Below are 41,366 nucleotides of genomic sequence, written 5' to 3' on the forward strand. Positions count from 1 at the left end.
TTGTCGGCGGTCAGGTCGAATTCGATGCGATCCGGCACGAAATCCTCGACCAGGAACATCTGGCTGGCGACCGGCGACTGCTTGGGATCGGTGTAGATCGACACCGTCCAGGTGCCGCGCATGGCGTTGGCCTCGAGCGGCAGGTCGACGGCGTGGCCGCCGGCGGACTCGCCATTGCTGACGATGCGGCGGTTCTCGACTCCGTCTGGACGTGTGAAGATGAAGGTCAGCGGCAGGTTCTCAACCGCTTTTGCCGCGCCGTCGCGGGCGAGGGCCGCGACGTGAACGTCCTCGCCGGCGCGGTAGATGCCGCGCTCCGTCCAGGCATAAACGTCGAGGGCGCCTGGCGAGGCGCGCCCCTCGACGCCGCGATCGGACAGGTCGAAGCCGGCCTTGCCCATGTCGAGGAAGACGAAGTCGTTCTCGCCCTGCTTGGCCATCAGCACGGCCGGCACCATGCCGTTCTCGCCGCGGGTAAGGCCCGGATTGAAGATGGCGTGGCCCTCGGCGTCGGTGGTCGCCGTGCCGAGAATCTCGTTGTTCCTGGCAAGCAGCGTCAGTTCGGCACCGGAGATCGGCTTGGCCGAGCCCAGCGAACGGGCAAAGACGTTGAGGCCGTCCTGGCCGGTATAGGTGGAAAGGCCGATATCGGAGACGACGAACCACTGCGTGGCGCGTGAACCATAGTCGTCGCTCTTGTCGTCGACCGGCTGCGCGGTCAGCACATAGACGCCGGGCTTGCGCTGCGGGATCGCCTCATCCACCGGGAACGAAGTGGTAACCTCCTTATTGAGATCATTGGCAATTTCGAGCGTGCCAGACCAGACGGGGGCGCCCATCTGGTCCGAAATGGTGGAGATGTCATAGCCGTCGAGCTGATGCAGGAACTGATAGCCGGACAGAAGCTGCGCCAGCGAACGATCGCCGATGCGATAGAGCGTCATCTTGGCGGCGTTCATGTTGACGGTGACGACCGGGATGCCGCGGCGCGCGCCGGCCGGCAGCACGAAGCTGTCGCCGGTGAAGCGGGCGGAGGGAGCGCGGTCCTGGACGTAGATCGACAGCACGACCGGCGCGGCGATCGTCTCGCCGATCGCCGACGGCAGGCCTGCGCGGAAGGTCACGTCATAATGCTGGCCGTGTTCCAGGCCTTCGACGCAGACCTGCTTGTCCTTGGCCTCGACGGCCTTGGGCGCGGCGTTGTCGACCGTCACGAATTGCGAATAATCGACCCCGGTCTTGACCAGTTCCTCGGAAAACTGGGCGCAGATGCGCGGCGAGGAGGAATCGGCGTCGACGGTGTGCTCGACGACGCGAAAACCCTTGCGCGCCTTGAGGTCGGCATAGTCGGCCTGGACGGCCGGCGAGCTCACCAGCGCAAGGCTCGCCTCATAGGCCTGCAGCGAGGGCCGGTAGAGATCGCGCTTGTCGAGGCCGGCGCCAAGCAGCGCCAGCGCCTCGGCGCGGGTCTTTGCCGTGCGCACCAGCTTGTAGGCGTTGAAGGCCGCCGAGGTGACGTTCATCGGCAAAGTCGAGGGTTCGGTGGTGTTCGACGCCGGCTGCACGGCGAGCGTCTCGCGCGCCAGCGCCAGCCACAGCGCGCCGTCATCGGGCAGGACCGAGACCGCGGCCTGGTATTTCTGCATGGCAAGGCGATGGTCGCCGGTAAGCGATGCCTGCTCGGCGGCGGCCTGCAGGGCGGCAAGCCCTTCGGTCGGCTTGTCATAGGCCGGATCGGTCAGCTTGTTGCGGAACTGCTGAGCCTGGTCGGCCATCCAGTTCGGGAAAAAGGCCAATGTCGGCGGAGCGCCGATATCGGGATCGCCGTCGACATTCGCGACCTTGCCGGCGACGGCGCCGGTGAAGGATTTCAACTGGTTATAGTCGGATTTGAGAAAACACCATTTGGCCTTGGTGTTGTAGGTGAAGGCGCGGCAGGCGGGATCGCCGAGACATGCGGTCTTGCACTGGTCGAGGCTGACATTCTGCTCCGATCTGAGGTCGAAACCGAAATAGTCGGAATTATCGGTCGTCACGATTCGCCGGGCTTCGGCGGCAAAGGCCACCCCGCCCAGGGCGAAAAAGATGAGAAGAAGGAAAGAGAGACCACGAGCCGCGCGCATTGCCATACCACCCTCCAGACATCGCCAGCGTCCGGGCATGAACAAGCCTCGTGCAGGCTTGTCAACGCCGGATCGCCGCAGGTTTATCACCCGCGAACGGTTTCCATGCCGGCCAAAGGCCGGTATTTCGACAGAACCTCTGTGAGACGGATCACACATTCTTGCGAAAATGCAAAAGGTGTGAATTCCAAGCCCGGTCTATTTCAGACAATTGGATTGTGGCCCCTTTACGAACGTTTCGGAACTTCATTCCAATTTTAGTTTTGTCGACTAGGTTATCTTAATGCCGGCGCATGAAACGCAGATGTCAAAGGGGTTCGCGCCAGGGCGCGGGCTCCCGCGCGCCCTGCTTTTCGCGCTCGTCTGCTCGACCGTGCTGACTGCCGAGGTACGGCAGGCCGCGGCTTTCGAGATTTTTGGCATCAAGCTTTGGGGCTCGTCCAAGGACGAGGATGCCGACATCGTCGATCCGCTGCGCTACTCGGTGACGATCAATGCGCCTGATGCCGACAAGGATCTGATCAAGAGGCTGGAAAACGCCTCGGCGCTGAAAAATGACGAGGATCATCCGGTGTCGGGGTCGCTCGGCCTGATGGCGAAGGCACGCGGCGACCGCGAACAGCTCGTCGCCGCCCTCTACGCCGATGCCCGCTACGAAGGCGTGGTCACCATCACGATCGAGGGCAAGTCGATCGACGACTTGCCGCCGGATGCCGAGTTCAAGGGGCCACAGCCCATTCCGGTGGTCATTACGGTTTCCCCCGGGGCGAAATTCACGCTTGGCAACATCCGGCTGAAGGGCGATGCGGCGGGGTTGGCGGCAGCCGATTTCGGCCTGATCGCCGGCGGCGATGCCGGTTCAGGCGCGGTGCTCAAGGCCGAACTGCTGATCGTGCGGGCGCTGAAGGAAGAGGGCAGGCCGCTTGCCAAGGTGACGGACCGCGAGATCGTCGCCGAGCATACCAGCTCGACGCTGGACGTGACGCTGACGGTGGCCGCCGGTCCGGTCGCCGGCTATGGCGACACCACGGTGGAGGGCACGGAAAAGGTCGATCGCGACTTCACCGAATACATGACCGGGCTGAAGCGGGGCCAGCAATATTCGCCGCAGGAGATCGATGACGCGCGCGACCGGCTGCTCGGGCTCGAAGTCTTCAACAGCGTGACCATCAAGGAAGGCGACAGGCTCGACGCCAACGGCAACATTCCGATCGGCGTCCAGGTCAGCGAGCGCAAGCCGCGCTATTTCGGCGTCGGCGGCAGCTTCTCGAATACCGAAGGCCTGGGGCTCGAAGGCTATTGGGGCCACCGCAACCTGTTCGGCCAGGCGGAGAAGCTGCGCATCGACGGCTCGATCAGCGGCATCGGCAGCAATAGCCTTTCCGCGCTCAACTACAATGCCGGCGTCATGTTCGAGAAGCCGGGCGTGCTCGGGCCGACGTCGAAGTTCTTCACCGGCATCAAGACGGTGTTCGAACACCCCGATGCCTATGACCATTTCTCGGTCAAGGGCGACGTCGGCGTTTCCTACGACCTCGACAAGAAGCAGCGGGTCTCGGCCGAGTTCGACCTCGATTATTCGAAGATCACCGACGCCTTCGGCAAGCATACCTATCTGATCGCCAGCGTGCCGCTGCAATATGTCTATGACAGCCGCGACAACAAGCTTAACCCGACCAGAGGGTTCCGCTTCCTCGCCTATGCCGAGCCGAGCTACGACATAATGAACGGCGCGGCCTTCCTGAAGCTGAAGGGCGAAGGCTATGCCTACCAGTCGATCGACACGGCAAGCAGGTTCGTGCTCGCCGAGCGCGCGACGCTGGGCTCGATCGTCGGCACCGGGCTGCAGAACGTGCCGGCCGACCGGCGCTTCTATTCCGGCGGCGGCGGCTCGGTGCGCGGCTATGCCTACCAGGGCATCGGCCCGAAAGACATTGACGGCCAGCCGATCGGCGGTCTCTCCTTCTTCGAGACCTCGGTCGAGATGCGCATCGGCGTCACCGACACGATCGGCATCGTGCCCTTCGTCGATGCCGGCACGGTCTCGACCAAATCCTTTCCCGATTTCTCGAATGTGAAGGTCGGCGCAGGCGTCGGCCTGCGCTATATCACTCCCTTCGGGCCGTTGCGTATCGACGCTGCCGTGCCGCTCAACCGCGATCCGGGCGATCCGCGTTTCGGCATTTATGCCGGCATCGGCCAGGCGTTCTGACGATGAAGATGGTCTGGCGCATCCTCCGTATCTGCCTCTACGCGCTGCTTGTGCTGCTCGTGGTGGCGATCGGCGCGCTTGTCGTTCTGACCGGCACCGAAGGTGGCCGGCAGAATCTCGCCGGCCTGATATCGAAGATGGCTTCTAGCGAGGACCGCAAGGTGACGGTCAGCGGCATCGAAGGCATCTGGTCGGGCGCGCTCAGGGTCGACCACGTCGTGCTGGAAGACCGCGCCGGCGCCTGGATGGTGGCGCGCAAGGTGGCGCTCGACTGGTCGCCGACGGCGCTGCTCTCCTGGAATTTCAATGCCGACCGCTTTGCCGCCGAGCGCATCGAGCTGGCGCGGCTGCCGCAACCGAGCCAGCAGCCTTCGCAAGGCGGCTCGTCCAGCCTGCCGGTGTCGATCGACGTGAAGCAGATCGACCTGCCTGAGATCGCGCTTGGACAGGAGCTTGCCGGCAGCGGCATCGCCGAACTGGCCGCCAAGGGCTCGCTCAAGGCCGATCCGTCGCCGCTGGCGATCGAAAGCGTGCTCAACGTCAGCCGCCATGACGGCAAGCAAGGCAATGTCGACGCCAAGATCCACTTTGCGCCGACCGACAACAAGCTCGACCTCGACCTCAAGGCGTCGGAATCGGCCGGCGGCATCATCGCCAATTTGCTCAAGCTGCCGGATGCGCCGCCCGTCAACATCGTCGTTTCCGGCGGCGGGCCTTTGGCCAACTGGAGCGGCGTCGGCACCTTCATGGTCGACGGCCGGATCGTCAGCCAGTTGACCGGCCGGCACCAACTCACTGACAAGGGCCACCGCATCGAGGCCAAGGGCGACGGCCAGTTCGAAGAGTTCCTGCCGGAGAAGATAAAGGCTTTGTTTGCCGGCAAGACGAGCTTCGACCTCGCCGGAACGGCGACCGCGTCGGGTGGGATCGATATCGAGCAGGCCATCATAGAGAGCGATGCGGTGCACGGCACTGCCACCGGCAATGTCGATCCGAAGGGCGCCAGCGACCTGGCGGTCGAGCTCTCCGCCAAGGACAAGCCGGTCACCGTCGATGTCGGCAACAGCGCGGTTCCGATCCTGGTCGCGGTCGAAAAGGCCACGGTGCGCGCCTTCGGCGACGGCAAGGCGCCGATGGTGGATATCGGCACGTCGCTTACTTCGGTCGCCGTCGGCGGCACCCAGCTCAACAATATTACGGGCGAGATCCATTCCGACGGCTTCGACATCGAGACCGTTAACGGCCCGGTCGCCATCAAACTCGCGGCCGCCGGCCTGAAGACCGATGTCGCGACGCTGGCGCCGCTGGTGACCGGCAAGCTCGCCGCGGATCTTTCCGGTACGATCAGCCGCGAGACCGTGACCATCGACAAAGGCACCTTGCGCAGCGATGCGCTCAATGCTGGGCTGACGGCAAATGTGGCGCTGGCCGATTTGTCGATGACGCTGAAGATGAATGCCGACGCCGTCTCGAAGGCATTGCCGCCGCAGATCAGCTCGCTGCTTGGCGAGCGGGTGAAATTCTCGGCCACCGCCACGCGCGATCCGCAAGGGGCGTTCGCCGCCAATTCGCTGGAGATCAGTTCCGGCTCGCTTAGCGCCAGCGGTACCGGCAGCATGCAAGGATCGGATATCCAGGCCAGCGTCAAAGGCACGTTGGGCGATGTCTCGCCACTGTCGTCGCTCGCCGGCACGCCGCTTGCCGGCGGGGTCAATTTCGCGCTGACCACGAGCGGCCCGCGCTGGGCGCCGGATTTCTCCGTTTCAGCAGACAGCGCCAGCCTGACGGCCGCCGGCCGCACGGTGAAGGACATCAAACTCTCGGCCAAGGGCAAGGCCGACATCGCCAACCCGTCCGCCGAAATCTCGCTGACCGGCAGCTCCGAGGGGCAGGCGCTAGACATCGCAGCCTCACTGGTGACGGCCGACGGCAAGCGCTCGATCAGGGGTCTTAGCCTTGCGCTTGGCAACAACAAAGTCTCGGGCGATCTTGCGCTCGACGACAAGTTCCTGCCGCTCGGCACGCTGACGCTTGCCGTGCCCGACATCGGACCGCTCGCGGCGCTCGCAAATCAGAGCGCGACCGGCGATATCAACGGCACGATCGCCTTCGCCAAGGACGGCGAGGCGCCGACCGTCACCGTAAATGCGGCCAGCACGTCGATCGCGCGCGGCGATCTGGCGGCGAAAGCCATCACCGTCAACGCGCTGATCGCCAACTACCTGAAAGGGCCGGCGATCTCAGGCACGATCAAGGCCGACAGCGTGACCTCCGGCGGCACGGTCATCAGCGGCATCGGCATCGACTTGAAGCGCGACGGCGAGTGGACGAACTTTACCGGCGGCGCCACCGCGTCCGGCATTCCGGCCACCGCCACCGGCCGGGTGAAGATCGCCAACGGCACGACGAGCGTGGAAATCGCTTCCGGCGAGGCGACGGTGCGCGGCATCAAGGCGGCCATAGCCGAGCCTTCCAGCCTCTCCATCGCCAATGGCGTGACCGTCATCGAGAAGCTCGCGCTCAATCTCGGCGGCGGCTCGGCGACGGTTTCCGGCAGCGCCGGTCAGGCCCTGGACCTGACGGCAAACCTCGCCAACCTCCCGTTGGCGCTCGCCAATGATTTCGTGCCGGGCCTCGACGGGGCCGGAACGCTGGAGGGCACGGCACACGTCACGGGTCCATCGTCCAACCCCGACATTCAGTTCGACGCGAAGGTGGCGGGCGCCGAGACCCGCCAGACCCGCCAGGCCGGACTCGGGCCGCTGGATCTGGACGCCGCCGGCACCTACACGCTGGCGGGCGGCATCGCCCTGGACCACGCCACGCTTTCGGGCGAAGGGATTTCAGGCAAGGCCGCCGGCACCCTCAACCCGAACGGCGCCAGCGATTTCTCCCTCGACCTTACCTCGTCCGGAGCCAGCCTGCCGTTGACGGTCGGCAGCGCCCAAAGCCCGGTCAAGATCGCGGTCCAGTCCTTGTCGGCAAGGATGGCGGGCGAAAGCACGCAGGCGCGGCTCGATGTGTCCGCAATCCTGCCTTCCATTGCCGCCAGCCAGGCGACGGTCGACGGCCTCACCCTGGCGCTGCATTCGGATGCCTTCGACCTCAAGGGGCGAGCAGGTCAGGTTTCCGGCACGGTGTCGGTGGACAGGATCGGCCTCGACAATCCGATGATCGCGCCGCTGATCGCCGGCAAGGTCACGGCGAAGGTCAATGGCCGCCTGACGACCGATGCCGTCGCCGTCAATAGCGGCTCGATCACCAGCGATGCGCTCGACGGCCAGGTCGCCGGCCGGATATCGCTGGGCGACGGTTCGGTCGACCTCAACATGAACGCCAATGTCGCCTCTTCAGCCTTGCCGGCGGCGGTGCGCGGCATGCTTGGCGAGAGCGCTGCGTTGAGCGCCTCGCTGAAGCGGGATGCCAATGGCAATGTCAATGTCGACGGGCTGAAGTTGAATTCCGGCGCGCTCAGCGCCGACGGGCAGGCGAGCCTTGCCGACGGCAAGCTGGCCGCCGGGATCAGAGGCGCGTTGAGCGACGTTTCGGGGCTGTCGAAAGATGCCAACGGCGCCATCGCCTTTGCCTTGAACGCGCAAGGCCCGGTCACCACGCCGGACCTGTCGATGACGGTGAGCAGCGACCGGCTTTCGGTGGCGGCGCGCGAGATCACCGGGCTGAAGCTCACGGCCAGCGGCAAGGCCGATGCCGCCAATCCGGCGGCCAATGTTGAGCTCACCGGCAACGTCGCCGGGCAGAACCTGCAAGGCAGCGCGGTGCTCGCCACGACCAATGGCAGCCGCGCGATCAACGGGCTTTTGCTGTCGCTCGGTCCGAACAAGATTTCCGGCGATCTCACCCTCGACGATGCCTTCGTGCCGGTCGGCACCGTTTCGCTCGACTTGCCCGATATCGGGCCGCTGGCCGCGCTGGCGCTGGAAAAGGCCGAGGGCAATGTGCGCGGCACGATCGCTTTTACCAAGGCAGCCAACGGACCCAATGTCGCCGTCAAGGCGAACACCTCCGAGATCAAGCGCGGCGATCTCTCCGCCAGGAATGTCGCCATCGACGCGCAGATCGCGAATTACATGGCAGCACCGGTCATTGCCGGTACGGTGCGCGCCGAGAGCGTGACTTCCGGCGGCACGGCTGTCACCGGCATCGATGTCGATCTCAAGCGCGACGGCGACTGGACCGGATTCTCCGGCGGCGCCACCGTCAAGAATATCCCGGCGAAGGCAGCCGGCCGGGTGAGGATCGCCAACGGCACGACGACCGTCGAGCTCGCGTCGGGCCAGGCGACGATGCAGGGCATCAAGGCCGCGATCGCGCAGGCCTCCACGGTGACCATCGCCAACGGGGTGACGACGCTCGACCGGCTGGTGCTGAATCTCGGCGGCGGCACGGCGACGGTGACGGGCAAGGTCGCGCAGACGCTCGACATCAACGCCAATCTGGCCAGGGTGCCGATCTCGCTTGCCAACAGTTTCTCGCCGGGCCTCGACGCGGCCGGCACGGTCTCGGGCACGGTCAAGGTCACCGGCGCGCCGGCGACCCCTTCGGCGGCCTTCAACATCGATGCTTCCGGCGTGCAGACCTCGCAGACGCGCGGCGCCGGCCTCGGCGGCATGAATGTGTCGTCGTCGGGAACCTTCGCCGGCAACAAGCTCGCCTTCGACGCCAACATCAGCGATGGGGCCGGCCTCGGCCTCAAGGGCGGCGGCACGGTGACGACGGCAGGCACGCCCACCTTGGCGCTCGATTTCAACGGCAAGGTGCCGTTTTCCTTCCTGGCGGCCAAGCTCGCCGCGCAAGGTCTGGCGCTCAACGGCACTGCCAATGTCGATGTGCAGGTGCGCGGTCCCGCATCCGCGCCGGTGATCAGCGGCAAAGTCACGACATCCGGCGCGCGCCTTATCGATGCGCGTTCCGGCCTGGCGGTCAACGATATCGCCGCCGATGTCTCGATCGGCGGCGGCGTCGCCAGGATCAACCGCTTGACCGGGAAGCTGTCGACGCGCGGCAGCCTGTCGGCCAGCGGCACGGTGGGCATCATGCCGGCGCAAGGCTTCCCGGCCGACCTGTCGATCAAGCTCAGCGACGGCCGCTACACCGACGGCCGGGTGGTGACCGCCAATCTCGGCGGCGACCTGACCGTCAAGGGGCCGCTGGTCTCGGCGCCGGTGATCGCCGGCACCGTCAACCTGGCGAGGACGGTCATCACCGTCCCGGACAAGCTGCCGGGATCGCTTTCGGAACTCAACGTCAAACACAAGAACGCGCCTCGCGCCGTGCGGGCGCAGGACAAGGCGCTGCGCCCGCCGACGTCCAGCGGCAGCAGCAAGGGCGGCAGCGGGCTGACGCTCGACGTGACGGTCAACGCGCCGAACCAGATCTTCATCCAGGGCAGGGGCGTCGACGCCGAGCTCGGCGGCTCGCTCAAACTAACCGGCCCGGCGTTGTCACCGCAGGCCGTGGGCACCTTCACCTTGCAGCGCGGACGGCTAACGATCCTTGCAAAACGGCTGACGTTCACGGACGGCACGGTCGGGTTCCAGGGTTCGCTGGTGCCTTACCTCAATCTCACCGCGACCACGACGACAAGCAGTGCCACCGTGACAATCGTGGTTTCCGGCGAGGCGACCGATCCGAAATTCAACTTCTCCTCGGTGCCGGCGCTGCCCCAGGACGAGGTCTTGGCGCAGCTCATCTTCGGTCAATCCATGTCCAGACTGTCACCGCTGCAGATCGCCCAGCTCGCCGACGCCGCCGCGCAATTGGCAGGCGCCGGCGGCACGACCTCGCTGCTCGACAACCTGCGCAACGCAATCGGCGTCGACGACCTCGACGTGACGACGGACGAGAAGGGCGGCACCGCGGTCTCGGCCGGCAAATACCTTAACCACCGCACCTATGTGACCATACAGAAGGGCGACAAGCCAGGCTCCGGCAAGGCCACGATCGACCTCAATGTCGGTCGCGGCGTGAAGCTGCGCGGCGAGGCCAATGATGCCGGCGAAGCCAAGGGCGGCGTCTTCTACGAACGCGAATATTGAGGCCGCGCCGGCGCTTCTGTGTCTGCCCGGCAGGCGGGCGGGGCCGTTATCCGTATAAAATGTATTGATTTAATCGCCCGCAACGATTTTTTGGGAAATCCGCCTCGTGATAACAAATTTGCGTCAAGACTGTCGCTAACGCGCGAACCGGGTTGTAGCCAAAGATGCACATTCCCTGGCATGTTCCTACTCCACACCGTGTTTTGACATCACGGTCTGGATGCGGAATGTTACAAGGCGGAAAGCCAACAATGGGAGTAAGTCATGGCAATCTATAAGAGCAATGGTGATCGTGTTCCCGATCACATCCTGAAAATGGCTGAAGAGGCCAAATCGGGCGGCGTGGACCGCCGCGAATTCCTGGCTTTGGCCAGCGTCTTCGGCGCATCGACGGCAATGGCCTATGGCATGCTCGGCCTCGCCGCGCCGACCCCGGCCAGAGCCGAGGACGTGCAGGGCAAGAAGGGCGGCGTGCTCAAGGTCGCGATGTCGATCAAGGATCCGAAGGATCCGCGCACCGCCGACTGGTCCGAAATCTCCAATGCCGAGCGCCAGGCGCTCGAGCCGCTGGTGAAATACACGAAGGAATATACCTTCGCGCCGTATCTGCTGGCGAGCTGGGACATCAACGACGATGCCACCGAATACACGCTGCATGTGCGGCCGGGCGTCGAATGGAACAACGGCGACAAGTTCACCGCCGACGACGTGATCTACAATTTCACGCGCTGGGCGGATAAGGGTGCGGAAGGCAACTCCATGCCTGGCCGCCTCGGCAGCCTCGTCGACGACACGACCAAGAAGCTGCGCGAAGGGTCCGTCGTCAAGGTCGACGACATGACCGTCAAGCTCAAGCTGACCAAGCCCGATATCGCCATCATCCCGAACCTTTGCGACTATCCGGCGCTGGTCGTTCACAAGACCTTCGACGAGAAGGGCGCCAACTTCAAGAACTGCCCGATCGGCACCGGTCCGTTCGAGCTCGTCTCCTACGACGTCGGCCAGAAGGTGGTCTACAAGCGCCGCACGACCGGCAAGTGGTGGCAGGGCGAGGCCTTCCTCGACGGCGTCGAGTTCATCGATTACGGCACCGATCCGGCCGCGACCGTCTCGGCCTTCGAGTCGGGCGAAGTCCAGACCAACCACGAAACGACCGCCGACTACATCAAGATCATCGCCGACGTCGGCGCTCCGGTCTCGGAAGTCGTGACGGCTGCCACCGTGGTGTCGCGCTTCAACGTCACCCACAAGCCCTATGACGACCAGAAGGTTCGTCAGGCGATGTTGCTTGCCGTCGACAATGCCACCGTGCTGCAGCTCGGCTATGGCAATGCCGGCACGCCGGCCGAAAACCACCACGTCGCGCCGATCCATCCGGAATATGTCAAGCTGCCGGAGGTCAAGCGCGACATCGCCAAGGCCAAGCAGATGCTGACGGAAGCGGGCGCGATCGATTTCGAGCACGAGCTGATCAGCAACGACGAGGACTACCACAAGAACACCACGGACGCGATCGCCGCCCAGCTGCGCGAAGCCGGCATCAAGGTGAAGCGCACCGTGCTGCCGAGCTCGACCTTCTGGAACGACTGGACGAAGTATCCGTTCTCGGAAACCAACTGGAACATGCGCCCGCTGGGCATCCAGGTGATCGCCATCGCTTACCGCTCCGGTGAAGCGTGGAACGAGACGGCCTACGCCAATCCGGACTTCGACAAGAAGGTGAACGAGGCGCTCGGCATCGCCGATGCGGAGAAGCGCAAGGTTGTGATGAAGGATATCGAGCAGACCCTGCAAGATTCCGGCATCATCATCCAGCCTTACTGGCGCAAGCTCTACATCAACATCAAGCCCGAGGTGAAGAACCACTCGATGCACCCCACCTACGAGCACGACTTCGGCAAGGTCTGGCTCGAGCAGGCATGATCCATAGCGCGATGGATGCGAGGGGCCGTGGCCCCTCGTATTTGCAGCTTCGTCGCCGTTGCATATCCTGCAGCGGCGGCGGGGCGTCATCCGCTTTTCGAAACAGGGTTGAACGTATCTGACCCCAACCCGGCCGGCAGGGGGGCACATGTTCTCATTCATCGCTAGACGCATCGGCACGATACTGCTCACGATGCTGTGCCTGACGCTGGTCGTCTTCTTCCTCGTCAATCTCGAGCCCAATCTGAAGAAACTGGCGATCAGCCAGACCGAGATGCACACGCCAGCCGACCAGCTCGAAAGCTGGCTGGTCAATCATGGCTACCGGCAGAACTTCTTCGTGCGCTACGGCCAGTGGCTGGGCGTCCTGCCGAAGCATCCGATCACCGATCCGGCGACCGGCAAGACGACGCAGCGCTTCTCCTTCTGCAACGACCCGGCCGAGCCGACATTCTCGGGCGTCCTGCAGGGCGATTTCGGCTGCTCGACCAAGTTCAAAACGACGGTCGCGGCCAAGCTGTTCCCGGCCCTCGGCGCCACCGGATTGCTGATGTTTTGGGTGCTGGCGGTGATGGTGCCGATCTCGCTGCTGATCGGCATTCTCGCCGGCATGCGCGAGGGCTCGCGTACCGACCGCGTGCTGTCGGTGGCCTCGATCGCCTCGACGGCGACGCCCGAATATGTGTCGGGCGTCATCTTCACCGTCATCTTCGCATCCTGGCTCGGCTGGCTGAACGGCTCGGCGGCGTCCGCCAGCCAGGGCATAACCTTCTACAATTTCACGCTGCCGGTGATCACGCTGGCGATCTACGGCATTGGCTATATCGCGCGCATGACACGCGCCTCGATGGTCGAGGTGATGACGCAGCAATATATCCGCACCGCCCGGCTGAAGGGCCTGTCCTTCAGCAGCGTGGTGATCAAGCATGCGTTGCGCAACGCGCTGATCGCGCCCTTCACCGTCATCATGCTGCAGTTCCCATGGCTGCTCACCGGCGTCGTCATCGTCGAGGTGATGTTCCGCTACCAGGGTTTCGGCTACACGCTGGTCGAGGCCGCCGGCAACAACGACATCGACCTGCTGCTCGGCTGCTCGCTGGTCTCGGTGTTCATCGTGCTGATCACGCAGCTGATTTCCGACGTCGGCTACGCGTTTCTCAATCCGCGTATCAGGGTTCAGTAGGGGCAGGGGCCGATGCAAACCGAATATATCAGCGCCTTCGACGTGGTTATCGGCGTGCTCTGGCGGTTCTGGCCGGTGTGGGTCGGGCTCATCCTGGTGATGGGCGCCAGCTTTACCTACAAGAAGCGGCTCGGGCTCTACGGCCAGCTCTTCGACAGCGGCGTCGGCATCGCCGGCGTCTTCATCTGCCTGTTCTGGCTGTTCACGGCGATCTTCGCCTCCACCATCTCGCCCTTCGATCCGCTGGCGCAGGTCTCGGTGATGAAGGACACGCTGCCCGGGGCGATCGAGCCGGCATCGAAGCTCGTCTATTATTTCGGCGGCGACAAGCTTGCCCGCGACGTGTTCTCGCGCATGGTCTATGGCAGCCAGATCGTGCTGATCATCGCGCCGGCCGCCACCGGCTTCGCGCTGATGGTCGGCATCACGCTCGGCCTGCCGGCCGGTTATTATGGCGGCAAGATCGACACGCTCTTGTCGTTCCTTGCCAATCTGGTGCTGGCTTTCCCGGTCATCCTCTTGTTCTACCTGCTGGTGACGCCGGGCATCATGGACACGCCGATCCCCTATGGGATGGCCGGACTGTTCTTCCTGTTCCCGATCATCTTCTTCTGCGTGCTGTTCTGGACCCGCTACAAGAACCGGCCGGACCGGCTCTATATCCTGCTCGGCATCACGCTGGTCCTAGGCGGCTGGATCTATACGGGCCTCGTCTTCGACAAGGATCCGTTGCACATCGTCCACATCGATCCCAACCAGCTCAATATATTCGTGGCGGTGGTGTTCGCCTCCAGCCCGGGCGTGTTCCGCATCGTGCGCGGGCTGACCATGGACATCAAGACGCGCGACTATGTGGCGGCGGCGCAGACGCGCGGTGAATCGCCCTGGTACATCATGCTGTGGGAGATCCTGCCCAATGCGCGCGGTCCGCTGATCGTGGATGCCTGCCTGCGCATCGGCTACACGACGATCCTGCTCGGGACGCTCGGCTATTTCGGCCTGGGCCTAGCGCCGGAAAGCCCCGACTGGGGCACCGCGATCAAGGACGCCAGCCGCCTCTTGCGATCCTTCATCCACCCGGCGCTGCCGCCGACGATCGCGCTGATGTCGTTCGTGCTGGGGCTGAACCTGTTGGCGGATTCGCTGCGTGAACAGTCGATGAAAGATTGATGGCGGGGTTTTCGGCCCCATCTTCCAAGGACCAAGGATTGGAGCGACCCATGAACGAGGCAGTTCGAGATCCAGCCAAGGCGACCAGTCAGCCGATCATCGAGATCGAGAACCTCTCGATCTCCTTCTTCACCCGCAAGGGCGAGATCCCGGCCGTGATGGATTTTTCCTGCACGGTCATGCCCGGCGAGGCGATGGGCATCGTCGGCGAGTCCGGCTGCGGCAAGTCGACCGTGTCGCTCGGCATCATGCGCGACCTTTCCAACATCGGGAAGATCGTCGGCGGAAAGATCAAGTTCCAGGGCAAGGACATGGGCGAGCTCTCCGAGGATGAGCTGCGCTCGATCCGCGGCAACAAGATCGCCATGATCTACCAGGAGCCGATGGCGAGCCTCAATCCGGCGATGAAGATCGGCCAGCAGCTGATGGAAGTGCCGCTGATCCATGACAAGGTGTCGAAGGAAGAGGCGCATAATCGCGCGCTGGAGATGGTGCGGGCGGTGAGGCTGCCCGATCCGGAGCGCATGATGCGCTCCTATCCGCACCAGCTGTCCGGCGGCCAGCAGCAGCGCATCGTCATCGCCATGGCGCTGCTTTCCAAGCCGGCGCTCTTGTTGCTCGACGAGCCGACGACGGCGCTCGACGTCACCGTCGAGGCCGGCATCGTCGAGCTGGTCAAGGGTCTGGGCGAGAAGTTCGGCACCTCGATGATCTTCGTGTCGCACAATCTCGGCCTTATCCTCGAGACCTGCGACAAAATCACGGTGATGTATTCGGGCGAGGCGGTCGAGACCGGCAAGATCGAGGACGTGTTCGACCGGATGCGCCACCCTTACACGCAGGGGCTGTTCCGTTCGATCCCGCTGCCTGGCGCCGACAAGAATTCGCGGCCGCTGATCTCCATTCCTGGACAGTTGCCGCTGCCGCATGAGCGGCCGAAGGGCTGCAATTTCGGGCCGCGCTGCCACCATTTCGTCGAGGGCGTCTGCAACGCCGCGGAAATCCCGATGATCCCGGTCGAGGGCCATGAGGGCCATTTCTCGCGCTGCGTGCGGTTCAACGAGATCGACTGGGAGGCGCTGCCGCCCGGTGCCAAGAAGGTCAACGAAAAGGTCGAGCCCGGCGCGCCGGTGCTCAAGATCGATGATCTTAAGAAATACTACAAGGTCGGCGGCAGCGAGGTGTTCGGCTCCAGCGAAGGCCGCGTCGTCAAGGCCAACGAGACGATCTCGTTCACCGCGCGCGAATCCGAGACGGTGGCGATCGTCGGCGAATCCGGCTGCGGCAAGTCGACGCTCGCCAAGGTGCTTCTGGGATTGGAGACCGCAAGCTCCGGCACCGTGACGCTGGGCAACAAGGAGATCCAGTCGACCGGCATCGAGCGCCGCAATGTCGAGACGGTGTCTTCGATCCAGATGGTGTTCCAGAATCCGTTCGACACGCTGAACCCCAGCCACACGGTCGGCTCGCAGATCATCCGCACACTGGAGAAATTCAAAGTCGGCAAGACAGTCGCCGAGCGGCGCCAGCGGATGCTGGAACTGCTCGACCTGGTGAAGCTGCCGCGCGCCTTCGAAACGCGCAAGCCGCGCCAGTTGTCGGGCGGGCAGAAGCAGCGTATCGGCGTCGCGCGCGCCTTTGCCGGCGACGCCAAGGTGGTGGTGGCCGACGAGCCGGTTTCGGCGCTCGACGTCTCGGTGCAGGCGGCGGTGACCGAGTTGTTGATGGACATCCAGCGCAAGAACAAGACGACGATGCTGTTTATCAGCCACGATCTGTCGGTGGTGCGCTACATCGCCGACCGCGTCGTCGTCATGTATCTCGGCTACATCGTCGAGCAAGGGACGACCGATCAGATATTCTCGCCGCCTTACCATCCCTATACCGAGGCGCTGCTATCGGCGATCCCGATCGCCGACACCAGCGTGGTCAAGAAGCATATCGTGCTGGAAGGCGACATTCCCTCGGCGATGAACCCGCCGACCGGCTGCCCGTTCCAGACGCGCTGCGGCTATAAGAAGCTGGTGCCCGACAATCTGTGCGAGACCAAGGTGCCGCCGGTGAAGAATCTCGGCGACGGCCATATGAGCCTTTGCTGGCTTGCCGACGACGTGCTGGCGAAGATGGAGCCGGTCATCAAGTTCGACAAGGAACATGCCGCGCATGAGGGCGTGCCGGATGATGCGCCGCACGGCGAGGGGCCGGGCTTTGCCGGTTCGCCGCCGCAGCGCCCCGACGGCAAGAACGCCAGCGCGGAGGCCGATGCGACCGGAGAGGGCGTCGAAAACGACGAGGTGCTCAAAGCCCGTCGCCACGAAGTGCGCGACGAGGATTCGGAAACCGGTGTTTCAAGGCCGAAGGACACGACAAGACGGCACTAGACCCGGTTCCTTAACATAGAAGTTTTGACCGGTTGGTTATGTGTGCGTTGGCAAAGCCCATGCCTTGGCGATTGGCCGAGACGCCTATCGTGATCGTCATCCACGGGCGGAGCAAGGAGCGTAGCGACGCGCGCAGACCCGAGGATCCATGCCGTGACATGGAAGCGCCGCGGCGGCCCAGAAATTCTGCACCGTTACACACTTCGGTCTAGGTAACGGAATGGATTCTAGCGTCTGCGCGCGTCGCTACGCTCCTTGCTCCGCCCTAGAATGACGAGGTTCAGGAGCCTTCAGCTCATCGCCAGCGTTTGCGTTGATAGCCTTGCCCGACAAGCCTTCAATCTTTCAAATCACCGTGTTGAGGAACTAGCTGCCGCACTGCCGCATCTGCGCGGCGTAATCGCGCGCCATCTGGTCGGTGGCGCGCGCGTAGCCTTGAACGCCGGCGTCGCCGCGATTGCCGCGGCCATAGGCGGTCCAGCCGAGATAGTAGGCCAGGTAGAGATTGTAGGTGTCGTTGCGGGCGACCCCGAACGTATCGGCCGTCTTTGAGTGGTACCAGCCGACGAAATCGATGGCGTCGGCAAAGCGCGTGCGGCGCGCCGTCCAGTTTCCGGTCTCGCTTTGATATTGAGACCAGGTGCCGTCGAGCGCCTGCGAGTAGCCGGTGGCGCTCGAGACATGCGTCCACGGGATGAAGCCGAGCAGCTTGGTGCGCGGCGGGCGGGCATTGCTCTTGAAGCCGGATTCCTTGCGCACCGTCGCCATCAGCACGGGGACGGGAACGCCGTATTTCCGCTCGGTCCGTTCGGCGGCGGACTGCCAGTTGTCGAACCAGCCATCATTCTGGTCGAAGACCGCGCAGACATTGTTGATGTGGCTGGGCGCCGTCGCGCAGGCCGAAAGCGCCAGCAGCACGGAAACAGCGACAATTTTACTAAAACTCGACCTACGCATTGGAAGACGAATAGGCCGAAATCATAAAAGGAGTGTTGCGCGGTTCCTTAACGCGGGCGCGGGAGGCGCGAAAAACCGAATATCGATATTGCGACCGTGTGTGTCGCTATTCTTTTCATCGATTTTGAAAAATGCCGCCTTGGCTAAAATCACGCCGGCAAATGGCGAATTCCTGACAGCCCGCATGCGATGCCGGCGCTCTGATGCGGGCATGAGCGAACCAAGACGCAAGCGCGGCGCCGAGCGCACCAGCAACCGGGGACCAGCCGCCATCCCGCAACTGCCGGCGCGGCGGGTGGAGAATCCCTATCCGCCCATGGCGCTGCTGTCGGCCGACCAGGTCGAAGCCATCCACCAGGCATCGATGCACATACTGGAGAATTTCGGCATCGAGGTGATGAGCGCACGCGCCCTGTCGCTGTTCGAGCGCGCCGGCGCCAAGGTCGACCACGGCTCGATGAACGTGCGCATCGATCGCGGCATGGTCGAGGAGGTGCTGAAGTCGACGCGCTCGGCCTATACGCTGACGCCCCGAAACCCAGACCACGCCATTCATCTTGGCGGCAGCACCATCAACTTCACGCTCGTCGCCGGCCCGCCCAATGTGCACGACATGGAGCGCGGCCGTCGCGCCGGCAATCTTGCGGATTATTCAGACCTTGTGCGGCTGGCGCAGCATTTCAACTGCATCCACATGCTGGGCAACCAGGTCTGCGCGCCGATCGAGCTGCCGGCGAATACCAGGCATATGGACACCTATTTCGCCAATCTGACGCTGACCGACAAATGTTTCCACGTCTCGGCGATTGGGCGGGGCAGGGCGCTCGACGGCATCGAGATGATGGCGATCGCGCGCGGGCTGACGCTTGAGCAGATGGGAGAGGATCCCGGCGTCACCACCATCATTTCGGTCAACTCGCCGCGCCGCTTCGACGAGATGATGGCCGAAGGGCTGATGACCATGGCCGAATACGGGCAGTCGGTGGCGGTGACGCCGTTCACGCTGATGGGGGCGATGAGCCCGGTGACGTTGGCCGGTGCGCTGGCGCAGCAGAACGCCGAGGCGCTGTTCGGCATCGTGCTGACGCAGCTGGTGCGTCCGGGCGCACCGGTGATGTATGGCGCCTTCACCTCCAATGTCGACATGAAGTCGGGCGCGCCGGCCTTCGGCACGCCGGAAAACACCAAAGCCAACATCGCTTCGGGACAGCTGGCGCGGCGCTACAGATTGCCTTATCGCACGACGCCGGGCTCCGCCTCCAATGCCGCCGATGCGCAAGGCGCCTACGAGACGCTGATGGCCTTGTGGGGCGCGGTGCTCGGCCACGGCAATCTCGTCTACCATGCCGCCGGCTGGCAGGAGGGCGGGCTGACAGCCTCGTTCGAAAAGCTCATCATCGACGTCGAGATGATCCAGCACATGATGGAATTCTTGCGGCCGATCGTCGTCGACGAGGCGGAGCTCGCGGTCGAGGCGCTCGGCGCGGTGCCGACCGGCGGCCATTTCTTCGGCGAGCCGCACACGCTGGAGCGCTACGCCACCGCCTTCTACCAGCCGATGCTCTCCAACTGGCAGAATTACGAGGCCTGGCAGGAGGCGGGCGCCCTCGACACGACGGCGCGCGCGACCAGGCTTTGGAAGAAAGCGCTGGAGGAGTATGTCCAGCCGGCCATGGATCCCTCTGTGCGCGAAGCGCTCGAAGCCTATATGGCGCGCCGCAAGGAAGCGATCGGACAGGGCGAGCCGTGAGGGAACAGCTTCCCGTCCTGATTCATTTCAATCTCTCAACTCACTGAACCAACGAGAAACCCATGAAGTCGCATGCAAAGGTCGTGGTCATCGGCGGCGGTGTCGTCGGATGCTCGGTGCTGTTCCACCTTGCCCGCCATGGCTGGACCGATGTCGTGCTTTTGGAGCGCGACGAGCTGACGTCGGGGTCGACCTGGCACGCGGCCGGCGGCATGCACACCATCAACGGCGACCCCAACGTTGCCAAGCTGCAGAAATACACGATCTCGCTCTACAAGGAGATCGAGGAGCTGTCGGGACAGGCCACCGGCGTGCACCTCACGGGCGGTGTACTGCTGGCGGCGACCGAAGCGCGGCTCGACTGGCTGCGCGGCGTGGTGTCCAAGGGCCGCTATCTCGGCATCGACCTCGAAGTGATCTCGGCCAAGGAAGCGGCGGAATTGATGCCGCTCATCGATCCCAGCCAATTCGTCGGCGCCGTGCGCAACAAGGAGGACGGTCACCTCGACCCGTCCGGCGTGACGCATGCCTATGCCAAGGCGGCGCGGAAACTGGGGGCCGAGGTGGAGCGCTTCACCAAGGTCGAGGACATCGTGCGCCGTCCGGACGGCTTATGGCGCGTCATCACCAACAAGGGCGATATCATTGCCGAGCACGTCGTCAATGCCGGCGGTCTGTGGGCGCGCGAGGTCGGCCGCATGGTCGGCCTGGAGCTGCCGGTGCTGGCCATGGAGCACATGTACCTGATCACCGAGGACATGCCGGAGGTTGCAGACTGGAACAACAAGACCGGCACCGAGATCATCCACGCCGTCGATTTCGACGGCGAGCTCTATCTGCGCCAAGAGCGCGGCGGCATGCTGATGGGCACTTACGAGAAGGCCAACAAGGTCTGGTCGGAATTTTCCACACCCTGGAATTTCGGCCATGAGCTTTTGGAGCCGGACATCGACCGCATCGCGCCGTCGCTCGAAGTCGGCTTCCGCCATTTCCCGGCCTTCCAGAAGACCGGCATCAAGCAGATCATCAACGGCCCCTTCACCTTCGCCCCCGACGGCAATCCGCTGGTCGGTCCGGTGCGCGGCCTGCCCGGCTTCTGGGTCGCCTGCGGCGTCATGGCCGGTTTCAGCCAGGGCGGCGGCGTGGGGCTCGCGCTCTCCAACTGGATGATCGAGGGGGATCCGGGCGCCGACATCTGGGCTATGGACGTGGCGCGCTACGGCGACTGGGCGACTATGGCCTATACCAACGCCAAGGTGCGCGAGAATTATTCGCGTCGTTTCTCGATCCGCTTCCCGAATGAGGAACTGCCGGCCGGGCGGCCGCTGAAGACGACGCCGGTCTATGACACGCTGTCGGCCAAGGGCGCGCAATGGGGCGTGTCCTATGGGCTCGAAGTGCCGCTCTGGTATGCGCCGGAAGGCGTCAAGGACGAGTTTTCCTGGCGGCGCTCGACCGACTTCGACCATGTTGCAAAGGAAGTCGCGGCGGTACGCGACGGCGTCGGCCTGTCGGAGATCTCGAACTTCGCCAAATACAAGGTGACGGGCGAGGGCGCGGCCGCTTGGCTCGACCGCATGCTTGCCTGCAGGCTGCCAAAGCGCGGCCGCATGACCCTGGCGCCGATGCTGAAGGAAGACGGCAGGCTGATCGGCGATTTCACTTTAGCCAATATTGACGACGGCGAATGGTTCATCGCCGGCTCCGGCATCGCCGAGCAGTACCACATGCGCTGGTTCGAGGCGCATCTGCCGAACGACGGCTCGGTGCAAATCGAGGCGCTGGGCCAAAAGCTCGCGGGTCTCGCCATCGCCGGGCCGAAGGCGAGGGAGGTGCTCGCCAAAGTGACCCGCGCCGATGTCTCCAACGCGGCGTTCCCTTTCATGGCGGTTGCGCGGATGGATATCGGCATGGCGCCGTGCCTGGTCGGACGCGTCAGCTACACCGGCGATCTCGGCTACGAGATATGGGTGGCGCCCGAATATCAGCGCGCCGCATACGAGGCGCTGCTGGCCGCGGGCGAAGCGTCAGGCATCGGCCTATTCGGCTCGCGCGCGCTCAATGCGCTGAGGCTCGAGAAGAACTACGGCTCATGGGCGCGCGAGTACCGGCCGATCTATGGGCCGCTTGAGGCCGGGCTCGACCGCTTCGTCGCCTATGGCAAGGACGCCGATTTCATCGGCAAGGAGGCAGCCCTTGCCGAGCGCAAAGAGGGCGGCAAGCTCAGGCTGCGCGCCTTCATCGTCGAGGCCACCGATGCCGATGTGATCGGCGACGAGGCGATCTGGCACGGCGGCGTTGTGCGCGGCTGGGTTACCTCGGGCGGCTATGCGCATCACTCGAAGAAATCGGTCGCGATGGGCTATGTGCCCAAGGAGATCGCCGACAGACCGGACGGTTTCGAGATCGAGATCCTCGGCAAGCGCCATGCGGCGCGCATCCAGGCGGCGCCGCTGTTCGACGCCAATTTCGAGCGGATGCGCGGTTAGAGCAGGATGACGTTTCGTTGAATCATCATCCTGCTCTAACTCTTTGTTGGAGCATGATCTTTTCCGAAAACCGGTTCCCACTTTTCGGGATCATGCTCTAGAGCAATTCCGGGAAAAGTGCGAAGCGGTTTTCCGGTCCGGAATTGCGTCAAAACAAAAAACCTCTAGGCGCGCACCCTTCGATGCTTCAGGCGCTGCGGCGGTTATCCAGCGCGAAGGCGCCGGACCCGGCGAAGATCAGGTAGAGGAAGATGAAGCAGAAGGAGATCGCCGAATCGCCGCCGTTGTTGACGGGGAAGAAGTCGCGCGGCATGTGCGCCATGAAATAGGCGATCGCCATTTCGCCGGCCAGGAGGAATGCGACCGGGCGGGTGAAGAGGCCGAGCGCCAGCAGGATGCCGCCGGCGAATTCGAGAATGCCGGCAGCCGTCGTCAGGCCGGTGAGAACGTGCGGCTCGGCGCTGACCGGGAAGTTGAACAGTTTCTGCGAGCCGTGTTCGACGAACTGCAAGGCGGTCATGATGCGCAACACACCCAGCGCCTGCGGGCTGTACTGAGCTAGGCTTTCGAAAAGCTTCATCCAAAACTCCATTTTACCCCGCTCGGGCCTTAGATTATCGCCCGGCGACGGACCACTCACATCCCATGGCCTGCCATCAACAATCGGTGAGTGGAAATGGTTTCAATCCCATATTTCTTCTCTCTATGGTTGCATATCTACCCTTATGGTTGTATTACCAGGGTGACGCATCAAACCAGGCAGGTCCCTTAACCATGAGAAAAGTCGTCATCAGCCTATTCGCCATCCTTGCAGGCACCAGCTTCGCCGCAGCCGCGGATACCGGCTGCGACGCCTTCAAATGGCCGGTTGAACGTGAGCAGGCCCTGTTTCCGGCCGCACCCGCCGCCCAATCCGGCGCCACCCTGACGGTCGGCCAAGCGGTGGATTTCTCGCTCGCGGCTGTCGACGCGGTCAGCTTTGAAGTGCCGCCTGACCGCGCACCGAAAGCCGGCACCTTCGGCGCGACGGCAAATGTGACCGTGCCACCTGAAGGCGAGTTGCAGTTCAGCCTGTCCGACGAGGTCTGGATCGATGTCGTGCAGGATGGCAAGATCGTGAAATCGGCGGCTTTCAGCGGCGTGAAGACCTGCCCGGGCATTCGTAAAAGCGTGCGTTTCAAGCTCCAGGGCGGAGCGGCCGTCGTCCAGCTCAGCGGCGCCAGGAAAGCCGATCTGAAGCTGGCGGTGCTGACGCCGGAGTGATCCAGCGCCAGCCCATCGAATAGTGCTGTTATCGCACCGGCGCCAGCAACGCGAAATGCGCGCCTTGCGGGTCCTGGCACTGGATGATCCACTGGCCGCTCGGCACGTCCATCGGACCCATGATGACTTTGCCGCCATTGTCGGTGACGCGCTTGGCGGCGGCGTCGATGGCGTCGACGTTGAAATAGAACTGCCAGACGGGAACCGGCATCTGCGGCGGCTTGTTCATGATGCCGCCGCCGGATTCGGGGCCGGCGCTAAAAGTCTGGTAGATGCCCATCTCGCCCATGTCGAACTGGCCGGCGCTCTCCCAGCCGAACTGACTGGAATAGAAGTCGAAAGCCGCTTTCCAGTCCGAGGTGTAGAGCTCATGCCAGCCGACATGGCCAGGCGTGGTTGCCGGCACCGGCGGCTGCTCGGCCTGATTGGGCTGCAGGAACATGAAGGAAGCCCCTTGCGGGTCCGCGACGACGGCGAAGCGGCCGACGCCCGGAATGTCGTCCGGTGCACGGTGGACGGCACCGCCGGCGTCCTTGAGCGCTTGCGTCGAGGCGTCGACATCCTTGGTGTAGATGTAACCCATCCAGGCTGGCGGCATGCCCATCTTGGCGGGCTCTTCCGGCATCGTCATCAGCCCGCCGACGCCGCGCACGCTGGAATTCACCACGACGTAGCGGGGCATGCCGGGCGCCTTGTCGAAGGGCTCGGCCCGCCAGCCGACAACGGCGGTGTAGAAAGCCTCGGCGGCGTCGAGGTCGGTGGTCATCAACTCGTACCAGAAGAAAGGTTGCGGGGATTTCGGCATGGTCGGTCTCCTCACGGGTTCAGGCAGCGATCGTTTGTTCGATCCATCTTAGGACGATCCTGACGACAGGAATCCGACATCTGGGCCAGAATTCGAGGACGGCAAGCGGCTTAAATCGCGTCTCGCTGAAACGGATTCAGGCGGCGCGCTTCAAGTCTTTGTTTTGATGCATATCGTTGTCCCAGAGCCGCTGCACACTTCTGAGTGACATGCATTGGGCCCACGATCTTGCGTATCCGGCGCTTTTCGACTTTGCTGCCCTCAAAGAGGGGGCTGTCTTCATGCGTCGAATGTCGCTCACGCCAGAGCTCGTAGCTTTGTGCCATCGCGACGAGGTCGACCCTGGTCCCGATGGCAGCTGGACACAGCTAAGCGATGATGATTTCCAGACGCTCGCCATGCGCCTGTCCGGCGAAGCCGACGACGGTCCGTTGTGGGTGTTCGCCTATGGCTCGCTGATCTGGAAGCCGGCCTTCGAGTCCGTCGAGCAACGGCGCGCGGCGGCGCATGGCTGGCACCGCTCGTTCTGCCTCGACATAAAGCGCTGGCGCGGCAGCCGCGAGCAGCCTGGATTGATGATGGCGCTCGAACGCGGCGGACGCTGCGACGGCGTCATCTATCGTTTGCCGGATGGCGAGAAACCAGCCCAGATCGAGAGATTGCTGCGGCGTGAAATCGACGACCACGAGTCCGTCAGCTCGGTCCGGTGGGTTCCGGTGCGCACCGCGCAAGGATCGGTGCGGGCACTCGGTTTTTGGGTCGGTGTGACCGGCAAGGGCACTTCGCTCGGGCAGCCGCTGGAAAGCGTAGCAAAGATACTGGCACGCGCGTGCGGCCATGTCGGCTCGGGTGCCGAATACCTCTACAATACCGTCAGCCACCTCGAGACCTTCGGCATCCATGACCGCAATCTGTGGCGGCTGCAGGAACTGGTGGCGGACGAGATCCGGTTGGTCCATGGCCACAGCGTCACAAGCCATGACACAGCTGAGGTTGCCGAGCCGGCTATAACATGACTATGTTTATCATGTTTTTGTGCAAGCAATACAGTGACTTGGCCGAAAATTGACCAATTGATAAAAAAATAAAACGTGCTAGCCTTCCCCAAAACGACAACAAGGGGAATTGGAATGGCGACTGGTCATTTCATCGAAGGCATTGCCGGCGGCCGGCTGTCGTCCGAGCAATATGCCGACAATTTTTCCGACCTGCATCCGCCGCTCGATCATCATGAGGCGCTGGTCGAGTCCGATCGCTGCTATTTCTGCTACGACGCGCCATGCATGAATGCATGTCCGACCTCGATCGACATCCCGCTGTTCATCCGGCAGATCGCCACCGGCAATCCTCTGGGCTCGGCCAAGACGATCTTCGACCAGAACATCCTCGGCGGCATGTGCGCCCGCGTCTGCCCGACCGAGACGCTGTGCGAAGAGGTCTGCGTGCGCGAGGTCGCCGAAGGCAAGCCGGTGCAGATCGGCCGGCTGCAGCGCTACGCCACCGATGTCGCGATGGGCGAGGGCAAGCAGTTCTACAAACGCGCCGAGCCGACCGGAAAGAGCATTGCCGTGGTCGGCGCTGGGCCGGCGGGGCTGGCGGCGGCGCATCGGCTTGCCCACCGCGGCCATGAGGTGACGATCCTCGAGGCGCGGCCGAAGGCCGGCGGGCTCAACGAATACGGCATCGCCGCCTACAAGAGCGTCGACGATTTCGCCCAGGCGGAAGTGGACTACGTCACCGCGATCGGCGGCATCGACATCCAGAACGGCAAGGCGCTCGGCCGCGACTTCCAGCTTGCCGACCTGATCCGCAACTACGACGCGGTGTTCCTCGGCATGGGGCTTGGCGGCGTCAACGCTTTGCGCGCCGAAGGCGAGGATGTCGACGGCGTCCTCAATGCCGTCGAGTTCATCTCGGAATTGCGGCAGGCGAGCGATCTTTCCGGCCTGCCGGTCGGCCGGCGCGTCATCGTCATCGGCGGCGGCATGACGGCGGTCGACGCCGCGGTGCAGTCCAAGCTGCTCGGCGCCGAAGAGGTGACGATCTGCTACCGGCGCGGCCAGGAGCACATGAATGCTTCGGAGTTCGAGCAGGATCTGGCCGCCGCCAACGGTGTCACCATCCGCCACTGGCTGCAGCCCAAGCGCGTCATTGCCGAAAACGGCAAAGTGTCGGCCATCGAGCTCGAATACACCGCCCTGAGCGGCGACAAGCTTATCGGCACCGGCGAGACGCTGCGGCTCAATGCCGACCAGGTGTTGAAGGCGATCGGCCAGAGCTTTGTGCCGGCGCATCTCAACGGCAGTGCGGAACAGATCGAGCTCGAAGGCGGCCGCATCAAGGTCGACGCCGAAGGCCGGACCTCGCTGGGCAAGGTCTGGGCCGGCGGCGACTGCATTTTCGGCGGCGACGATTTGACTGTCTCGGCAGTGGCGCAAGGGCGCGACGCGGCCGAGAGCATCCACCGGGCACTGGCCTCTAACGGGAGGGCATGAGCATGGCAGACATCCGCAACAATTTCGTCGGCATCAAATCGCCCAACCCGTTCTGGCTGGCGTCTGCGCCGCCGACCGACAAGGCCTACAATGTCGAGCGCGCCTTCAAGGCCGGCTGGGGCGGCGTGGTGTGGAAGACGCTGGGCGAGGAGGGCCCGCCGGTCGTCAACGTCAACGGCCCGCGTTATGGCGCGATCTGGGGCGCCGATCGCCGGCTGCTGGGCCTCAACAATATCGAGTTGATCACCGACCGCGACCTGCAGACCAATCTGCGCGAGATGAAGCAGGTCAAGATGAACTGGCCGGACCGGGCGCTGATCGCCTCGATCATGGTGCCGTGCGTGGAGGAGAGCTGGAAGGCGATCCTGCCGCTGGTCGAGGAGACCGGCGCCGACGGCATCGAGCTCAATTTCGGCTGCCCGCACGGGATGAGCGAGCGCGGCATGGGTTCGGCGGTCGGCCAGGTGCCGGAATATATCGAGATGGTGGTGCGCTGGTGCAAGCAGTACACGCGCATGCCGGTCATCACCAAGCTGACGCCCAACATCACCGACATCCGCAAGCCGGCGCGCGCAGCGCATGCCGGCGGCACCGATGCAGTGTCGCTGATCAACACCATCAACTCGATCACCGGCGTCGATCTCGACAATTTCGCGCCGCAGCCGACCATCGATGGCAAGGGCTCGCATGGCGGCTATTGCGGCCCGGCGGTGAAGCCGATCGCCATGAACATGGTGGCCGAGATCGCCCGCGATCCGGAAACGCATGGTCTGCCGATCTCCGGCATCGGCGGCATCACCACCTGGCGCGACGCCGCCGAATTCATGGCGCTCGGCGCCGGCAATGTGCAGGTCTGCACGGCGGCGATGACCTATGGCTTCAAGATCGTGCAGGAGATGATCGCGGGGCTGGAGAACTGGATGGACGAGAAGGGCCACGCCTCGCTCTCCGACATCATCGGCCGCGCCACGCTCAACGTCACCGACTGGCAGTATCTCAACCTCAACTATGTCGCCAAGGCGCATATCGACCAGGATGCCTGCATCAAATGCGGCCGCTGCCACATCGCCTGCGAGGACACCTCGCACCAGGCGATCACCAGCATGGTCGATGGTGTGAGGCATTTCGAGGTGATCGAAGCCGAATGCGTCGGCTGCAATCTCTGCGTCAATGTCTGCCCGGTGGAGGGCTGCATCACCATGCAGCCGCTGGCCGCCGGCGTGCTCGACCAGCGCACCGGCTTGCCGGTGTCGCCGATCTACGCCAACTGGACGACGCACCCCAACAATCCGATGGCCAAGGTGGCCGCGGAGTAGGGTTCTTCCAAGGTTTAGTTCAATCGCCCTATGCTTGCGCGGGGCGACTTTGTGTGGCGCGGCGCCTCGATTACAGAGGTCCGTGCCGCCCCTCATCCGCCCTTCGGGCACCTTCTCCCCGTAAACGGGGAGAAGGCAAGTTGCGGCGCCTTAGGCGCCTTCCTGCAACGCTGACAATTGGCGAAATCCTCGATGAAGGCTGCTTTCTCCCCGTCACTATACGGGGAGAAATGCCCGGCAGGGCAATGAGGGGCAGCGCCAATCTTCGCAGAAATCCTACGCTCCCGTGGGCCGCCTGACCGGGAATTTCGTGGATCCATATTGCAGATAAAAAATATCCATGATAATAATTATCCATGATTAGGAGATCAGCACAATGAAACTGGGCGATGGCGTTGAGGCGGCCATCCATTGCGCGGCGACGCTGGCCAGCGTCGATGGCAACAGCACCATGCCGGGCGCGGCGCTTGCTGAGTGCTTCGGGCTGTCGCCGAGCTATCTCCTGAAACATCTCAACCAGCTCACGGCGGCGCGCATCCTGGAATCGATGCCGGGGCCGGCGGGCGGCTACAGGCTGGCGCGGGCGGCCGAGCGCATCACGCTGCTCGACATTGTGCTTGCAGTGGAGGGCAGGGAGCCCGCCTTTCGCTGCGGCGAGATCCGACAGCGCGGCCCGATCAAGCTCGACGCTTCGGCCTATGTGAAGCCCTGCGGCATCAACGCCGCCATGCTCAAGGCCGAGCGCGCCTATCGGGCGGCGCTCGCCGAAGTGAAGCTGTCCGACATCGTGGCGGAGTACGCGGCCGAGGGCGATCCGCGGTCCTATGCCGCGAGTTGCGCCTTCGTCGAGCGTCACCAGCGGCGCCAGAAATCCGCTTCACCGAAGCAGATTTGAACCTCTAAACCACCCCAAGCCTGAAAGGAGAAAGACGATGAAACCGAGACTGCAGTTCTTTGCCCAGGCGCCGGAAATCATGAAGGCGGTGTCGGCGCTCAACAAGGCCGTCGACGAATGCGGGCTGGAAGTGAGCCTCCTGCACCTGATCAAGCTCAGGACCTCGCAGATCAATGGCTGCTCTTATTGCGTCGAAATGCACAGTCGCGAGGCGAGGTGCGACGGCGAGACCGAGACCCGGCTTTATCTCGTCGCGGCCTGGAAGGAATCGCCGCTGTTTTCCGAGCGCGAACGAGCCGCCCTTGCATGGACCGAAGCCGTGACGTTGATCGCCGACAATGGCGTATCGGACGAGCTCTACGCCCGCGCGCTCGAGCATTTCTCGGAAGAGGAACTGGTCAAGCTCTCGGTCGCGCTCGGCATGATCAACACGTGGAACCGGCTGTGCATTCCCTTCCACGCCATTCATCCGATGCCGGCCGCCAAGGCCGCCTGAGTTTATCCGACGACAGCGTGGGTCTGTGACGGGCCCACGCTTTTTTGATTTGAGGTCAACGACATGTTTGAGAATTTCCAGAGCGAGATTCTGGCCGTGGCGCGGCTGCTGCTTGGCGGCGCTTTCGTCTTTGCCGGCCTGCGCAACATCCAGAACAGAAAGCTGGTCGCCTCGCTGATGGCTGCGCGTGGTGTCCCACAGGCGATGCTGGCTCTGTGGCTGGGCATCGTGCTGCAGATCGCGGCCGGGGCGCTGGTAATCGCCGGCCTTTGGGACCGCTTTGGCGGCAGCCGCGCTGATCGTCTTCCTCATCGTCGCGACGCCGATGTTCCACAATTTCTGGGACCATCAAGGCGCGGACCGCACATCTCGCATCAACAACGTCGTCAGCAATGTTGCCTTGGCCGGTGGGTTCCTTGCGCTGATCGCGCAGAGCATGTAGGCGGCCGCGCTGCCGCGGCCGCGAGCGTCCGGGCTAGGCCGCGTAGCGCAGGCCGCCATCGCAGGTCAGCACCTGGCCTGTCATGAAGCTGTTCGAGACCAGGAAGGCGATCGCTTCGGCGACGTCCTCGGCGCGACCGATGCGGCCGACCGGGGTCTTGCCGGCATAGTCGGCAAACACTGCCTGCCGCTGGTCGTCCGGCAAAAAGTCCCACCAGGGCGTGTCGATGACGCCGGGCGCCACGACGTTGACGCGCAAAGGCTTCAGCTCGACGGCCAGGATCGGCGCGACGGTCAACAGCATGCCGTTGATGGCGCCGATGCCGGCGACGCCGGGCGCGGCAATCTGCGCCGACACGGCTGAGATGAAAGTCACCGAGCCGGCTTTGTTCAAGGTCGGCAGGGCCGCCTGCAGGCAGGAGAGTTGCGGCCGGATCTTTTCATCGACGCCGCTGCCGATATCGGCGAGGTCGAGCGTCGCGAACGGTCCCAGTCCCTTGCCGCCGCTGGCGGCGAGAACCAGGTGATCGAACGGCCCGAGGCGCTCGAAGAAATTCCGGACCTCGTCCGGCTTGGTGGCGTCGAACGCTGCCTTGTCGACGGTGCCGTCGAGGCTTTTCCGGGCGCTCTTCAGCTTCTCCTCGCTGCGGCCAGTGATCGTGACTTTCATCGTAGGACTGACTAGCCTTTTGGCCGTGGCAAGGCCGATGCCGGACGAGCCGCCGATGATGACGCAGTGTTCGGTGGTCTCGCTCATGAGTGCTTTTCCCTGGAGGTTGCGGAAGCTTGTCCGATCAATTCGAGGCTAAGCGCGCGCAGCCGGCTGCGGGCTTTCTCGTCATAGGCCTGGGCGTCGGCGCGCGATTCACGCTGGCCGTCGAAATAAAGGCCGCTGCGGCCTTCGAGCGCCGGCGATGTTGCCAGGTTGAGAATGGCGTCGGCGCCGGTCTCGACCGAGCTCCATGGCGTCACGCCCGCCTGCCGGACCATGGTGGTGTCCATGTAGCTTGCCGGGTGCAAAGCATTGACCGTGACGCCGGTACCGTCGAGCTGCTCGGCCAGATCGACGGTGAACAGGATCTGCGCCAGCTTGCTCTGGCAGTAGGCGCGCACGCCGCTATAGCCTTGGGTCAGCATGACGTCGTCGAAATCGATCGCCTGCTGGCCGGCCGAGGCGACGTTGACGATGCGCGCCGGCGCGCTTGCCTTAATGAGCGGCAAGAGCTCCGACGTCAGCAGGAAGCCGGCGAGATAGTTGACGGCGAAGCGCAGCTCATAGCCGTCGGCGCTGACCTGCCGGCTGGCGGCCTGGCCGCCGGTGCCGACGCCGGCATTGTTGATCAGGACGTCGAGCCGATCGGTCCTGGCGCACACCGCTTCGGCGAGGCGGCGCACTTCGGCAAGCGAAGCGAGATCGGCGGCGAGAAATTCCGCCTTGCCGCTTTTTGCCTCTATGGCGGCAACGGTGGCTTTGCCTCGGCCTTCGTCGCGGCCATGCACCAGCACGCGGGCGCCGGCGGCGCCGAGCCGCTCGGCGACCACGCGGCCGACGCCATCGGTCGAGCCGGTGACGAGAATTGTCTTGTCGTTGAGTTCCATGTCCGGAGCCTCCTTGCGCTGCTCTGAACGCAAAGATGGGACATCGCGCGGGGCTCAAACAGTTCAAACTTTATCCTGGTATCGGTACTGCTATAATAGGCGCATGGACGCCGTTACCCATTCTCCCGAAGATCACCGCCGGCGCGAGCTCGGCGCCTTCCTGCGTTCCCGTCGCGAGCGGCTTTCGCCGGATACCGCCGGCATCGCCTGCGGGGCGCGGCGGCGCACGCCGGGCCTGCGGCGCGAGGAAGTGGCGATGATCGCCGGCGTCGGCACCACCTGGTACACCTGGCTGGAGCAGGGCAGGGATGTGCGGCCTTCGGTCGAGGTGCTGACCGCGCTCAGCGAGGCGCTACGGCTCGACGACGCTGAAAAACGGCATTTGTTCACGCTCGCCGGCCGCCAGCAGCCGGAGCGGCGGCGCATCGTGCAGGGAAAGGTCGAGGGGCCGCTGCTGCACATGCTGCAGAGCCTGGTCCTGCAGCCCGCCTATGTCGTCGGCCCGCGCTGGGACGTGCTGGCATGGAACGACGCGGCCGTCGCCATTTTCGGTGATTACGGCCTGCTGGAGGGCGACGCCCGCAACATCATCCACGGCGTCTTCACCGATCCGCACCGGCGGCATCTGCTGGTGGATTGGGAACAGCTGGCGCGCGCGACCCTTGCCGCCTTCCGCGCCGAGAGCGCGAAATACACCGGCGATCCGGATTTCGAACGGCTGATCGAGTTGATGATGCGCTCAAGCCCCGAATTCCGCGAATGGTGGCCGCAGCGCGATGTGGTGCATCGGCTCTCCGGCCTGAAGCATCTGCGGCATCCGATCGCCGGCGCGATGACGTTCGAGCATATGAGCCTGTCGATCGACGACGGCTCGGACATGCGGCTGATCGTCTACACGCCGTTGGCGGAGCAGAACTCGGTTGCCAAGCTGAAGAAGCTGCTGGAGGGGCTTCCGATAGAGCGGCGCAGCGCGTGAGGCCCCTCGTCATCCACGGGCGGAGCGGGAGCGAAGCGGACGCGCAGACCCGAGAATCCATTCCGTTACCTCCGCGGTGGGTGCAGCGGTGCAGAATTCTGGACGGTAGCGGCGCTTCGAGGTCACGGAATGGATCCTCGGGTCTGCGCCGCGTCGCTTCGCTCCTTGCTCCGCCCGTGGATGACGAAGCTGAGGGGCTGCGGCCAATCTGCAAGGGCAGCGATAGGCAAACGGCTCGCAAGGTGTTCCAGCCCGTTGGGCCGTTATGGCGAGCGGGGCTAATCCTTCGGCTTCAGCCCATCCAGGAACAGCTGCTCCAGGAACCGCGCTGCGTCCTCGAAGCGGCCGTCGCCGCCGCGATCGGGGCCAAGCACGGCGCGGACCTGGACGTCGAAATCGGCATAGTGCTGCGTCGTCGCCCAGATCGAGAAGATCAGGTGCCAGGGATCGGTGCGGGCGATCTTGCCGGCGCGCATCCAGCCCTTGATGACGGCGGCCTTCTCGTCGACCAGCGTCTTCAGCTCGCCCTCCAGCATCGGCTTGATGCGCGGCGCGCCTTGCAGGATCTCGTTGGCGAACAGCCGGCTTTCGCGCGGAAAATCGCGCGCCATCTCCAGCTTCCTGCGGATGTAGCTTCTGAGCTCCGTCAGCGGATCGCCGATGTCGTCCAGCTCGCGCAGCGGCGCCAGCCAGGTGTCGAGGAGACGCTGCATCAACGTCTCGTGAATGTCTTCCTTGCGGCGGAAGTAATAGAGAAGGTTGGGCTTCGACATGCCGGCGGCTTCGGCGATCTGGTCGATGGTCGAGCCGCGAAAACCATTGGCGGAGAAGACCCCGAGCGCGGCTTCGAGGATCAGCTCGCGCTTTTCCTGCTGGATACGGGTGCGGCGGGGAGCGGAGCCTTCCATCGCCGCCGTCATCCTTGCCGGCCGTCTTCGCGCGGGCTCTCTGGACCAATTGTCTGGACCAGTTTTTCCTTGGGCTGTGGAGCGCGCTTTTTATGCCGCATTTCCGCTAGTAATCCCCTGACCGCCGACAGGCGGTGCTAACGTTTGTCCAATCGGTCAAAAATTTGCGTAGCACGAAAACGCAGCGAAGACCAAGCGTTGGCCGCACCGAAACACGCTTACAAGGGGAAGTCCTGGTCATGTCCAACCGGCTGAAAGTCACGCCGAACGATCTCAGCGCATTCTGGATGCCGTTCACGGCAAACCGCCAGTTCAAGCAGGCGCCGCGCATGTTCGTGTCCGCCAAGGACATGCATTACACCACCAGCGACGGCCGCAAGGTGCTCGACGGCACTGCGGGCCTGTGGTGCGTCAACGCCGGCCACTGCCGGCCGAAGATCACCGAGGCCATCCAGAACCAGGCTGCCGAGCTCGACTACGCGCCGGCTTTCCAGATGGGCCACCCGATCGTGTTCGAGCTGGCGAACCGGCTGGTCGACATCGCGCCCAAGGGCATGGACCATGTCTTCTTCACCAATTCCGGATCGGAATCGGTGGACACCGCGCTGAAGATGGCGATCGCCTATCACCGCGTTCGCGGCGAGGGCTCGCGCACCCGCCTGATCGGCCGCGAGCGCGGCTATCACGGCGTCAATTTCGGCGGCATCTCGGTCGGCGGCATCGTCTCCAACCGCAAGATGTTCGGCACGCTGCTCGGCGGCGTCGACCATCTGCCGCACACGCATCTGCCGGAGAAGAACGCCTTCTCGAAGGGCGTGCCGGAGCATGGCGCCGAGCTCGCCAATGAGCTGGAGCGTCTCGTCACCTTGCATGACGCCTCGACCATCGCTGCCGTCATCGTCGAGCCGGTCGCCGGCTCCACCGGCGTCATCCTGCCGCCGAAGGGCTATCTGCAGAAACTTCGGGAAATCTGCACGAAGCACGGCATATTGTTGATTTTCGATGAAGTGATCACCGGCTTCGGCCGCCTCGGCGCGCCATTCGCGGCGGACTATTTCGGCGTCACGCCGGACATCATGACCACCGCCAAGGGCGTCTCCAACGGCGTCATCCCGATGGGCGCGGTGTTCGTCAAGAAGGAGATCCACGACGCCTTCATGACCGGCCCGGAGCACATGATCGAGTTTTTCCACGGCTACACCTATTCGGGCAATCCGATCGCCTGCGCCGCGGCGCTCGGCACGCTGGACACCTACAAGGAAGAGGGCCTGCTGACCCGCGGCGAGGAACTGGCGCCTTACTGGGAAGACGCGCTGCATTCGCTGAAGGGCGAGCCGCATGTCATCGACATCCGCAACATCGGCCTGATCGGCGCGATCGAGCTGGCGCCGATCGCCGGCAGCCCGACCAAGCGGGCCTTCTCGGCCTTCGTCAAGGCGTTCGAACGCGGCGCGCTGATCCGCACCACCGGCGACATCATCGCGCTGTCGCCGCCGCTGATCATCACCAAAGGCCAGATCAACGAGCTGATCGACCATGTGCGTGAGGTGCTGAGGTCGATCGACTAGGAAGCTCCGGGAATGGTCTCTGCCAAGCGCGAAGCAGCTTTGGAAAAGGAAAGGCGGTCTCTCGAGGCTGCCTATTCCGCTGCCTTGCTGGTTGCGCTTCGCGACTGCGCGGATGGCAGATGGGGACTGTTCGGCCAGAACGAAGGAACGCTTCCCGCCTCCCTTGAAAGCCGGTATGTGCCGGAAAGTGCAAAGCGGCTCGCCGCGATAGGCGATGAGCTTGTCGCGGTTCGGGAAGAAATGGGTTTTGTCGACCTGTTTGCGCCGATGCAGCGACTGGCTGAACTGAGGGCGGAACGCGGGCCTAATCGGCCAGGGGAGCCGCGGCTGGCGCAAATGTTCCTCGATGAATTGAAGGAATAGCACAAGCGTGCGAAGCACGCAGGCAGGTCGGCGGGTCGCACCCACCGATCGTTTGTTGCGATGGCAGTCAATCAGGCGGGCTGCGCGCCGATGCCGGTCAGGATCACCTGCTTGATGTTTTCCTTGGCTTCCCGCCATTGCCGGTCCGACAGCGACTTGCCGCCGTTCAGCGTCTCGATCTGGTGGCCGAAATCGGCGTAATGCTGGGTCGTGGCCCAGAGCATGTAAAGCAGATGACGCGGGTCGACCGGGTCCATCTTGCCCTCCTCGATCCAGCGCCTGATGATCTCGACGCGGCCGTCGGTCCATTCGCGCAGCGTCGATTCCATATAGTCCTGAAGCACCGGCGCGCCGTGCATAACCTCCGAGGCCCAGACCTTCGAGCCGTCCGGGTGGCGGCGCGATATTTCCATCTTGGCGTCGATATAGGCGCTGATGCCGTCCACCGGGCCGCGCGCCGCGTCGAAGCAATTGGCCGCCTGCAGCCAGATCTCGAAAATGTTCTGGACGACGGACCGGTAGAGCTCTTCCTTGGTGGCGAAATAATAGTGGAGATTAGCCTTCGGCAGCCCCGCCAGATCGGCAATCAGCTGCATCGTGGCGCCGCCGAACCCGGCTTCCGCGAACACCTTTTCGGCAGCGAGCAGAATTGCTTTTTCATTCTCCCGCCTTATGTCCTGTCGCCGCATGGGACGGGTGGATTCGCTCATGTCTCCCCCAAGATTCTCGTTGACCGCTTGGTCAGCTTGTGTAGTCTGAAAGCTGACCATACGGTCAGGATGCAAACCACTCAAGGGGCGACAAGACCCCTGGTGAAAATGGGAACGCAAATGGCCGCACCCGGCGAAAATCTGCGCGTGAATTCAGACCGCTTGTGGGATTCCATCATGGAGATGGCGAAGATCGGCCCCGGCATTGCCGGCGGCAACAATCGCCAGACCGTGACCGACGAGGACGGCGAGGGCCGCCATTTGTTCAAGCGCTGGTGCGAGGCCGCGGGGCTCGAAATGGGCCTGGACGAGATGGGCACGATGTTTGCCCGCCGCGAGGGCACCGATCCGAGCCTGCCGCCCGTCTATGTCGGCAGCCACCTCGACACGCAGCCGACCGGCGGCAAGTATGACGGCGTGCTCGGCGTGCTGGGCGGACTGGAAGTCGTGCGCTCGCTCAACGATCTCGGCATCAAGACGAGGCATCCGATCGTCGTCACCAATTGGACCAATGAGGAAGGCGCGCGCTTCGCGCCGGCGATGATGGCGTCCGGCGTGTTCGCCGGCGTGCTCGACCAGGCCGACGTCTACCAGCATGTCGACAAGGACGGCAAAAAGTTCGGCGAGGAGCTCGAACGCATCGGCTGGAAGGGCACCGAGAAGGTTGGCGACCGCAAGATCCACGCCTTCTTCGAACTGCATATCGAGCAGGGGCCGATCCTCGAGGACGAGGGCATCGATATCGGCGTCGTGACCCACGGCCAAGGCCTGAAATGGCTGCAGGTGACGCTGATCGGCAAGGAAGCGCATACCGGCTCGACGCCGATGCCGAAGCGCCGCAATGCCGGGCTCGGCATGGCGCGAGTGATCGAGCTGGTGCACGAGATCGCCATGGATTACCAGCCCGACGCCGTCGGCGCGGTCGGCCACATGCAGGCCTATCCGAACTCGCGCAACATCATCGCCGGCCGCACGGTCTTCACGATCGACATCCGCTCGCCGGAAAAGGAAGTGCTCGACGCCATGGACGGCCGCATCCGCGAGGGCATCGACACGATCTGCGACGCGCTCGACATTAAATACGAGATCGAGCAGGTCGGACATTTCGACCCGGTCACCTTCGACCAGAATTGCGTCAAGGCTGTGCGGGATGCGGCAGACCGCTTGGGTTATTCCCATCGCAATATCGTCTCCGGCGCCGGCCACGATGCCTGCTGGATCAACCGCGTCGCGCCGACCGCGATGGTGATGTGCCCCTGCGTCGACGGGCTCAGCCACAACGAGGCCGAGGAGATCACCAAGGAATGGGCGGCGGCGGGCGCCGATGTGCTGTTCCATGCGGTGGTCGAGACGGCTGGAATCGTTGAATGACCGCCTAGACCAGTCACCTCGCAACGCCGCTCGCAAAGAAGCGCGAAAGAACAGGGGAACAGATATGACCAAAGTCATCCGCAACGGCACCATCGTTACCGCCGACCGCACCTGGAAGGCCGACGTGCTGATGCAGCATGGCAAGATCGTCGCCATCGGCTCCAACCTGCACGGCGACCATGAGTTCGACGCCACGGGCTGCTATGTCATGCCGGGCGGCATCGATCCGCACACTCATCTCGAAATGCCCTTCATGGGCACTTATTCGGCCGACGATTTCGAATCCGGCACGCGCGCCGCCCTCTCCGGCGGCACGACCATGGTGGTCGATTTCTGCCTGCCGGCGCCGCAGCAGTCGCTGCTGGAAGCGCTGCAGATGTGGGACAACAAGACCTCGAAAGCCTCCTGCGATTATTCTTTCCATATGGCGATCACCTGGTGGGGCAAGCAGGTGTTCGACGAGATGGCTCAAGTCGTCGACCGGGGCATCACCTCGTTCAAGCATTTCATGGCCTATAAGGGCGCGCTGATGGTCGATGACGACGAGATGTATTCGTCGTTCCAGCGCTGCGCCGATCTCGGCGCGCTACCGCTGGTCCATGCCGAGAATGGCGACGTGGTTGCGGCGCTTTCGCAAAAGCTTTTGGCCGCCGGCAACAACGGCCCGGAAGGCCATGCCTATTCGCGTCCGCCGGAAGTGGAAGGCGAGGCGACAAACCGCGCCATCATGATCGCCGACATGGCCGGCGTGCCGCTTTATGTCGTGCATGTCTCCTGCGAGCAGAGCCACGAGGCGATCCGCCGCGCCCGGCAGAAGGGCATGAGGGTGTTCGGCGAGCCGCTGATCCAGCACCTGACGCTCGACGAGACGGAGTATTTCAACAAGGACTGGGACCATGCGGCGCGCCGCGTGATGAGCCCGCCCTTCCGCAGCAAATGGCACCAGGATTCGCTGTGGGCCGGCCTGCAGGCCGGCTCGCTGCAGGTCGTGGCGACCGATCACTGCTCTTTCACCACCAACCAAAAGCGCAACGGCGTCGGCGACTTCACCAAGATCCCGAACGGCACCGGTGGGCTCGAGGATCGCTTGCCGGTTCTGTGGACGCGAGGCGTCAACACTGGGCGTCTGACGATGAACGAGTTCGTCGCGGTGACCTCGACCAACATCGCCAAGATTCTCAACATGTATCCGAAGAAGGGCGCGATCGTCGAAGGCGCCGACGCCGACATCGTCGTGTGGGATCCGAAGCGCAAGAAGACGATCTCGGCCAAAAACCAGCAGTCGGTGATTGACTACAACGTCTTCGAAGGCGTCGAGGTGACCGGCCTGCCGCGCTTCGTCTTCTCGCGCGGCGAGCTGTCGATCGAGGAAGCGGAGGTGAAGGCCAAAACCGGCCATGGCGAGTTCGTCGCCCGCGAGCCGAACGCCGCGGTCAACCGGGCGCTGTCGACCTGGAAGGAGATTTCCGCGCCGCGCAAGGTCGAGCGAACCGGCATTCCGGCCACCGGGGTCTGACCATGCGGGCTCTTCATCTTGCGATCGCGGCGGCCGCGATGCTGACCGCCGGCCAGGCGCTCGCCGCCGGCATCGACCTCAGCAAGCCTTACGGCGACAAATATGGCTGCATCAACCGGAACGGCCAGCAAGTGGCCGCCGACAAGATGCTGCTGCTGACCGACAAGGAACTGATCACGGCGGCCAGCGCCTGCACCTTCAGCGACCGCCAAGCGCAGGCCGACGGATCGCTGGTAATGACGGCAAAATGCGAGGCCGAAGGCGAAGAGGGACAGCCGACCAGGTTCACCATCAAGCGCAGCGCGAAGAATGCGAAAAAGCTGGTCGTGGCCGACGAGGACGGCAATGTGATGGGCGAAGTCGCGCGATGCCGATGATCGCCGAGGTCGGCGCTGCCCCTCATCCGCCTGCCGGCACCTTCTCCGCGTATAGTGACGGGGAGAAGCGGTATGAATGCCGCCTCGACGATCCCTCTGGCAACGTTGGGGATTGGCGAAATCTTTCGAGGCGGCGTCCTTCTCCCCGTCACTATGCCAGGGCAATCGCATATGGCTTTGGGAGTTCGGACAACCCGGCATGTCTTGGCGTCATCCTCGGGCTTGTCCCGAGGATCTACCGGCCCCTGAACTGGTCGCGCTATAGCCGCGTGCGACGGCGGATCCTCGGGACAAGCCCGAGGATGACGGCCTTGTGTTGGCCTTCGCCGATAAACCCCATATGCGATTGTCCTGGTCACCATACCGGGAGAAGTGCCCGGCAGGGCGATGAGGGGCAGCGCCAACCTGAGGCGGTTGCGCGAATTGCCAGTCCTATGCTGATCTCAAGCGACGAGGCCATCCAGTTCCGGCAGCAGCACGACGCTTTCCTGCTCGTTGGGATCGGTGCGCGCGATGACCGCGGAAGAAGGCGCCCCGCTCAGATTGGCGGGCAGATGCGGCACGCCCGCCGGAATGTAGAAGAGGTCGCCGGCCTTGACGACGATGTGATGCTCGAGCCGGTCGCCGTACCAGGTGTGGACTTCGCCGGAGAGCACGTAGATGGCCGTCTCGTGGCTTTCATGCATGTGCGCCTTGGCGCGCGCGCCGGGCGGCATGGTGAGAAGATGCATGCAGATGCCGGAGGAGCCGACGGTCTCGGCGGCGATACCGGCGAAATAGCTCAGCCCCTGCTTGCCCTGATAGGTGCTTTCGGGGCGAACGAGACGACAAGTGGGTTTAGGCGACATCGGCAAGGCTCCGGGCGGCGTCGATCGGGTGGGACAGGACGAGTGGAAAGCAACGCTATCATAAAATCAACCGGATTGCGGACAGCGCGGCAGCGGCCGCGTATGGCAGGCTGCAGCCAATGACCGAACAGCCGCCAGCCGTCGTTTCGGCAAGCAAGCTCGGCCTCACCTTCCAGACCAATGACGGTCCGGTGCAGGCGCTGTCCAATGTCGATCTGACCATCGGCAAGGGCGAATTCGTCTCCTTCATCGGCCCGTCCGGCTGCGGCAAGACCACTTTGCTGCGCGTCATCGCCGATCTGGAGAAGGCGACCGCCGGGGCGATCTCCGTCAACGGCATGACGCCGGAGCAGGCGCGCGAGAAACGCGCCTATGGCTATGTCTTCCAGGCGGCGGCCTTGTTCCCGTGGCGCACGATCGAGCGCAACGTGGCGCTGCCGCTGGAAATCATCGGCCTCAGCCAGGCCGAGCAGGCCGAGCGCATCAAGCGCACGATGGAGTTGGTCAACCTTTCCGGCTTCGAGAAGAAATACCCCTGGCAGCTTTCCGGCGGCATGCAGCAGCGCGCGTCGATCGCACGCGCTTTAGCCTTCGATGCGGACCTGCTCTTGATGGACGAGCCGTTCGGCGCGCTGGACGAGATCGTGCGCGATCATCTGAACGAGCAGCTCCTCGACCTCTGGGCGCGGACCAACAAGACGATCTGCTTCGTCACCCATTCGATTCCCGAGGCGGTGTACCTGTCGACGCGCATCGTGGTGATGTCGCCGCGGCCGGGCCGCGTCACCGACATCATCGAATCGACGCTGCCAAAGGAACGGCCGCTCGACATCCGCGAGACGCCTGAATTCCTGGCGATCGCCGCGCGGGTGCGGGATGGCTTGAGGGCAGGGCACAGCTATGATGATTGAGGCGGACCGGTTTCCTCCTCTTCCCCCTGGGGAGAGGGTGGCCGCGCAGCGGCCGGGTGAGGGGACGGCCACTCGCGCCTTCGTCATCCTAGGGCGGAGCGGGCGCGCCACCCCGCGTGTTAAGGAAGCCGGGCATCGCGATTTCGTCATCCTAGGGCGTAGCGACGCGAAGCGGAGCGCAGACCCTAGGATCCTGTGTGTTGATTCCGGTGTATGGTTGAAGTGGGAAGGAGGCCGAGTGGATCTTGGTCGTCCTTTCGGACA

At 63.8% G+C, this 41,366-nt stretch carries 30 protein-coding genes and 1 pseudogene (1 of these 31 only partly in view); 22 read left to right on the plus strand and 9 right to left on the minus strand.

Annotation, left to right across the window (positions count from 1 at the left end):
* Window positions 1-2,129, minus strand: the beginning of a protein-coding gene (locus FJ419_RS24870) for an alpha-2-macroglobulin family protein (protein WP_140699343.1). Its footprint begins 3,352 nt before the window's first position; only the first 2,129 of its 5,481 coding nucleotides appear in the window; it begins with the start codon at window positions 2,127-2,129; its stop codon lies beyond the left edge, outside the window.
* Window positions 2,130-2,406: 277 nt separating this feature from the next.
* On the opposite strand from FJ419_RS24870, the gene FJ419_RS24875 reads away from it, so the two are divergent.
* From FJ419_RS24875 to FJ419_RS24900, 6 genes are all read left to right on the plus strand, one after another.
* Window positions 2,407-4,335 carry an autotransporter assembly complex family protein gene (locus FJ419_RS24875; RefSeq protein ID WP_140699346.1) on the plus strand — a complete coding sequence of 643 codons (1,929 nt, stop codon included), beginning with the start codon at window positions 2,407-2,409 and terminating at the stop codon, window positions 4,333-4,335.
* A 2-nt stretch (window positions 4,336-4,337) separates the two neighbouring features.
* Entirely contained in the window at window positions 4,338-10,391 is a 6,054-nt protein-coding gene (locus FJ419_RS24880) for a translocation/assembly module TamB domain-containing protein (protein ID WP_140699348.1), read from the plus strand.
* A 264-nt stretch (window positions 10,392-10,655) separates the two neighbouring features.
* Window positions 10,656-12,314 (plus strand): ABC transporter substrate-binding protein, encoded by a 1,659-nt coding sequence (locus FJ419_RS24885; RefSeq protein WP_140699358.1) that lies wholly within the window; start codon window positions 10,656-10,658, stop codon window positions 12,312-12,314.
* A gap of 148 nt (window positions 12,315-12,462) precedes the next feature.
* The gene (locus FJ419_RS24890) at window positions 12,463-13,497 is read left to right on the plus strand and encodes an ABC transporter permease (RefSeq protein ID WP_140699362.1); all 1,035 of its coding nucleotides are present in this window, start codon (window positions 12,463-12,465) and stop codon (window positions 13,495-13,497) included.
* 12 nt (window positions 13,498-13,509) lie between these two features.
* Window positions 13,510-14,667, plus strand: a complete 1,158-nt coding sequence (locus FJ419_RS24895; RefSeq protein WP_140545747.1) for an ABC transporter permease — start codon at window positions 13,510-13,512, stop codon at window positions 14,665-14,667.
* Between the two features lie 50 nt (window positions 14,668-14,717).
* Entirely contained in the window at window positions 14,718-17,048 is a 2,331-nt protein-coding gene (locus tag FJ419_RS24900) for an ABC transporter ATP-binding protein (protein WP_140699365.1), read from the plus strand.
* A 366-nt stretch (window positions 17,049-17,414) separates the two neighbouring features.
* Here FJ419_RS24900 and FJ419_RS24905 read toward each other — a convergent pair whose 3' ends face one another.
* Entirely contained in the window at window positions 17,415-18,005 is a 591-nt protein-coding gene (locus FJ419_RS24905; protein ID WP_140699368.1) for a hypothetical protein, read from the minus strand.
* 211 nt (window positions 18,006-18,216) lie between these two features.
* On the opposite strand from FJ419_RS24905, the gene FJ419_RS24910 reads away from it, so the two are divergent.
* Window positions 18,217-19,755, plus strand: coding sequence for a trimethylamine methyltransferase family protein (locus FJ419_RS24910; RefSeq protein ID WP_140699371.1), 1,539 nt, complete (start codon window positions 18,217-18,219; stop codon window positions 19,753-19,755).
* Window positions 19,756-19,817: 62 nt separating this feature from the next.
* On the plus strand, window positions 19,818-22,244 hold the full coding sequence (locus tag FJ419_RS24915; protein WP_140699374.1) for an FAD-dependent oxidoreductase: 2,427 nt from the start codon (window positions 19,818-19,820) through the stop codon (window positions 22,242-22,244).
* A gap of 187 nt (window positions 22,245-22,431) precedes the next feature.
* Here FJ419_RS24915 and FJ419_RS24920 read toward each other — a convergent pair whose 3' ends face one another.
* Window positions 22,432-22,824, minus strand: a complete 393-nt coding sequence (locus FJ419_RS24920) for a DoxX family protein (RefSeq protein WP_140699377.1) — start codon at window positions 22,822-22,824, stop codon at window positions 22,432-22,434.
* A gap of 65 nt (window positions 22,825-22,889) precedes the next feature.
* Here FJ419_RS24920 and FJ419_RS24925 point away from each other — a divergent pair, with 65 nt between their 5' ends.
* A complete protein-coding gene (locus FJ419_RS24925) occupies window positions 22,890-23,507 on the plus strand; it encodes a hypothetical protein (protein ID WP_348642828.1) in 618 nt (205 codons plus the stop codon).
* A 28-nt stretch (window positions 23,508-23,535) separates the two neighbouring features.
* On the opposite strand, the gene FJ419_RS24930 is transcribed toward FJ419_RS24925, so the two are convergent.
* The gene (locus FJ419_RS24930; RefSeq protein WP_140699380.1) at window positions 23,536-24,312 is read right to left on the minus strand and encodes a VOC family protein; all 777 of its coding nucleotides are present in this window, start codon (window positions 24,310-24,312) and stop codon (window positions 23,536-23,538) included.
* Window positions 24,313-24,593: 281 nt separating this feature from the next.
* Between FJ419_RS24930 and FJ419_RS24935 the strand changes: the two genes are divergently transcribed.
* The 6 genes and pseudogenes from FJ419_RS24935 (at window position 24,594) to FJ419_RS24965 (ending at window position 29,956) form a co-directional block, all read left to right on the plus strand.
* The gene (locus tag FJ419_RS24935; protein ID WP_140699383.1) at window positions 24,594-25,328 is read left to right on the plus strand and encodes a gamma-glutamylcyclotransferase; all 735 of its coding nucleotides are present in this window, start codon (window positions 24,594-24,596) and stop codon (window positions 25,326-25,328) included.
* A gap of 114 nt (window positions 25,329-25,442) precedes the next feature.
* Window positions 25,443-26,807 carry an NAD(P)-dependent oxidoreductase gene (locus FJ419_RS24940; RefSeq protein WP_140699386.1) on the plus strand — a complete coding sequence of 455 codons (1,365 nt, stop codon included), beginning with the start codon at window positions 25,443-25,445 and terminating at the stop codon, window positions 26,805-26,807.
* Between the two features lie 2 nt (window positions 26,808-26,809).
* Window positions 26,810-28,123, plus strand: coding sequence for an NAD-dependent dihydropyrimidine dehydrogenase subunit PreA (preA, locus tag FJ419_RS24945; protein ID WP_140699389.1), 1,314 nt, complete (start codon window positions 26,810-26,812; stop codon window positions 28,121-28,123).
* A gap of 376 nt (window positions 28,124-28,499) precedes the next feature.
* Window positions 28,500-29,018: an Rrf2 family transcriptional regulator gene (locus FJ419_RS24955; protein ID WP_140699392.1), complete on the plus strand. Its 519-nt coding sequence runs from the start codon at window positions 28,500-28,502 to the stop codon at window positions 29,016-29,018.
* Between the two features lie 37 nt (window positions 29,019-29,055).
* Window positions 29,056-29,514 carry a carboxymuconolactone decarboxylase family protein gene (locus FJ419_RS24960; protein WP_140699401.1) on the plus strand — a complete coding sequence of 153 codons (459 nt, stop codon included), beginning with the start codon at window positions 29,056-29,058 and terminating at the stop codon, window positions 29,512-29,514.
* Window positions 29,515-29,577: 63 nt separating this feature from the next.
* Window positions 29,578-29,956: pseudogene (locus FJ419_RS24965) on the plus strand (DoxX family protein).
* A gap of 33 nt (window positions 29,957-29,989) precedes the next feature.
* On the opposite strand, the gene FJ419_RS24970 reads toward FJ419_RS24965, so the two are convergent.
* Complete coding sequence (locus FJ419_RS24970) at window positions 29,990-30,712, minus strand: SDR family oxidoreductase (protein ID WP_140699403.1); 723 nt, start codon at window positions 30,710-30,712, stop codon at window positions 29,990-29,992.
* Window positions 30,709-31,554 (minus strand): SDR family oxidoreductase, encoded by an 846-nt coding sequence (locus FJ419_RS24975; RefSeq protein WP_140699406.1) that lies wholly within the window; start codon window positions 31,552-31,554, stop codon window positions 30,709-30,711. The genes FJ419_RS24970 and FJ419_RS24975 overlap by 4 nt, the downstream gene beginning before the upstream one ends.
* 103 nt (window positions 31,555-31,657) lie before the next feature.
* On the opposite strand from FJ419_RS24975, the gene FJ419_RS24980 reads away from it, so the two are divergent.
* On the plus strand, window positions 31,658-32,530 hold the full coding sequence (locus FJ419_RS24980; protein WP_140699409.1) for a helix-turn-helix transcriptional regulator: 873 nt from the start codon (window positions 31,658-31,660) through the stop codon (window positions 32,528-32,530).
* A gap of 278 nt (window positions 32,531-32,808) precedes the next feature.
* Here the strand turns inward: FJ419_RS24980 and FJ419_RS24985 are convergent, their stop codons facing one another.
* Window positions 32,809-33,438, minus strand: a complete 630-nt coding sequence (locus FJ419_RS24985) for a TetR family transcriptional regulator C-terminal domain-containing protein (RefSeq protein ID WP_140699412.1) — start codon at window positions 33,436-33,438, stop codon at window positions 32,809-32,811.
* 239 nt (window positions 33,439-33,677) lie between these two features.
* Here FJ419_RS24985 and FJ419_RS24990 point away from each other — a divergent pair, with 239 nt between their 5' ends.
* Together FJ419_RS24990 and FJ419_RS24995 are read left to right on the plus strand one after the other, a co-directional pair.
* The gene (locus tag FJ419_RS24990) at window positions 33,678-35,006 is read left to right on the plus strand and encodes an aspartate aminotransferase family protein (RefSeq protein ID WP_140546683.1); all 1,329 of its coding nucleotides are present in this window, start codon (window positions 33,678-33,680) and stop codon (window positions 35,004-35,006) included.
* 12 nt (window positions 35,007-35,018) lie between these two features.
* Window positions 35,019-35,369, plus strand: a complete 351-nt coding sequence (locus FJ419_RS24995) for a hypothetical protein (RefSeq protein WP_140546682.1) — start codon at window positions 35,019-35,021, stop codon at window positions 35,367-35,369.
* A 71-nt stretch (window positions 35,370-35,440) separates the two neighbouring features.
* Here FJ419_RS24995 and FJ419_RS25000 read toward each other — a convergent pair whose 3' ends face one another.
* Window positions 35,441-36,079 carry a TetR/AcrR family transcriptional regulator gene (locus tag FJ419_RS25000; RefSeq protein ID WP_140699415.1) on the minus strand — a complete coding sequence of 213 codons (639 nt, stop codon included), beginning with the start codon at window positions 36,077-36,079 and terminating at the stop codon, window positions 35,441-35,443.
* Between the two features lie 120 nt (window positions 36,080-36,199).
* Between FJ419_RS25000 and FJ419_RS25005 the strand changes: the two genes are divergently transcribed.
* From FJ419_RS25005 to FJ419_RS25015, 3 genes are all read left to right on the plus strand, one after another.
* The gene (locus FJ419_RS25005; protein WP_140699418.1) at window positions 36,200-37,450 is read left to right on the plus strand and encodes a Zn-dependent hydrolase; all 1,251 of its coding nucleotides are present in this window, start codon (window positions 36,200-36,202) and stop codon (window positions 37,448-37,450) included.
* A gap of 64 nt (window positions 37,451-37,514) precedes the next feature.
* Entirely contained in the window at window positions 37,515-38,966 is a 1,452-nt protein-coding gene (gene hydA / locus FJ419_RS25010; RefSeq protein WP_140699421.1) for a dihydropyrimidinase, read from the plus strand.
* Window positions 38,967-38,968: 2 nt separating this feature from the next.
* Complete coding sequence (locus FJ419_RS25015) at window positions 38,969-39,343, plus strand: hypothetical protein (RefSeq protein ID WP_140699424.1); 375 nt, start codon at window positions 38,969-38,971, stop codon at window positions 39,341-39,343.
* Window positions 39,344-39,786: 443 nt separating this feature from the next.
* On the opposite strand, the gene FJ419_RS25020 is transcribed toward FJ419_RS25015, so the two are convergent.
* The gene (locus FJ419_RS25020) at window positions 39,787-40,197 is read right to left on the minus strand and encodes a cupin domain-containing protein (protein ID WP_181170801.1); all 411 of its coding nucleotides are present in this window, start codon (window positions 40,195-40,197) and stop codon (window positions 39,787-39,789) included.
* Window positions 40,198-40,310: 113 nt separating this feature from the next.
* Here FJ419_RS25020 and FJ419_RS25025 point away from each other — a divergent pair, with 113 nt between their 5' ends.
* Complete coding sequence (locus FJ419_RS25025) at window positions 40,311-41,102, plus strand: ABC transporter ATP-binding protein (RefSeq protein ID WP_140699430.1); 792 nt, start codon at window positions 40,311-40,313, stop codon at window positions 41,100-41,102.
* Window positions 41,103-41,366: the final 264 nt, after the last annotated feature.

The organism is Mesorhizobium sp. B2-6-2 (assembly GCF_006440615.1).
Classification (GTDB): Bacteria; Pseudomonadota; Alphaproteobacteria; order Rhizobiales; family Rhizobiaceae; genus Mesorhizobium.

What these genes read in the sequence shown, in the direction of transcription:
- FJ419_RS24875 (WP_140699346.1), top strand. Translation starts at nt 2,407, where the DNA reads ATGCCGGCGCATGAAACGCAGATGTCAAAGGGGTTCGCGCCAGGGCGC.
- FJ419_RS24880 (WP_140699348.1), top strand. Translation starts at nt 4,338, where the DNA reads ATGAAGATGGTCTGGCGCATCCTCCGTATCTGCCTCTACGCGCTGCTT.
- FJ419_RS24885 (WP_140699358.1), top strand. Translation starts at nt 10,656, where the DNA reads ATGGCAATCTATAAGAGCAATGGTGATCGTGTTCCCGATCACATCCTG.
- FJ419_RS24890 (WP_140699362.1), top strand. Translation starts at nt 12,463, where the DNA reads ATGTTCTCATTCATCGCTAGACGCATCGGCACGATACTGCTCACGATG.
- FJ419_RS24895 (WP_140545747.1), top strand. Translation starts at nt 13,510, where the DNA reads ATGCAAACCGAATATATCAGCGCCTTCGACGTGGTTATCGGCGTGCTC.
- FJ419_RS24900 (WP_140699365.1), top strand. Translation starts at nt 14,718, where the DNA reads ATGAACGAGGCAGTTCGAGATCCAGCCAAGGCGACCAGTCAGCCGATC.
- FJ419_RS24905 (WP_140699368.1), bottom strand. Translation starts at nt 18,005, where the DNA reads ATGCGTAGGTCGAGTTTTAGTAAAATTGTCGCTGTTTCCGTGCTGCTG.
- FJ419_RS24910 (WP_140699371.1), top strand. Translation starts at nt 18,217, where the DNA reads ATGAGCGAACCAAGACGCAAGCGCGGCGCCGAGCGCACCAGCAACCGG.
- FJ419_RS24915 (WP_140699374.1), top strand. Translation starts at nt 19,818, where the DNA reads ATGAAGTCGCATGCAAAGGTCGTGGTCATCGGCGGCGGTGTCGTCGGA.
- FJ419_RS24920 (WP_140699377.1), bottom strand. Translation starts at nt 22,824, where the DNA reads ATGAAGCTTTTCGAAAGCCTAGCTCAGTACAGCCCGCAGGCGCTGGGT.
- FJ419_RS24925 (WP_348642828.1), top strand. Translation starts at nt 22,890, where the DNA reads ATGGCCTGCCATCAACAATCGGTGAGTGGAAATGGTTTCAATCCCATA.
- FJ419_RS24930 (WP_140699380.1), bottom strand. Translation starts at nt 24,312, where the DNA reads ATGCCGAAATCCCCGCAACCTTTCTTCTGGTACGAGTTGATGACCACC.
- FJ419_RS24935 (WP_140699383.1), top strand. Translation starts at nt 24,594, where the DNA reads ATGCGTCGAATGTCGCTCACGCCAGAGCTCGTAGCTTTGTGCCATCGC.
- FJ419_RS24940 (WP_140699386.1), top strand. Translation starts at nt 25,443, where the DNA reads ATGGCGACTGGTCATTTCATCGAAGGCATTGCCGGCGGCCGGCTGTCG.
- preA (WP_140699389.1), top strand. Translation starts at nt 26,810, where the DNA reads ATGGCAGACATCCGCAACAATTTCGTCGGCATCAAATCGCCCAACCCG.
- FJ419_RS24955 (WP_140699392.1), top strand. Translation starts at nt 28,500, where the DNA reads ATGAAACTGGGCGATGGCGTTGAGGCGGCCATCCATTGCGCGGCGACG.
- FJ419_RS24960 (WP_140699401.1), top strand. Translation starts at nt 29,056, where the DNA reads ATGAAACCGAGACTGCAGTTCTTTGCCCAGGCGCCGGAAATCATGAAG.
- FJ419_RS24970 (WP_140699403.1), bottom strand. Translation starts at nt 30,712, where the DNA reads ATGAGCGAGACCACCGAACACTGCGTCATCATCGGCGGCTCGTCCGGC.
- FJ419_RS24975 (WP_140699406.1), bottom strand. Translation starts at nt 31,554, where the DNA reads ATGGAACTCAACGACAAGACAATTCTCGTCACCGGCTCGACCGATGGC.
- FJ419_RS24980 (WP_140699409.1), top strand. Translation starts at nt 31,658, where the DNA reads ATGGACGCCGTTACCCATTCTCCCGAAGATCACCGCCGGCGCGAGCTC.
- FJ419_RS24985 (WP_140699412.1), bottom strand. Translation starts at nt 33,438, where the DNA reads ATGGAAGGCTCCGCTCCCCGCCGCACCCGTATCCAGCAGGAAAAGCGC.
- FJ419_RS24990 (WP_140546683.1), top strand. Translation starts at nt 33,678, where the DNA reads ATGTCCAACCGGCTGAAAGTCACGCCGAACGATCTCAGCGCATTCTGG.
- FJ419_RS24995 (WP_140546682.1), top strand. Translation starts at nt 35,019, where the DNA reads ATGGTCTCTGCCAAGCGCGAAGCAGCTTTGGAAAAGGAAAGGCGGTCT.
- FJ419_RS25000 (WP_140699415.1), bottom strand. Translation starts at nt 36,079, where the DNA reads ATGAGCGAATCCACCCGTCCCATGCGGCGACAGGACATAAGGCGGGAG.
- FJ419_RS25005 (WP_140699418.1), top strand. Translation starts at nt 36,200, where the DNA reads ATGGCCGCACCCGGCGAAAATCTGCGCGTGAATTCAGACCGCTTGTGG.
- hydA (WP_140699421.1), top strand. Translation starts at nt 37,515, where the DNA reads ATGACCAAAGTCATCCGCAACGGCACCATCGTTACCGCCGACCGCACC.
- FJ419_RS25015 (WP_140699424.1), top strand. Translation starts at nt 38,969, where the DNA reads ATGCGGGCTCTTCATCTTGCGATCGCGGCGGCCGCGATGCTGACCGCC.
- FJ419_RS25025 (WP_140699430.1), top strand. Translation starts at nt 40,311, where the DNA reads ATGACCGAACAGCCGCCAGCCGTCGTTTCGGCAAGCAAGCTCGGCCTC.